The sequence below is a fragment of the Mesorhizobium sp. Mes31 genome, assembly GCF_024519675.1.
GTDB lineage: Bacteria > Pseudomonadota > Alphaproteobacteria > Rhizobiales > Rhizobiaceae > Mesorhizobium.
In genome coordinates, this window is record NZ_JALJRL010000008.1 from 1 (window position 1) to 57,671 (window position 57,671).

The following is a 57,671-nucleotide window of genomic DNA, read 5'->3' on the forward strand; positions in this document are numbered from 1 at the left end:
AAGAACTACTTCGAAAACGCCGGGTACGCTTCCGTCAAAACATGAAACGCTCTAGAGACCCGCTGCCTTTGCCAGATACGGCGCCAGCGCCAGTGCGTAGGTTGCCGTCATATGGTGGTAGTCGCGCCAGACTATGATGTTGCCGACGACGGCCGAACAGCTGTCCCTGGTGCAGAGGGCATCGTTCATGTCGATGACATGGACCCCCGGCAGCGTCGCGGCGGCGAGGGCAAAGACGTTGCCAGCCTCCACTTCCTGTCGCGCGGTGACGCATTTGTCGGGATTGGCGGCCAGACAGTCGCCGGGGTCGAACTTGACGAACGGCGTGTTCCTGATGGCGATGATGTGCACGCCCGCCGCATTCAACTCGCTCCAGATGCCGCGCAGACCTTCAACCATCGCCGGCTCCGGGGTGCTGGAATAGTTGGACTGGCTGGTGAACATCAGGTCCGGCCGCAGTTTGCCGATCTCGGCCAGCACATTGTCGCGCCACTTTGCGCAGGCTTCATACGGCTTGCCTTTGTCCATCACCATCACACGGGTGAAAGGGCAAGCCGCCTTGGTGAAGGTGACCAGTTTCCATTTGCGGTCGTGGGCAATCTTGTCGATGGCCGGGATCCATTGCGCGGCGTGCGAATCGCCAATGACGACCACGGTCCTGGCGCCATTCGGGTCGCCGAGCTGGCAACCGACGGCCTGCGTGCTGTCCTGCTGCTGATGACATTTCCAGCGGTAGACGATCGGCACGTCATTCTTGAGTTTACCCAGTGGCGGGATCAGGTCCACGCCGGGCGGAACGGCGGCGTTGGCAAGCAGCGCTGCAGGCCCTGGATAGTTCGATGTGCCAATCAGGCTGATACCGACGTCTTGACGGCCGGGCGCGTAGCCGAGGCCGCCAGCCGCCATCACGCAGACGGCAATGGCGGCCGAACCGTAGATCAGGGGGCGCCATTCAACATCGGACCGCGGCCGGCGGTATCGCTGTTCGACGTAGCGGTAGGACAGGTGCGAGATCGCAAGCGTCAGCACGACCAGCCCGAGGCCCTCAAAGAGCCCGACTGCAGCGCGGTGTGCCGAATAGAAAACGATCAACGGCCAGTGCCACAGATAGATCGAATAGGAGCGGTCGCCGATATAGCGAAGCACGGCGACGTCGAGCCCGCGAAACTGGCCAACCCGGATATCGCCGGCCGCAATGATCAGCACCGTCCCGAGCGTCGGCAGCAACGCGTACGCGCCCGGAAATGGCGTCGAAGCGGAAAGGAAAAGCGCTGAAGCCACGATGGTGCCAATGCCAATCATCATCATCGCGGCGCGCAATGGCAACGCTGCCGTGAAACGGTCGATCGTCAGTGCCAAGAGCCCGCCGAGCGCCAGTTCCCAGAGGCGGGTGTGGGTAACGAAATAGGCTTCGGCCGGATCGGTCCGGGTGATCAGCACCGAGGCAAGCAGTGATCCAATGAAAACGAGGGACAGCGCCGCGAGCAAAGCGCCTTTCGTGGACTGTCCCAGGCGCCGAGCCAGCCGGATGGTTGCCGCCATCAGCAGCGGCCAGACGATGTAGAACTGCTCCTCGATCGAGAGCGACCAGTAGTGCTGCACCGGGCTCGCCGCTTCCTCCGCTCCGAGATAATCGACCGCCTGCCACGCAAGTCGCCAATTCTGCACATAGAGCGCACTGGCCGCTACCTGGATTGCCGTTTCTTCCCATCGCGCCCTGGACAGGAAGACCAGCGTTCCCGCCAGTGTCGCGAGAAGGGCCAGCAGCGCCGCCGGCAGCAGTCGCCGCACCCGCCGTGAATAGAATGCGACCAGCCAGGCGTGGCCATCGGCGACCGCCATGCGGGCAAGCAAGCCGGTGATGAGGAAGCCCGAGATGACGAAGAAAACGTCGACCCCTACATAGCCGCCGGGAAGAGCCGCGGGCCAGAGGTGGAAAATCACCACGAAAGCGACGGCAACGCCGCGCAGCCCTTGAATCTCGGGCCGGAATCCGTGTTTTTCAACAGGCACGGTGACGTCTGGAATGATCAGGTAAGACCCCTGTCGAGACCCTCGGCGCCATAGCGGCACCGGCCATGCCGTCAGTTCTGCTGGATGGAAATGCCCTTGTCGTCGATCTTGAGCTCGACCCCCTTGGGTTTGCTCTCCTCGCGATAGACATAGATGCCAAGCGCGATGACCGCGACCACGAGCGCGCCAATGACGAGATAGAGTGTGTTCTGCTTCACGGCGCGCTCTTTTCTTTGTCGAGCCTCACGCTCGTTTCAGGACCTTGACCAGCACCAGCAGGATGATGGCGCCGATCGTTGCGTGGATGATGGAGGCGAGAATGCCGCCGCCGATGGAGAAGCCGATCCGCGGAAAAAGCCAGCCGGCGATGAACGCGCCGACAATGCCGACAATGATGTTACCGATCAGGCCGAAACCGAAACCCGAGACGATGAGACCGGCGAGCCAGCCGGCGATGGCACCGATGATGATGAACACGAGAAGGCTTTCGACAGCCATAACGATTTCCTCCGAGCTAGAGGGCGACGGCAGAGCGGAAAGCCCCGAATCGGCCTCGATATCAACGGTCTCACGCTATTCGAAAGCAGTCCGCCTCGCCAGCGGTGCGCTCATTGATCATCATCGTCGCTTGCGGCAGGGCGCCAGCTGGTTGGCGCGACCTTCTTCTGCGTGTGGCTGTCGATGTAGACCCACCAGCCGCCGTCGCGGTATTGCGCGATGGATTCGTTGACGACGCCGTCGCCGTCCTTCCAGGTGACGGTGACCTTGGAGCCGTCGGTCGGCGCGGTCGCTATCGGCTTTCTGTCCGCCATGTCATCCCCTTTTGAGCCGACAGAACGCTGCGGCTCGCATCTGGTTCCAAACCGGCCTTCGGCCGCGGAAGGTCGCCAGCACCGTCAGCGTCGCCAAGGACCGTCAGCTATGGGCGAAGATATCCTCTTCGTCCCAGCCCATGAGATCGAGTTTGGCACGCGTCGGCAGGAAGCGGAAGCAGGCATCGGCTTCCTTTGTCCGACCCTCTCGCGCCAGCCGCCCGGCCAGCACATCGCGCAGCCGGTGCAGATAGAGCACATCGGACGCCGCGTATTCGAGCTGCTCGGGCGACAGCGTTTCGGCCGCCCAGTCCGACGATTGCTGCGCCTTGGAGAGGCCGACGCCGAGAAGTTCGAAGCAGATGTCCTTCAGCCCGTGCCGGTCGGTGTAGGTGCGGGTCAGGCGCGAGGCGATCTTGGTGCAGAACACCGGCTCGGGCATCACCCCGAACGCATTGTAGAGCACCGCGAGGTCGAAACGACCGAAATGAAAGAGCTTGGTTATGCTGCGGTTTCTCAGCAGGCTGACCAGGTTCGGCGCCTTCTTCTGGCCGGGCGCGATCTGGATGACGTCGGCTGTGCCGTCGCCCGGCGAGATCTGCACCACGCACAGCCGGTCGCGGTGCGGGTTCAGCCCGAGCGTCTCGGTGTCGATGGCCACCGCCCCGACATCGTAGTGCGAAAGGTCGGGCAGGTCATTCTTGTGGAAACGGATATCGGCCATTGTCTTCTCCGGTCGCGGCGCGCTCCGTCCTCGCCGCGATCCGCAGAAAAATCAACATAAAGTTGATTCTCACGTTCCTTTAGCGCGTCAACGCATCCAGAATGCGCGCCCAGGAGCGCTGGCCCTTGTGGAAGGAGTTGAGCTCGTATTTCTCGTTGGGCGAATGGATGCGGTCGTCGTCGAGGCCGAACCCCACCAGCAGCGATTCCATGCCGAGATAGGTCTGGAAGTCGCCCACCACTGGGATCGAGCCGCCGCTGCCCGTCGTCACCGCCGGCTTCGGCCATTCGTCGGACAGCGCATTCTTGGCCTTGGCCAGGAACGGCGAGTCGTACGAAAGCTGGATTGCGGGCGAGCCGCCATGCGGGTGGAATTCGACCGAACAGTCGGCCGGAATGCGCTCCTTGACGAATTTCTGGAAGGCGGCGCGGATCTTCTTTGGATCCTGCTTGTGGACGAGGCGGAAGGACACCTTCGCCGAGGCTTCCGCCGCGATCACCGTCTTGAAACCTTTGCCGGTGTAGCCGCCGATGATGCCGTTGAACTCCGCCGTCGGCCGCGCCCAGGTCAGTTCCAGCACCGAACGGCCCTTTTCACCGGACGGAATGGACAGACCGACAGGCCCGAGGAAGGTCTCGGCCGTCTCGCCAAGCGTTTCCCAGGATTTCAGGATCTGCGACGGCGTTTCCTCGACACCGTCGTAGAAGCCGGGGATGGTGATATGGCCATCCTTGTCATGGATATCGGCCAGCACCCTGGTCAGGATACGGATCGGGTTGGCGGCCGCCCCGCCGTAGAGGCCGGAATGCAGGTCGCGGTCGGCGGCTTTCACGGTGATTTCCTCACCGACCAACCCGCGCAGGCCGACGCAGATCGACGGCGTGTCGCGGTCCCACATGCCGGTATCGCAGACCAGCGCGAAGTCGGCCTTGAGCTCGTCGGCATTGGCCTCGAGGAACGGCTTGAGCGACGGCGAGCCGGATTCCTCCTCGCCCTCGAACAGGATGGTGACGCGGCACGGCAAATTGCCATGCACCTGCTTCCAGGCGCGGCAAGCCTCGACGAAGGTCATCAACTGGCCCTTGTCATCGGCCGAGCCGCGGCCGGTGATCACCTTGTGGCCGGGCTCGACCTCCTTGATCGCAGGCGCGAACGGATCGCTTTCCCACAATTCGATCGGATCGACCGGCTGTACGTCGTAATGGCCGTAGAACAGCACATGCGGCGAACCGGCCGGACCGTCATGATGCGCAACGACCATCGGATGGCCTGGCGTGTCGCGCACGCTGGCGTCGAAGCCGATCAGCTTGAGGTCGGCCACCAGCCATTCGGCGGCCTTGCGGCAGTCGGCGGCATAGGCCGGGTCGGTGGAGATCGACTTGATCCCGAGCAGGCCGAACAGCCGTTCGAGGCTCTGGTCGAGGTTCTTGTCGAGGCGGTCGAGGACGGGGGAAACTGCGAACATTTGCGAAGCCTTTCGATTCAGTGCCGGAACCGTAAAGGCAGACCGGGAAAACGAAAAGCCCGAGACCGTTGGACCACGGCCCGCAACGTCTGTCGAACGACAAAAAAAGACCGCCGTGGTGGAGGGGGAACCACGGCGGCCTCTACTCGAAACGATGCGGCAGCCCGGAGAGGGGGGATAGGCTGCCGCAAGTGCCCGGGATAGGCGGGGGACGGGCCTTACTCCGGACTTCGGCGAAAACTGCCGATGACGTGTATTTGTGTCTTTGAACGTGGCGATTCAAGGGCGCGAAAATTACACTTTTGTAACATGGCCGTGAACGCTGCAGGTTAGCCAGCGGCGTGGGCGACATTGACTCCAAGTTCATAAACCAGCTGGCCGCCATAGTAGGCGGTGGTCATGACCAGGGCCGCGCCCAGAAATTCCACGGCGGGCACTGCCGCGGCAAACCGGCCGCTCAAGCGAATGTCGCCCCACCACAGAAAGGCACGCACAGCGGCCCAGATGACAAAGGCAGTCGCGGTGGCCATGCCGAGACTTTCATGAATCTCGGCGATCTCGCTCGAGAACCCCCCGTTTTCGGCAATGGTGAGTGCCAGATCGCCAAAGAAGTACGTGACGATGGCGGAAAGCCCTGCCAGGAGGGCCAACCCGGTCGAGGCATTTGCCGCGGATGAACGCCCGGTCACCGCTTTGCCGCGAAATGCGGCGACCATGTCGAACGCAGCGAGCGTGAGGAAGAAGACGATGGGAAAGTGGACGAGAACAGGATGAACATGCTGCAGTGAAATCATATTTTAGCCTCGGGTTCCGGTTGTCTACCGGTTCCGTCCGCAGGACCGGCTACGGCCCCCCACTAGCAACGCGGACCTGTCAACTCGCTGTCAGTCGCGACCGCCATGCGCGAAGCTGGATGGCAGCAAAAAACCAGCCTTGTCAGTGGACGCGATGCCGGCCCCGCGCTATCCCTGCCGACATGAAAAAAGGCGATCATCTCTTCCTTGTCGACGGCTCCGGCTACATCTTCCGTGCCTATCACGCGCTGCCGCCGCTGACCCGCAAATCCGACGGTTTGCCGGTCGGTGCCGTTTCCGGCTTCTGCAACATGTTGTGGAAGCTGATGCTCGATGCCCGCAACACCGATGTCGGTATCGTGCCGACGCATTTCGCGGTGATTTTCGACTATTCCTCAAAAACCTTCCGCAACGATCTCTATCCCGAATACAAGGCAAACCGTTCGGCGCCGCCGGAAGACCTGATCCCGCAATTCGGCCTGATCCGCCAGGCGACCAGGGCGTTCAACCTGCCTTGCGTCGAGATCGAGGGCTACGAGGCGGACGATCTTATCGCGACCTATGCCAGGCTTGCCTGCGAAGCGGGCGGCGACACCACCATCATCTCCTCCGACAAGGATTTGATGCAGCTGGTCGGCGCCACGGTCGGCATGTACGACCCGATGAAGGACCGCCAGATCGGCATCCCCGAAGTCATCGAGAAATGGGGCGTGCCGCCGGAAAAGATGGTCGACCTGCAGGCGCTGACCGGCGATTCCGTCGACAATGTGCCCGGCGTGCCCGGCATCGGGCCGAAGACGGCGGCACAACTGCTCGAACAGTTCGGCGACCTCGACACGCTGCTGGCCCGCGCCGGCGAGATCAAGCAGGACAAAAGGCGGGAATCGATCATCGCCAATACCGACAAGGCGCGCATTTCGCGCCAGCTGGTGACGCTGAAGAACGACGTGCCGGTGGCCGAAGGGCTGGACGACTTCGTCCTGCACGCGCCTGACGGGCCGAAGCTGATCGGCTTCCTCAAGACCATGGAATTCACCTCGCTGACCCGCCGCGTGGCGGAAGCGACAGGAACCGAGGCTGGCGATGTCCAGGCCGTCGCCGTCATCGTCGAACGCGCAGACGCGGCACATGGGCCGGATGTCGGCGCGGGAACGTCCACTGCCGCCGAGACGCGACCTGACCGGGTCGGTGAAAGCGGCACGGCGGATGAGGCGCCGACGGCTGAAAAACCCAAGGTCGGCGACACCCCTTCCCTGCTCGCCGCGCTCCGGCTCGAAGCCGCGACTGCCCGCAAGATCGACACCGGCGCCTATATCGCCATCCGCGACGCCGCAACGCTGAAAGCGTGGATAGCCGAAGCAAGGGAAGCCGGCATCGTCGCCTTCAACGCCGAGACCACGTCTTCCGATCCGATGCAGGCCGAACTCATCGGCTTCTCGATGGCCACCGCACCCGGCCGCGCCGCCTATGTGCCGCTGACTCACAAGAGCGGAAACGGCGACCTGCTCGGCGGCGGCGCGCTCGAGAACCAGATCCCGGTCCGCGAGGCTCTCGCACTGCTGAAGCCGCTGCTGGAGGACAGATCGGTTCTCAAGATCGCGCAGGAGCTGAAATCCAGCCTCGTCGTCATGAGTCGCCACGGCATCGACGTCGCACCTTTCGACGACACCATGCTGATTTCCTACGTGCTCGACGCCGGCACGTCAGGCGGCCACAGCCTGGCGGCGCTATCGGAAAAATGGCTTGGCCACGCGACGACGCCGCTCAAGGAACTGGCGGGTTCCGGAAGAAGCTTCGTCGGCTTCGAACAGGTCGATATCGACAAGGCAACCGCCTACGCCGCTGGCCATGCCGATGTGGCGCTGCGGCTCTGGCTGGTGCTGAAGCCGCGGCTTGCCGCAAAGGGGCTGGTGTCGGTCTATGAGCGGCTGGAAAGGCCGCTGGTGCCGGTGCTGGCGCGCATGGAGCAGCGCGGCATCTCGGTCGACCGGCAGATCCTGTCTCGGCTCTCGGGTGAACTGGCGCAGGGCGCGGCTCGCCTCGAAGAGGAAATCTACCAGCTCGTCGGCGAGCGCATCAACATCGGCTCGCCCAAGCAGCTCGGCGATATATTGTTCGGCCGCATGGGCCTGCCCGGCAGCTCGAAAACCAAGACCGGGCAGTGGTCGACCTCGGCGCAGCTGCTGGAAGACCTTGCCGCCGAGGGCCACGAACTGCCGCGCAAGATCGTCGACTGGCGCCAGCTCACCAAGCTGAAATCGACCTACACCGATGCGCTGCCCGGCTTCATCCACCCGGACACCAGGCGCGTCCACACCTCCTACGCGCTGGCGGCGACGACGACGGGCCGGCTGTCATCCTCCGACCCGAACCTGCAGAACATTCCGGTGCGCACGGCAGAGGGCCGCAAGATCAGGACGGCCTTCATCGCCGACAAGGGCAACCGGCTGGTCTCGGCCGACTACAGCCAGATCGAGTTGCGGGTGCTCGCCCATGTCGCCGAAATCCCGCAGCTGCGGCAGGCCTTCGCCGATGGTGCCGATATCCACGCCATCACCGCGTCGGAAATGTTCAACGTGCCCGTAGAGGGCATGCCTTCGGAAGTACGCCGGCGCGCCAAGGCCATCAATTTCGGCATCATCTACGGCATCTCCGCCTTTGGCCTCGCCAACCAGCTGTCGATCCCGCGCGAGGAGGCCGGCAACTACATCAAGAAGTATTTCGAGCGCTTCCCCGGCATCCGTGACTACATCGAGGAGACCAAGGCCTATGCCCGCGAGCACGGCTTCGTCGAGACGATCTTCGGCCGCCGCATCCACTATCCCGAGATAAGATCGTCAAACCCCTCGGTCCGTGCGTTCAACGAGCGCGCCTCCATCAATGCCCGGCTGCAAGGCACGGCGGCCGACATCATCCGCCGCGCCATGGTGCGCATGGACGAAGCGCTGGAAAAAGCGAAGCTCTCCGCCCGCATGCTGCTGCAGGTGCATGATGAACTGATCTTCGAGACGATCGAGGCCGAAGTCGAGGCGACAATCCCCGTCGTTCGCCATGTCATGGAGAACGCGGCGATGCCGGCTGTATCTATGTCGGTGCCGCTGCATGTCGACGCCCGCGCCGCCAACAACTGGGACGAGGCGCATTGAAGGTACGATGATTGTCTTTGTCGCCGGAGACCTGCTGACCGCCAAGGAAAGCTACATCGCTCAGGGCGTGGCAGAGGGCAATCAAGAGGGCCTTGGCACCGGACTTGCTCTGAAGATTTCGAAGAAGTGGCCAAATGTGCAGGCTGCGTTCAAAAAATATGCTCGGGCCGGCAAGTTCACGGGCGGTCAAATCTGGACATTGGAACCAGACGGCAACCAGCCAGGCTTCATTTATCTTGCTACCCAGCCAGATATGTATCACGCCACGCTCCCCTATCTGCGGAAAGCAGTTCGCGGTCTTGCGAAGTGGGCCGACAAAAACGGGATAGAATCCATCGCCTTGCCCAAAATCGGATCAGGACTTGGCAAATTGTCCTGGAACGACGAGGTGAAACCCTTGCTAATAGAGCAACTTACACTGGGGCCAACGCGGTACGTGGTCTATGAGACATTCTTGAACGAATTCGAGAATACAGCACCACTCCGGTTCAAGTAGGAAGCTAGCTCAAGCCGCTTCCGCCAGGCACTTTGCACACGTCCCGCGAAATTCGATCACCGCCTTCTTGGCGGCGAAGCCGGTGGAGCGCACCCATTCGTCGAGCCGATGGTCGACATCGTGGTCGGACATTTCGGTCACTTGCCCGCAGGTGTCGCAGATGGCGAAGGCGGTCATCGAATGGCTGTGGTCGTGCGGCTCGGCGCAGGCGACGAAGGAATTGATGCTTTCCAGCCGGTGCACGAAGCCGGACTTCACCAGCGTGTCGAGTGCCCTATAGACTTGCAATGGCGCGCGAAAACCGCGCTCACGCAGCTGGTCGAGCAAGGTGTAGGCGCTGAGCGGCCCGCTGGCGGTCTCAAGCTTCTCGAGCACGCACAACTGGTTTTTCGTCAGCACATCCCTTGCCGCCATGATCCGGTTCCAACTTGTCTTTGCGTCGCTTGCGCAATCCCTGCCCTTTCCAGATAGCGACGAACAGCCGTTTTTGCTACTGTTTCTGCCTGACAAAGACGATATCTCCGCCTTCATGGCCCGATCGCTCGATCGGGCGGTACTGGGGCTCCTGGTCGGCATTGCCGACAACCAGCGGCAGAATGTAGCCGTCATACAGTTCACGCGCCGAAAAGGCGTCGTGCTTCATGTCCTCCAGCCCGGTCAAAAGCGCCTTGGCGAAGATCGAATGGCCGGCGCCGCCAGTATCCTCGACGGGCTCGTTGTTGCCCGACGAAATCAGAATGCGTGTGCGCCGCTGCGCGAGCCTGAGCAGCGTCCGCTGGCGGTCGTCGTCGCTGATCCTGGGTGCCGTTTCGCCACCCCCACGCAGCAGCGCGCCTGAAAAGCAGGAATCGGAAATGATCACCACCTTGTTGGCCTGCATCCGCTGGATGGCTTCCGAAATCGTCGATGCCGACAGATAGCTGATCGGCACGCCGGCCTCGGCGTCGACCGGAACCCAGAAGGCGATCGTAGTCTTCTCCTCGTAGATACCATGGCCGGCAAAGTAGATCAGCACCGTGTCCTTCTCGCCGGCGACGAGGCCGATCTTGTAGAGCAGCGTCTCGATGTCATGCCGGGTCGCGTCTTTCAGGAACAGCGGAAAGGTGGCGCCGCCCGGCAGCCTGGCTTCGGTCACGAACCCATAGGTGCCGGTCAGTATGGCGACAATCGCGTCGGCATCGGCAAACGGCGTACGCAACGTGTCGAAGCCGGTGCGCGTGCGGTCATAATCCTGGTTGGCAATGATGACGGCATAGCGCTTGCCCTCGCCTTCGAGCGCCTGTTTGTCGCCCTCGAACAGAAACTCCAGCTGCCTCTCATGTGTACGCCCGTCTGCCGTAAGGGCGACGATTTCGACGGTGTTGAGCCCGGCCTTTAACTTGGACGTATGAGCAAAGCGGCCGCCAGACTCGAGCTCGGCAATCTTGCCATCAACCAGCACCGCTTTGACCGGCGAAGACCAGTTGACCTGGCCTTCGATCTCGACCTCCGCCTTTTCCATCGCCGCCGCACCCCGCTTCGGCACCGGCTTGATGATGACGATCGGATCAACCGGCGGCAGACTGAGAGAGCGGTCCGAGAACAGCGAGAATTCCGGATCGGTGGATTCGACGCGGTATTGCTGCCGTGTGTTGGCTTCTGCTTCCGGCAATTTCTTCAGGCTTTCCGCCATCGCCCGAACCGTCACGCTATCCTGGTTCTGGATGACATTGGCCAGGCGAAAGGTGAAGACGCCATAGGTAGTCTTGGCGCCCTGTTCGCCGAAGGTAAACTCCACCGATTGCGAGTCACCGATGCTGGCATAGAAAACCGCCAGTTGGCCGTGGTTCGGCTGCAGCGGGGTAGAGGCCATGTAGTCGGCCGCCAGCAAAGAAGGCCCCTCGCTGCCGGTATCGAGGCTCCATACCGTGCTGCCGCCCGCCTTCTCCTGCTGACCGGTGATGTCGGCCTCAGAGGCGTAGCTCGTATCGATGGTCACCGCGACGTCGACCTGCCGGTTGCGCAGATTGGTGATGAAATCCGAAAGATCATGCGCCGAGATGAGTTCGATGACGCCGTCCTGCTGTTTGTTCAAGGCAAGGAACAGGCCGGCCCCCTCGATCCAGCCGATCGCGCGGGCCGATTTGCGCCCCTGATTGACCAGATCGGCCTGCCAGATGTCCTGTATCGAGACGTCCTTGAAGGGGTCGCGCACCTCCTTGGGGATGAGCCCTTCGATCAGGTCGCGCGCACGAACGGAATTGCCGCCATAGTGAAGCAGAAGGCGGTCGCCGCAATTGACGCGCTCCAGCGTCTCCTTGAACATCTTGGCGATCTCGGCCCTGCTGGCATAGCGACCAACCATCAGGGCAATGTCGTCGTCGGCGACGCCACGCGCGACAAGGGAGGTATAGAGCAGCTTGACGTCGTTGTCCGGCCCCCGCAGCAGCGGAAACGGGTCGCCCGAATTGGTGGCGCCGATCAACATGGCATGCATCTTCGACGCAACCGCCCGATCGCATTTCGGTGCGGCGATCTTTTCGGTGGCGTAGTCGACCAGCGGCGTTGTCGCGCCCGGCACGTGCTCGGCAAGATAGTCGTAGTAGGTGTCCGTCGCTGTGACCGCCGGGGAGTCTGCTTCCTGCAGCTCCTTGCCGACGGACAGCCCGGCCTCCGCCGGCATCACGATAGCGATTGTGGCGAGCATCGCCATAAACAGCCATGCGATCAAGCATTCTGCGCCTGTCGCGCATTTCCGCGGCCCCCGCCGGTCCGGCATGGCCATCTCCGCCCAAAACCCAGTTCCATGACGATATTGTCGATTGGGCATGATGGAAATGAGGCAAATGCCGATTGTGGGTTGATCGCCATCGCGACATTCAAAATACTGACAAAATCCTCGACGAGGGTGGCCTCGCTTGGGAAATTCGATCGGGCTTGGGGAAGCAATATGATCAAATTGACACGCCGGACGCTGCTTGTCGGCACGTCGGCGCTGATGGCGGCCGGTGCGGTATCTTTCCGAGCACTGGCGGCATCGCGCACCTACCATGCGCTGCTGGTTGCCTGCACGGAATATCCGAACCTGCCGCAGAGGAACTGGCTGATCGGGCCGAAGAACGATGCCGGCCTCGTCCATGAATATCTCTTGAAGAACGTGCCCGATCCGGTGCGCTTCGCACCGGAGAATGTCACGCTGCTCGCCAAGGACGTGCCCGGGGCCAGTGGCTTGCCGACCCATGCGGCGATCAAGGCGGCACTCGTCGACCTCGCCGCCAAGGTGCAGCGCGACGATTTCGTCTATCTGCACCTGTCGGGCCACGGCGCCCAGCAGCCGGAGAGGGTCAAGGGCGACGAGACCGACGGGCTCGACGAGATTTTCCTGCCCGTCGACATCGACAAATGGATCAACCGCGATGCCGGCGTGCCGAACGCGCTGGTCGACAACGAGATCGGCGCCGCGCTCGACGCCATCCGCGACAAGGGCGCCTTCGTCTGGGCTGTGTTCGACTGCTGCCATTCCGGCACCGCGACACGCGCCGTCGAGGTCGACGACGAGATGGAACGCAAGGTCGAGTTCGCCGACCTGGTGGGCGGCGGCGAGGCCGAGCGGGCCGCTGCGATCAAGGCCTATGAGGAGATGACATCCGCCGCCGGGTCGCGCGGCGTCGACGAGAATGGCGCGCGCAAGCCGGCCTTCAATCTGACCCCGACCGGTGGCGAGCCGATCACCAAGGGCAAGCTGGTCGCCTTCTATGCCGCGCAAACGGTCGAGACGACACCGGAGATGCCGCTGCCCAAGGGCACGGCGGACGCACCCCGGTTCGGCCTGTTCACCTTCACCATCCTGTCGAAGCTGGCCGAGAACCCCAACGTCACCTATCGCCAGCTTGGCCAGGCCGTGCTGCAGCAATATTCGGCCGACAGCCGCACGCGGCCGACGCCCTTGTTCGAAGGCGAGCTCGATGCGCGCGTGTTCGGCACCGACAAGACGGACGCCGTCATGCAGTGGCCTGTCGTCATCAAGGACGGCGAAGCGACGATCGGTGCCGGCCTGCTGCATCGCCTCACCCCTGGCAGCAAGCTCGCCATCCTGCCGTCGGCGCTGTCGTCGCTTTCCGACACCGTCGGCTTTCTCGAGGTGCAATCGGCGAAGAACCTCGAGAGCCGTGTCAAGCCGGTGGAGTTCGACAACAAGCCGGCGCTCAAGCTCACCGACATTCCAGCCAATGCCTATGCGCGGGTGGCGGAAATCGCCGTCGACTTCAAGCTCGCCGTGGCGCGGCCGGCGGCGACCAAGGGACTTGAGAAGGAAACCGCTCTCGTCAATTCGGTTCTCGACGAACTGGCAGCAGCCAAGGAGACCGGCTTCAACATCGAACTGGTCGACGCAGGCAAAAGCGCCGCGCTTCGCTTTGCGGTAATGCGCGAGAATGCCATTGCCGGCGCCGCCAGGGACGCCACCGACAAGCCGGCGCTGTGGTTTCTGCCGGCGTCTGGTGACGTCACCTTGAAGGACGGCAGCAAGCCGTCGCTGATCATCATCCACATGGATGACCGCCAGAAACTGGTCGATGCCACGACGAGGAACCTGCGCACCATCTTCCGCGCCACCGGGCTCTCGCGGCTGGCCGCGGCCTCCGACTACAAGCCCGAGGACGTAGACGTCCAGTTCCAGGTCAAGCGCCGCGACAAGGACGGTCTCGAACCCCTGCAGGCTTCGGTGGTGCCGCGCGTCTCGCCGGGCGACGAGGTGCATGTGCTGGCGAAAAACGCCTCGGACCAGTTGGTCGACATCAACGTGCTCTATGTCGGCAGCGACTATTCGATCACCCACATCGTTGCCGAGCGCCTCGCCCCGCAGGCCACGCTTGAGGAAGGGCTGCTGGCCTTCACCGACACCAGCTTCGGCATGGAAAGGATGATCGCGGTGCTGAGCGAGGCGCCGCCCGAGAGCGAGAAGGAGGATCTGAGCTTCCTGGCGCAGGATGGCGTCGCCTCGAAGACGCGCGGGCTGGGGCCCGCCAGCTTCTCCGACATGCTGACCGATATCGGCATGGCGCCGCCGACCCGCTCGGTGATGCGGCTTGCCGACAAGAGCGGCCCGAAGGGCGCGGTGATGATCTTCCCGATGGAGACGGTGCCGCGCGCTTGATGGGATGCCGGCAAGAGGCCGGCTCTTGCGCGATTGGCGCGATATGAGAACATTCCCGCAGCGGCCATGGCGCAAAGCGGCTTGATGAAGCAGATAGGATCGGTCTTGAAGAACACTGTTTTTTCCTGGCGCGGAACGGTTGCCGGACTTGCAGGCGGCCTGTTGCTGATCGCCAATGCCTCGGCGGAGGACGCTTGCGGCCTGTGCGCCAAGCAGATTGTCACCAACTCGGAACTGGCGAGTTGCTTTCTCGATCAGTACGACCAGATCGCCAAAAGCAGCAGCGACGCTGTCGTGGTCGACCTCAGCAGTTGCGCCTCGCGCGGCGTGGTCGAGGCGCTGCCGTCACCGACCAAGGCGGAGCAGCAGCCGGACGTGCAGTTCATGATTTCCCGTCCGCAGCTCGACTGCCTGAAAAAGCAACTGGAGGCGCCCGGCATCGTGCTTGATCCCTCGGCGACTATCAAACTGGATAGCTGCCAATGAAGAAGCCAGCGGGCACTACCAGGCAGGCAGCACCGGCCGCGACCGCAAAGGCACCGGCGAAGGCGGCGTTGCCGGCGACCACCGAGGGCTTTCCGTGGCCGAGCAGCCACGAGATCAAGAAGGAGAGCAACCCCTTCACCGACCGCGACTGGCGCATGCTGGTCTATGCCTGGTCGGGCATGGCAGTGCGGTTCGCCGTCATCTTCACCTTGATGTTCTCGATCTACCAGTTCCTGGCCAACCAGGAACAGAAGCGCGTCGAGCAGACCATGTCGCTGGTCGAGCTCTGGGAGACCAAGGACTACCAGCAGGCGCAGCGCGCCCTCAAGGATCGTCTTGCGGCGCTCAACGCCAAATATGACAATCTGCTCAGCGCCAACCCGTCGCCGACCGAAGAGCAGGTTTTCCGGCAGCGCATCGGCATCGAGGCGATGACCGCTTCCGGCGGCGACATGCCGCTCGCCGATTTCAGCGACAATTTCGACCGCATCGTCTATTTCCTCAACCGCCTGTCCTTTTGCGTCGACGGCAATCTGTGTTCGCGCAAGGTGAGCGACGCCTATTTCCGCGACTATGCCGTCTCGTTCTGGAGCTATTTTGCCGGCTATGTCGACAAGCAGCGCAAGGCGGGTTCCTCCACTTTCGCACTGCCGATCGAGACCTATGTGCGCAATGGCTCGCCTACCGCCGAAGCGAAATAGTTGATGGGAAAAGCCGAGATCAGCGTCCGCCTTGTGCGCGCCTGCCGCTGGCTGGCCATGGCGGGGTCGCTTGTTGTCGCATCGGCTGTCCGCGCCGAAGAGGCGCCTGACTTCCATCTGGACCTCGACACCGGCGGCCACAGCGCTCAGGTCACCGATCTCGCCTTCACGCCCGATGGCGAGGACATCGTCTCGGCATCCGATGACAAGACCATCCGCATCTGGGACTGGCGGAGCGGGGTGACGCTGCGCACCATCCGCGGCTATCTCGGCAATGGCAGCGACGGCAAGATCTTCGCGGTCGCCGTCTCGCCGGATGGCAAGACGATCGCTGCCGGCGGTTATTTCGGCGCCAGTCTCGGCGACAAGCCGCCCTATGGCGACATCAGGCTGTTCGACTTCGCCACCGGCAAGATGAAGGCCGTGCTCAAGGCCGCCGACTACGCGACCTACGACCTTGTCTTCTCGCCCGATGGAAAGACCCTGGCTGCCGGTGGTGCCGACGGCTTCGTCTATCTCTGGCGGCTGGACGACAAGTCGGCGACCGGCTGGACCCTGGACAAGAAACTCGACGCCGATTCCTGGCACATCGACAAGCTTGTCTTCGCCGTAGCGGGAACCCGGCTGGCGGCGACAACCACCGACAACGGCATCCGGCTCTGGGATGTCGTGAAGGGCGAGGAGATCGCGCTGCCGGCCGAAGCCGAGCCACTGAGGGATATCAGCGTCATGGCGCTCGCCGCTTCGCAGGACGATGGCCTGTTTGCCACCGGCGATAAGGACGGGCTTGTCCAGCTCTGGCACGCGGCGGACGGTTCGCTGGTGCGCGCCCTGCCGAAGCAGGACTTTCTTGTCGGCTCGCTGACCTTCGCCAAAGGGTCGCTTCTGGTCGCCTCCTGCGGCTATCGCTGCGCCGACAAGCATCGCTCGACCGTCTGGAACACCGATACCGGCGAAAAGACACTCGACTACTCCGGCCATGACGGCACGGTCCATGCCAGCGCCGCCAACGCCGATGGCTCGCTGGTGGCGACGGCCGGCGGCACCCGCAACGCCATCCAGGTCTGGGACCCAGCGACCGGCGAGCGCAAGGCTCTGCTGCAGGGATTGGGCGAGCCGGTGACCGCCGTCGGCATCGACGTGGCGAACGGCATCATCGCCTGGGGCAACGCCAACCCTTGTCCGGATCGCGTGGCCTGTCCTGAACAACAGGGCGCGCTGGAAAAAAAGCTCGAATTGCCGACCACCGAGCGTTTCTTCGATGATCCGCAGCCGCTGGCGGAGCCGGGTCCGTTCGCTCGTGCCGCGCTCGCCGACGGCCAGTGGTCGCTGCACGCCACGACGGGCGGCAAGGACGCGCTGGAGAACGCGGTGCTGGAGGTCGCCAATGGCGGCAAGGTGGTGCGCAGCATCGAAAACGACGCCACCAACGGCTTTGTCCATTCGGCCTATACGCTGATCGACGACGGCCTTGGCGTGATCACCGGCGGCAATGACGGCACGCTGCTCGAATACCGGACGGCGACCGCGAAAGTGTCGGGTGAGTTCACCGGGCATACCGGTGAAATCAACGCCATGGTTGCCGCGGAGAAGGCTGGACTGTTGGTCACCGGCAGTGCCGACCAGACGCTCAGGCTGTGGAACCTGAAAACACACGAGCTGATCGTGTCGATGTTCTTTGCCGGCTCGCAATGGATCGCCTGGATGCCGCAGGGCTATTATTATTCCTCGGATGAAGGCGACAAGCTGATCGGCTGGCAGGTCAACCAGGGCCGCGATCATGAAGGCCGCTTCATCCGTGCCGGCCAGCTGAAGAAATATCTCTGGAGCCCGGAAATGGTGCGCCGGGCGATCATCTTGCGCAGCGCCAGACAGGCGGTCAAGGAGATGCGGCCAGGCGTCGACAACGAGTTGCAGAAGCTGCTGCAGCGCAAGCCGCCGGAGTTCGGCATTCGCCTTGCCGACGACCAGAGCAGGGTCCGCGATGGTTATGTCGCCGTCGAGATATCGGGTGCCAAGGAAGCCGGGACCGATGTCGCCGGCTTCTCGATCCTGTCGAACAGCCGCAATGTCGGCGACGTCACCGCCCGCTCGGTGGACGGCAACAGCACCATCGTCGAGGTCCCGGTCGAGAATGGCCAGAACATCATCCGCATCACCGGCACCAACGAATATGGCTATCTGACCGAACGCAGCGTGACGGCGCTGGCAAGGAAAACCGAGAAGGCCGAGGCCAAGGGCAAGCTCTATGTCGCGGTCATCGGTGTCGACAAATATCCGTTCCTCACCGACGCCTGTTCCGGCCACGCCTGCGATCTGCGTTACCCCGTCGATGACGCCACCGAGTTCCTCAAGGTGATTGCGCAGAAATCGGCGCCGTTGTTCTCCTCGATGGAATCGCTGGTTCTGGTCAACCGCGACGCGCTCGACGAAGCCCCAGACAAAGCCAAACAGACCTACACCATCGCCAGTGCCGACGGCATCATGGAGCCTGACTCGCACACGATCGACGATCAGCTCGCCGATTTCCTCGACAGACCGGGCGAGCACGACACCACCATCATCTTCGTCGCCGGCCACGGCATCAACATCGACGAGGACTACTATTTCATCCCGACCGATGGCCGCAAACAGGATGCCGAGCGCTGGAAGCGCTCCTCGCTCGTCGACTGGTCGGACATCCAGAAATCGGTCGAGAGGGCCAAGGGCATGCGCTTCATGCTGCTCGACACCTGCCACGCCGCCAACGCCTTCAATCCGCGCCTGGAAAAGGATGCGCAGGACGCGCGCATCGTCGTGTTTTCGGCCACCGCCGCCAACAACACCGCCGCCGAACTGCCGGAGCTTGGCCACGGCGTCTTCACCTATTCGATCCTGGAAGGCCTGCGCGGAAAAGCCAAGACCTCCGATGGCGGCGTCACGCTGTTCGGGCTTGCCGATTTCATTTCGCGCGAGGTGGTGCGGCTGACGTCGTCGCGGCAAAAACCGTTCTATTATGTCGGCGGCGTGGAGAACATCGTCCTGGCCGAGCCATGATCGCCCGCCTGCTGACGATCGCCGTCCTTTCCTTGATCGCTAGCGGCGCGGCATACGCCGCACCTGTTGTCTGTCCCTCCGGCACTGAAAACTACCCGCCCTTCTACGACGATGCCACGCTGTTCAAGAATGCCATTGCCAGCGTCGCCAATGTCGAGCCGTCCAATCAGCGCCTGACCGGCATCACGGTGCCGCATCATCTGCTGGCCGCCGACCTGGTGGCGCTGGGTTTCCGGGCCGCTTCCGGCTTCCGCTACAAGCGCATCGTCATCCTGTCGCCGGACCATTTCCACAAGACGCACAAACTGTACGCCACAACGCTGCGTGGTTTCGATACCGTGCTTGGCCCGGTCACCGCCGACGCCAACGCCGTGCGCCTTCTGGAAACAAACAGCGACATGGTCGAGGAGTCCTGCCTGTTCGACAAGGAGCACGGCGTGCGTGCCATGCTGCCCTTCCTGCACCACTATTTCCCCGAGGCGAAAATCGTGCCCGTCGCAATGTCGGTCAAGGCGCGGCGTGGCGACTGGGACAGGTTGGCCGAGGCTCTGAAGCCGATTGTCGACCAGGACACGCTGATCGTCGAATCCACCGATTTCTCGCACTACCTGCCGCAGCACGATGCACGCCGCTTCGACCAGCAGACGCTGAACATGCTGGCCGGCGGGTCGCTCGACGGCATCGCGGCGCTGCGCCAGCCCGATCATGCCGATTCCGTCGGCGCGCTTTATATCCAGACCAGGCTGCAGCGCGAATTGTTCGGCGCCCAGCCGCTCGTCGTCGCCAACGAGAACTCGCAGGAACACACGTCGGATTATGTCGAGCGGACCACCAGCTATGTGGTGGCGCTGTTCGGCGCCTTCGGTCCCGGCTTCAACAACCCGGCACGGCCGAAGGACCGGATCTACTATCTCGCCGGCGACGTGAATTTCGGCCGCGCCATGAAAAAGATCCTGCTACGCGACGGTGTTGCCGACCGGATCGTCGACAGCGTGCTGGCCCTGACCGGATCACGGCCGCTGATCGTCAATCTCGAAGGCGTCGTCCTGCCTAATGTGCCGGAAGCGATCGACGACATGACGCTGGCGATGCCGCAAGGTCTGGCTGTCGACATGCTGAAGAGGCTGCATGTCGCCGGTGTCGGCCTTGCCAACAATCACGCCTATGACCTCGGCCCGTCAGGCTATGCCGAGACACTGCGCGCCCTGGATGAGGCCGGCATTCCGCATTTCGGCCAGGGCGAGACGCTGGCGCTTGCCGATCTCGACCTTGTCGGCCTGACCGACATCGACACCAACAGTTCGAAGAACACCGAGCTGCTCACCCCGACGCTGCTCGACCGGCTGCTGCATGAGAACGCCGAGCGGCCGGTGGTCGCCTTCGTCCACTGGGGCCGCGAATACAAGACCGAACCATCGGCGCGCGAAGACATGCTTGCCGACCAGATGCGGCTGCGTGGCGTATCAGTCATCGTCGGCGGCCATCCGCATGTCTCGAGCGAAGCGATCGTCCCGCTTGCCGGCGGCGACGTGGCGGAGGTCTATTCGCTCGGCAATTTCCTGTTCGACCAGAGTGCGGAACGGTCATCAGGATCGATGCTGGAGCTGCGCGTCTTCGCCCAGGGGACGATCTTTGCCCGGCTCATTCCGTTGCCCAACTATTTCGAGATGGGCCGGAAGTAGGCAGCTCCCAGACAAGGGTGTGTTGAGGATTCAGGTCAGGCCGAGTCGAAAACGGTGGGTTCCGAGAACCGGAGCGGAGCGTACTTGAAGTACGTGAGCACCGGAAGCGCAGGAAGCTACCGTTTGCAGACCGGCATCACCTGAATATCAACATACCCTAGCCGCAACCGACCATCTCCCGCGGCAAATAGCAGACCGCCGGTTCGGTCTTGGTTTCGAACAGCGACTGCTTCGGCCGGAAATAGAAGAAGGTCACCGGCTTGCTTTCGCGCACGCTGCCGTCGGCGAAATGCGCGGCGATGCTGAAGCGGTGGATCGACGACATCGACGACCACATTTTCAGCCGCGCCGTGTAGGCACTGACGTTCTTGTTGCCGCGCACCGGCATGGCGATCGTATAGTCGTGCTTGCCGATCGGGAACTCGATATTCTGGTATCGCATCGCTTCGGGAGTACCACCACCGCCATCGCCACATTCGGCCATCGATTCCGGCGTCTCGAAAACCGCCATGGTCACGGAGGTGCGGAACGGCTCGCTCTGCTGGTAGACATGACCTTCGTCATCCGCCCAGGAATAATCGAACTTGCCGATCGCGTTCAGCGTCATCGCCTGTTGCATATTGCCGAGATAGTCGGCGACCTCGCCAAACTTGATCTTGTTGGTCAGCTGGCTGCGGCAGACATTGAGACTGTCCACCGAAGGACAGGGAAAGCGCCCAGTCTCCAGGCTGGCGGTATCGACCCCGGCCTCGGTAAGCACGCTCTTTATCGACACGTCGACGCCCTCGCCGAAACTGCCGATGTCCTTGCTGAACATGCGACTCGGGTCGCCGGTCGGGTTGCCTTCCTCGTCCACGGTCGTGAACTGGATCGACATCTTCATGTCCTTGGCCTCGCCCCAGCCATTGTTGATGATCGAGAAATCCGGCCGGAAGCCGACGCAGCCGAAATGCTCCGATATCGACAGCATCGGCTTGCGGTAGGCATCGCTGGCGGCGACCTTCATCTCCATTCTGTCGAGCTTGACCCTGGACTGATCCGACGTCTTCAGATCGACCTCGGCGAAGGCTGGCGTGTCCTCCCAGTCCCTGCCGCCGTAGACATTGTTGGTCGTGACCTGCCCGGTGCCGTTCCAGCTGTCATTGTACTCATCGGCCTGCGGATAGATCGCGATGTCCTCGTCGCGCACCAGATGCTGGTACTGCATGTCGGACTGCTGGGTCATGCGCTGGTCGACGACCACGCCGATCTCGACCTTGTCGGCATCGCCACCGCCGGCCTGAGCCTTGAGCAGCCCGCCAACCCTGGCATCGGCCAGCACGTCGGGACGCGAGCCACCGACCTCCTTGCCCATCACCCACTGCGACTCGTAAACCGTACCGCCGGCCAGCCGGGTGTGGCCCTTGCCGTTCTTCAGGCCCTCGACGAATGAGCCTGCGAACATTTCGCCCGTGGTCGACAGCAGCCGACCCTCGCCATTCGGGATGCCGTTGACGAACCGACCCTCATAGCGGTTGCCGTCGGCATCGACATGGATACCGGTTCCATCGAGCACGCCGGCGAGCCAATGCCCGTCGAAAACCTCGCCCGAACGCAGTTCGAGCCGACCTTGCCCGTCGGGCCGGCCATTCCTGACGTCACCGAAGTAGCTGGAATAGATGGTCTTCGGATCGTAGTTCGCCGAGCCGCGCACGCGCCAGACCAGCCGGCCCTTGCCGTTGATGGTGCCGTCCCCGGCGATCGTCCGGTCGGGCGACTGGCCCGCCGCCGGCTCCCAGACGAAGTCGAGATTCTTTTCCGGATGGAAGTCCCATACCCGGACCGTCTTGCGCAGCACCGAGCGCGTCTCTGCCTGGTAGAGTATCTGCACCCGTTCCGCCCACGCACCGCCGGCAGGCGCGGCCGCCGGATCGGCGAAGGCTGATGAAAGCATCAGCGCGGCCAGCATCGATGCGGCCGCGATCCCCAACACTGCCCTTGCCCGCGTCATCCCTTGAGCCCCTTCGGATGCCAACCCCTTGGCCGCTCAAGCGTAGTCGGCGGGCCAGCCTCGTGCAAGAGAAGCCGCGAAGGAAGCGCTGGCATGAAAAAGGGCGGCGGAACCGGTCCGCCGCCCTTGTCTCCACTGCGAATGCGCAGGGACTATTTATACAGGCTGTTGATCCACTGGACGTTGGCGGCGTTCAGGCGCACGGCCGTATTCGCTTCCGGGCTTTCCGCCACGTTGACGCCGGTGATGATGCGCTGCTTGGAACTGTTGTCGTAGGCATAGACCGAACTGCCGCTCGATCCCGGGAACGTATCGCAGTCATACTGGAAATATTCCGGGGCAATGTTCTCGGCATGAACCTCGCAGTTCGCTTTCCACATCGTGCCCATCGGCTTGTCGCCGGGATAGCCGACGAGGTTGGCAGTGAAGTCGCCAAGATCGTCATAATTGGCATAGCCCAGCCAGCCGAGGTTGGTGCCGACATCCTGCTTCAGCGTGATGATGCCGAGATCCCATGGGATGACCGAACCATAATAGCCCTGGTAGTTGTCGATGAAACCTTGCAGCACATAGGCGCTTTCATAGGTGAAGGCGCCGAACGGTGCGTCATCGGCTGTGCTGCCATTGAGGCCTGGAACGAACAGGTATTCGGAGAGCCAGTCCTTGTCCTCATGGCTGTAGAGGCAGTGCGCCGCGGTGAGCACCGTACGCGGGCCGATCAGCGTTGCCGAGCAGCTGCCGTAACTGCCCGTCTTCGCCGATTTGGCTTCGAGATAACCGATTGCCGAGAACGGATAGGTCTTGGTGTTCCTGACCTGCTCGCGGTCGTCGGTACCGAAAACCTGACGGCCGGCTTCCCCTTCACCAAGCCCCGGATCCTCGGTCTTGCGCGGACCACCTTCAGCTCCATTGGCCGGCGCGTTCAGTTCCTTGATGATAAGGTCCCGCAGCGCTTCGCTCGGTTCGATCTTGATCTCCTTGCCATCGGCGGAACGTCCGACGATGCCATAGGATTTGACAGCCGTTGCCTCGTCAGCAAGCGGCGCGGCGCGGCTGTCTTCGTCGGTAAGCTTCGGTGGCGCGATTGGTTTTGCCCGCCCGGGCTTGTAGTCGCCTGAAGTCACGTCCCGCATGCTTTCGCCGTTGCCGGCACTGGCGGAGCCAGGGTCGGCGGCGAATACAGGGGCCGTCCACATTGCCGTGGAAAGCAATGCGGACGCAATGAGTGCGTTTGTCAGTTTTGTCATGGTGAGACTCTCCCAAAAGTCAGCAAGGACTGGATCAAAATACAGAAATATTGTCGAGATCGTGGTGACGCCGAAAAATGAGTTTCCCCGCCGGCGTTCGGCCCGATCGTTGTTCTGCACGGTCATTTGAAGGCCCCCGCCAAAAAACGCCCGCGGCGATATACTGCCTAAAATAATCCAACATTGGCAATGACAAATCACTTCCACGTAGCCCGTGGGGGGCTATAGGGTTTGTGCGGGTTCTGCTCGCGGGCACGGTTAGCAAAAGTGGGATTCGGTTTTGTGACCGATCGCGCGCCAATTGAAAGTGGCACGCGTCCGGATTTCGAAACCGGCGCCGCCTCTTTGCATCATGTCCCGGCACCGGCCTGCACGGGAAAATGGTCTCAGGAGGTTTCAGGTGCACATCACAAGTCGGTTCGGGCCAATCGTTGCCGCTTCGCTGCTTGGCATCGCCGCTGCCGTTATATCAATCAACACCAGCCAGGCGGATGACATCGCCAGGCCCGAAGCGGCGGTCTCGCCGATGAAACGTGTCGCGGATGCCAGGGCCAAGGCTGCGGCGGAGAATCCCGAAGGCACCGATCGCGTCTATGGCGGCAACCAGGCCGAAAAGGGCGCCTACCCGTTCCAGGTCGCGCTGCTTACCACCGACAGGCTGGACGAGAACCCGGCCTCGCAGGCCAATGCACAATTCTGCGGCGGCAGCCTGATCGCGCCGCAATGGGTGCTGACCGCGGCGCACTGCCTCAACGACAAGGGCCAGCCGATTTCGCCAGACTCCGTCACCGTGCTGACCGGCGCCACCGAACTGAGCGAGGGCAAGCGCCACAAGGTGGCGGAGGTCATCGTCAACGAAGGCTACAGCGAGCAGACGCTCGACAACGACCTCGGCCTGCTCCGGCTTGCCGAGCCGGCCGATGCGCCGACCATCAAGCTCACCCACGAGGCGACCCCCGATGCCGGCAAGACGACCGTCACCGGCTGGGGCAAGATGCAGGACGGAACCTTTCCCACCACACTGATGGTTGCCGATCTGGACCTGCAGCCGAACAGCGCCTGCAACAGCGGCATCAAGGCCATCTACGCGCATGATCTGAAGGCGGCACTGGGCGATCTGTCCCATCGCATGCGCTACTCGGAAAAGGGCATCGAAGCCGCCGCCAATGCGATCGCCGCCGACATGACCGACCCGCTGACCAACAACATGATCTGCGCCGGCACCACCAGCGGCGTGCGCGACGCCTGCAATGGCGACAGCGGCGGCCCGCTGTTCATGACCGGCGCCGGCGGCCCGGTCCAGGTCGGCGTCGTCAGCTGGGGCGAAGGCCCGGCGGACGGAAGTGCTGCCTGCGGCCACAAGGACGCCTATGGCATCTACACGCGGCTGGCCAACTACAGCGGCTGGATCGAGGCGAAGATGAAGACCCCTGCGCCCGCGCCGGAAAAGCCCAAGGTCGGGCTTGGCACCGCCCAGAAGCCGGCGACGCCCTGACGCGGCCATCTCGCTTTTGCATGAGAACGGCGGGAGGGGTTCCCGCTGTTTCTAGCTAGCTAGTTGGCCGGCTTGCAAGAAAGCCTATTTCCTCGGCGGACCTTTGCGTTCGGCCGAAGCCGCCCACAGATTGATGTCGGACTCGCGTGCGTAGGTATCGATCTCGGCCAGTTCCGCATCGCTGAAGTCGGGCACCTTGAGCACGCCGACGCAGTCCTCGACCTGCTCCGGCCGGCTGGCACCGATCAGCGCCGAGGTCACCTTGCCCTTGCGCAGCACCCAGGCCAGCGCCATCTGCGCTAGCGTCTGGCCGCGCTTGCCGGCAATGGCGTCGAGCGCCTTGATGTTGGCAATGGTCCTGTCGTTGATGAACGCCGTCTTCAGTGACTTGCCCTGGGAGGCGCGGCTGCCTTGCGGGATGCCGCCGAGATATTTGTCGGTCAGCATGCCTTGCGCCAGCGGCGAGAACACGATGGAGCCGACGCCGAGCCCTTCAAGCGTATCGAGCAGGCCATCCTCCTCGACCCAGCGGTTCAGCATCGAATAGCTCGGCTGGTGGATGACACAGGGCGTGCCGAGCTGCTTCAGGATGTCGGCGGCCTCGCGCGTGCGTTGCGAATTGTAGGACGAGATGCCGGCATAGAGCGCCTTGCCCGAGCGCACGGCATGATCGAGCGCTCCCATGGTTTCTTCCAGCGGCGTATCGGGATCGAAGCGGTGCGAATAGAAGATGTCGACATAGTCGAGCCCCATCCGCTTCAGGCTCTGGTCGAGGCTGGCCAGCATGTATTTGCGCCCGCCCCATTCGCCATAAGGGCCGGCCCACATCTCGTAGCCGGCCTTGGTCGAGATGATCAGCTCATCGCGATAGCCGGCGAAATCGGTGCGCAGGATTTCGCCGAAAGCGGTCTCCGCCGAACCGGGCGGCGGACCGTAATTGTTGGCGAGGTCGAAATGCGTGATGCCAAGGTCGAAGGCCTTGCGGGCGATCGCCTGCTTGGTCTTGTGCGGCGTATCATTACCAAAATTGTGCCACAGCCCAAGCGAGATCGCCGGCAGCTTCAGGCCGGAGCGACCACAACGGTTGTAGACCATGTTCTGGTAGCGGTTTTCGGCGGGGGTGTAGGGCATGGGAAATCCTCAGATGGAAGCGAGCCCGTCGGCTGCCACCGCGACAACGCGGCGAGTCGGCTCAGCCCCTCTCCCTTACCCCCTCCCCGCAAGAACGGGGAGGGGGATGCGGCGCGTGGCCTATTTCTTCTTTGCCAGCAGCTCCTTGGCTTCCTTGACGCCAAGTGCCGCCGGCCGCTCGCATGTCGTCTGCATGGCGACGAACTTGCCGGTCTCGCCCGAGCGCAGCAGGCCGGTCATCACGTCGACGGCATGCAGCGCCAGTTCCATCGAGCAGCGGTGCGGCCGGCCCTCGGTGATCGCGAGCGCCATGTCGGCAAGGCCGGCGGTGCGGTAATTGGCCATCATGCCTTGCGAATGCATCTCGTTGGGCACGCCGAACGGATGCTTCCATTTCGGCAACTTCTTGACCGGCTTGCTGTCCTCGGTGAAGCGCACATCGCCACCGAAGAAGTTCGGATCCGGCACAAACACCGTGCCGGCCTCGCCATAGAGTTCCATCGGCGCATGGCCGTGGGCCCAGACATCCCAGCTTGTGTTCAGCGTCACCACGGCGCCGTTCTCGAATTCCAGCAGGCCATGGATGGTCGTCGGCGTGTTGACCGGGATCTTTTCGCCGGCGCGCGGCTTTGAGCTGATGGTGCGCTCCTTGGCCGGCGTCGTCGCGAAGGCCGCGACCTGTTTCACCGGTCCGATCAGCTGGATCAGATTGGTGATGTAATACGGTCCGATGTCGAGCACCGGTCCCGCGCCAGGCTGGAAGAAGAAGTCGGGATTGGGGTGCCAGTGCTCCATGCCGTGGCCCATGACGTGGCACGTGCCGCTGGTGATCTTGCCGAGTTTTCCCTCGTCGATCAGCTCGCGGACCAGCTGATGCGCACCGCCGAGGAAGGTGTCGGGCGCCGAGCCGATGCGCAGCCCCTTCTTCTCCGCTCGCGCCTTGAGGTCCTGGCCTTCCTTGACCGACAGCACGAAGGGCTTTTCCGAATAGACGTGCTTGCCGGCGTCGAGCACCTGCTTGGACACCTCGTAGTGCACCGCCGGGATGGTCAGATTGACGATGATGTCGATGTCGTCGGCCTTCAACAATCCGTCGACTGTTTCGGCGCGCAGCTTGAACTCCTTTGCCCGCGCCCTGGCGGCATCCATATTGATGTCGGCGCAGGCGCGCATCTCGATGCCGCGAAACAGCGGCGCCAGCGAGAAATACGCCTTCGAGATGTTGCCGCAGCCGATGACGCCGATACCCAGTTTCTTTGCCATGCTGATTGTTCCTAGTAGTTTTTTACGGTTGCGATCGAACGGCGGGCGAAGCGCTCGATGTCGTTCGGGTTGTCCTGTTCCATGACGAAGTACTTGGCGGCACTCTTGGCGCGCAGCACCTTGATCAGGCCGGCCCAGTCGATGGTGCCGTGGCCGACATCCGACCAGCCATCCTCGTCCAGCCCCTCGCCAGGCTTGGCGATGTCCTTGACGTGAACGGCGCTGATGCGCTTGCCGTGTTTCTCGATCCAGGGCAGCGGATCGTCGCCGCCGCGCACCACCCAGGCGACATCCATCTCCCAGCCGATGTCAGGCGCGGAGGACAGGATGTGGTCCTGCGGCACCGATCCATCGGCGAGTTTCTTGAACTCGAAATCATGGTTGTGCCAGGCAAAGCCGTAGCCGGCCTTTTTCGCGGCGGCGCCGACCTTGGCCAAGCGTTCGCCAAAGCCACGCCAGCCGGCGGTGTCGGATGGCCGCTGGTCAGGCATCAGAAAGGGACAGATGAGCAGCGTGATGCCGAGCGCGTCGGCAATCTTGCGCACGCCGTCGAAATCCTTCTCGAGCGCGTCGATCGAGAAATGCCCGGTCGGCATGGCGAGGCCATTCTTGTCGATTTCGGCGCGGAAGGCCTTGGGATCGTCATAGACGCCGCCGAAGCCTTCAACCTCGGTGTAGCCGAGCTTGCCGAGCGTGTTGAGCACGCCTTCCCAGGGCTGGAAATTGCGGGCGCTGTACAGTTGGAATGACCAGTTCATCGTCTCTGTCCGTTCTGCTTGGGGATGGTGGGTCTTGGGGCTACATGCGGTTGCCGGATTGGCTGTCGAACAGCGAGGCGCGGGCGGGATCGAAGCCGATCCGGATTGGCTCGCCATTGCGCAGCGTCTTTTCCGCCTCGACGCGGAAGGAGAAATTGTGGCCGCCGAGCTTCGTCCACACCAGCGTGTCGGAGCCCATCGGCTCGACGATCTCGACCGCGGCATCGGTGGCGAAGGGCATGGTGTTCGCCGCCTCGCCAAAGGCGACGTGCTCGGGCCGGATACCGAAAACGCAAGGCCCGCTGCCATTGCCCGCCGCGTCGAAAGCGTAGCGGTCGAGCGGTATGGAGATATCTCCGGTCTTGAAAGCAATACCGGCCGCCACCTGCCCGTCGATGAAATTCATCGCCGGCGAACCAAGAAAGCCGGCGACGAAGCGGTTGACCGGGCGGTTGTAGATGGTCTGCGGCGCATCGAGCTGCTGGATGACGCCACCTTTCATGACTGCAATACGGTCGGCCAGCGTCATCGCCTCGATCTGGTCGTGGGTAACGTAGATCATGGTGTTCTGCAGCTTGCGGTGCAGCAGCTTTATCTCGACACGCAGTTCGGCGCGCAGCTTGGCGTCGAGATTGGAGAGCGGCTCGTCGAACAGGAACACGTCAACATCGCGCACCAGAGCGCGCCCGATCGCCACGCGCTGGCGCTGGCCGCCGGAGAGCGCCGCCGGCTTGCGTTGCAACAGCGGCTCGATCTGCAGGATCTCGGCGGCCCGCGCGATCCGCTTGGCGATCTCGTCCTTCGGTGTGCCAGCGACGCGCAGACCGAAGGACAGGTTCTTCTCCACTGTCATCTGCGGGTAGAGCGCATAAGACTGGAACACCATGCCGATGCCGCGGTCCTTGGGCTCTTCCCAGGTGACGTTCTTGCCTTTGATGAAAATGCGGCCTTCCGAGACGTCGAGCAGGCCGGCGATGCAGTTGAGCAAGGTCGACTTGCCGCAGCCGGAGGGCCCGAGCAGCACGATGAATTCGCCATTGGCGACATCGAGATTGAGCGTCTCCAGCACGGTCACCGCACCGAAATTCAGCGACAGGTTCTGGATCGAGACGCTGGTGCCGTTGGCTGCCGTCATCGCCATCATCCTTTCACCGCGCCGGCGGCGATGCCGCGGACGAAAAGCTTGCCGGAAATGAAATAGACGATAAGCGGCACAAGCCCGGTCAGGATGGTGGCGGCCATGTTGACGTTGTACTCCTTCACGCCTTGCACCGAGTTGACGATGTTGTTGAGCTGCACCGTCATCGGATAGGTGTCGGGGCGGGTGTAGACGACGCCGAACAGGAAGTCGTTCCAGATACCCGTCACCTGCAGGATGATGGCGACGACGAAGATCGGCAGCGACATCGGCAGCATGATGCGCAGGAAGATGCCCCAGAAGCCGGCGCCGTCGACACGCGCCGCCCTGAACAGCTCTTCCGGCATGGAGGAAAAATAGTTGCGAAACAGCAACGTCAGGATCGGCATGCCGAAAATGGAATGGACGATCACCAGCCCGCTGAGGCTGCCGTACAGGCCGATCTCGCGCAGGATGATGACGATCGGATAGATCATCACCTGGTAGGGGATGAAGGCACCGACGATCAGAATGACGAAAAAGGTGTCGGCGCCCTTGAAGCGCCAATTGGCCAGCGCGTAGCCGTTCACCGAGGCGATGGCGATCGATAGCAGCACCGACGGCACGGTGATGCGCACCGAATTCCAGAAGCCGCGCGAAAGCCCGTCGCAGTTGAGGCCGGTGCAGGCCGTCGACCAGGCCTTGACCCACGGCTCCAAGGTGATTTCGAGCGGCGGCGAGAAGATGTTGCCGAGCCGGATTTCCGGCATGCCTTTGAGCGAAGTGACGACCATCACGTAGAGCGGCAACAGGTAGTAGGCCGCGATGACGAAGAGTGTGCCGTAAAGGAAGATGTTGCGCCGCGAAAACATGCGGCGCGGTTTCGGGCCGTAGGGCCCGGCGATGCCCTGGCTGGCGGCAGCGATTGTTGGAGCTGTGGTGTTTGCCATACTCATTTGCGCCGCCCGAATTCGAGATAGGCCCATGGCACGATGACGATCACCACCGAGAGCAGCATCATGGTCGAGGCGGCAAAACCCTGGCCGAGGTTCTGGGCGAAGAACATGTAGTCATACACATACTTGGCCGGCACCTCGGAGGCGATGCCCGGGCCGCCGCTGGTCTGGGCCACGACGAGGTCATAGACCTTGACGATGCCGGAGGCGATGATGACGAGCGTGGTGATGAAGACCGGCCTCATCATCGGGATGACGATGAACAGATAGGTCTTCCACATCGGTATCCCGTCCACCCGCGCGGCCTTCCAGATGTCCTCGTCGATGCCACGCAGGCCGGCCAGCATCAGGCACATGATGAGCCCGGTGCCTTGCCACAGTGCCGCGATCGATATGCCGTAGATGACGATGCTGGAATTGTAGAGCGGGTCGAAGCTGAAGCTCTCCCAACCCAGCCCCCGCACCACATGCTGGATGCCGAAATCCGGATTGAGCAGCCACTGCCAGACAAGGCCGGTGACGATGAAAGACAGCGCAAAGGGATAGAGGAAGATGGTCCGGAACGTATCCTCGAAGCGTATCTTCTGGTCGAGCAACGCGGCAAGCAGGAAGCCGATGACCAGTGAGAAAACCAGCGAGATCGCGCCGTAGATCAAAAGGTTCTCGATCGAGATCAGCCAGCGCGGCGTCACCCACAACCTGTAATACTGGTCGAGCCCGACGAAATTCAGCCGCGGCAAGAGCTTCGAGTTGGTGAAGGAATAGAGCACTGTCCAAAGAGTGCCGCCGACGAAAACCACCCCTGCGGTGAGGATCATCGGGATCGAGGCGACCTTCGCATTGAGGTTGCGGAACAGCGGGTTGGGGCGTTCGCTCTTGCTCATCTCGTCAGCCGGCTGGGTAAGGGCGGTGTGGTCCCGGCCATGCGTTCGCAAGGCCGGGACCGAGGTGGGTTGCCTCAAACGTCAGTCTGCCGACGCGATGAGGTCGGCGAAGCGCTTCTGCGCGTCTTCCACCGTCAACTCCGGCTTGGCGAAGAATTCGGCGAACAGATCTTCCTTCTGCTTCTGGGTGTCCTGCGAGAGCAACTGGTCCGTCCACGGTATGACGGCGCCCTTGGCGAGGATGGCCAGGCCCTTCTTCATGCAGTCGTTCGCCGCGTTGAGATCGACGTCGCCGCGCACCGGCAGCGAACCCTTCTTCAGGTTGAAGGCGACCTGCGTCTTGGGATCGAGCAGAGTCTGGGCCAGCACCTCCTGGGCCTTGGCCTTGTCGGCATCCTTGAGCAGCGGGAAGTAGAAGGCGTCGCCGCCGGTGGCGATGACTTCGTTCAGCCCAAGGCCCGGCAGGCAGGTATAATCCTTGCCGGCGGTCTTGCCGGCAACCTGAAACTCGCCTTGTGCCCAGTCACCCATGATCTGGCCGCCGGCCTTGCCGGTAATGACCATGTTGGTGGCCTGGTTCCAGTCCTGCACATTGGTGTTCTTTGCCATCTTGCGGGCATCGTCCGCGGCCTTGAAAACCTTGGCGACTTCGGGTCCGGCGGCGAATTTGGCATCCTTGTCCTTGTAGACCTTGAGGAATGCATCCGAGCCGCCCACCGCTGCAAGCAGCACGTCGAAGGCGCCGGAGGACTGCCATGCCTGCCCGCCGACGGCGAGCGGGACGATACCTGCCTTCTCCAGCGCCGGGGCGGCGGCCACGAATTCATTCCAATTCTTCGGCACCGGCACGCCGGCCTTCTGGAAGGCCTCGTTCGACAGCCACAGCCACTGCCAGGAATGGATGTTGACGGGCACGCAATAGATCTTGCCGTCGATGGTGCAGCTGTCGAGCAGGCTCTTCGGCCGCACGATCTCCGTCCACTTGCCCTTGGTGGCGACGTCGGTAAGGTCGCGCATCAGGCCGGCCTGCACCAGCTCTTCCGCCTGGCGGCCGTGGTTGAACTGGGTGGCGCCCATCGGATCGCCGCCGGTGATGCGGCTGATCATGATCGGCCGCGCCGTGCCGCCGGAACCGGCGATGGCGCCGTCCACCCAGTGATTGCCGGTTGCGTCGAAAGCCTTGGCGAGTTCCGCGACCGCCGCCGCCTCGCCGCCCGAAGTCCACCAATGGGTGACTTCCAGATCGGTCGCGGCGGCCGGACCGGCGAACTGCAGCGCGGCCGTCGCTGCCAGGGCAGCGGTCAAAAGTTTGTATCGCATTTCGGTTCCTCCCAGAATCTGAAACGTTACAGATTTTCGATACGGCAATTGCGTGGACTGTGCAACCCCACGATCGAATTGGGTCCATCTTTTTTTCGAGCCGCGAACAAATTCGCACGAACGGCAATGCCTATGTGCGCTGCAACATGCTCGCTGCAGTGCAAAACGCTGGAATGATGCATGAAAGCCGCCAAGGAGCGTGATTCCTATGGAATCCCAATGGGTTTCGTACAGGAGCCGTCCCCTGGCGAAAGGCGGTCCGCATCTCGATATTGGCAATCTGTAACGTTTCAGTATATCTAGGTTTACCGGGGCTGGAGCGTAAGTCGTATCGCAATGGCGGCGATTGCCGACCTGCCCGGCGGCTGCTATGCGCCTGACGGGCGGGACGAATGGACAAACAGCGCAGGGACAAGAAGGAAGAGGCGTCGACGCAGGGGCGACCGACGCTGAAGACGCTTGCCTTCATGACAGGGCTCGGCGTCACCACCGTGTCGCGCGCCTTGAAGGATGCTCCGGAAATCGGCGCCGAAACCAGGCGACGCGTCCAACTGGTGGCCAAGCAGATCGGTTATCGGCCGAACCGCGCCGGCGTGCGCCTGCGCACCGGCAGGACCAACGTCATCAGCCTCGTGCTCAACACCGACCGCGAGATCATGAGCTTTGTCTCGGACATCATCTATGGCGTTTCGGAAGTGCTTGCCGAAACGCCCTATCACCTGATCGTAACGCCCTATTCCCGCTCCCAGGATCCGTTGGAGCCAATCCGCTATCTCGTCGAGACCGGCTCCGCCGACGGCGTCATCATCTCACGCACCCAACCGAACGATCCGCGCGCCCGCTACATGCTGGAGCACGGCATGCCTTTTGCCACGCATGGCCGCACTGACATGGGTGTCGTCCACCCCTACCACGACTTCGACAACCATGCCTTCGCGATCGAGGCCGTGCGCCGATTGGCAAGCATGGGCCGGCGCAAGCTGGCGCTTCTGTCGCCGCCGCCAGGGCTGACCTACTACAGCCACACGCTGAACGGATTTGCCGATGCGCTGAGCGAGGTTGGCGCCAGCGAAATCCCGTTCAACACCGTTTCGATCGACCATTCGATCGAGCAGATCAGGAGCCGGACCGCGCAACTGATGCGCCGTGAGAACCGGCCGGACGGTTTTGTCAGCAGCGCCGCCGCCGCGACACTCGCCATCGTCGCCGGCATCGAGGATGCCGGCCTCAAGCTCGGCCGCGACGTCGATGTAGTGTCCAAGCAGTCGTCGGATCTCTTGCACCTGTTCCGGCCGGAACTGCTCGTCGTCAACGAGAACTTCCGGCTGGCGGGCTCCGAACTCGCCCGCTCCGTGCTCGGCTGGATCGGCGGCGCCGCGCCCGGCTCGCTGCAGTCGCTCAGCTTGCCAGGCGAGGTGCAGGCCTATCAGCGTCCAGCCGACTGATCTGGTCCGATGCTCTGATCAGCCAGTCGCGCCACTGCCCCACGGACCATGGAACGCGCCCGCCCCGTCGATGCGCTCGAAGCCATGCGCGCCGAAGAAATCACGCTGCGCCTGGATCAAGTTGGAGGTGCCGCGGCCCTGGCGATAGCTGTCGAAATAGGCAAGTGCCGAAGACAGTGCCGGCACCGGCGCACCGGCCTCGGATGCTCTTGCCACGACGCGCCGCAGCGACGGATGCGCTTCCTGCATCATGGCGATGAAGGCTGGGGCCATCAGGAGATTGGTCGCAGCGCTGCCCTTGCCGAAGGCCTCGGCCATGGTGTCGAGCAGCTGCGAACGAATGATGCAGCCGGCTCGCCAGATCTTGGCGATGGTCGGCATCGGCAGGTTCCAGTTGAACTCCTTCGACGCGCCGCTCATAACCGCGAAACCCTGTGCATAGGCGGCGATCTTGCCGGCGAACAGCGCCAGTTCGAGGTCTTTCAGCAGTGCGTCCTTGTCGCCCGAAATCTTCGCCACCCCGACATTGCCATAGGCTTTTTCCGCCGCCAGCCGCTCGTCCTTGATCGACGACAGAACGCGTGCCGCCACAGCCGCCTCGATCGCCGTCGCCGGAATGCCGAGCTGCTGCGCCTCGATGACGGACCATTTGCCGGTGCCTTTCTGGCCGGCGCGGTCGAGGATGATGTCGACCACCGGCTTGCCGGTCTTCGCATCGTCGGCGGCCAGCACCTTGGGGGTGATCTCGATCAGGTAGGAGTTGAGCCGGCCCTTGTTCCAGTTGGAAAACACCGTGCCGATCTCCTTCGGCCCCATGCCGAGGCCGTCGCGCAGGATGCCGTAGATTTCAGCGATCATCTGCATGTCGGCATATTCGATGCCGTTGTGGATGGTCTTGACGAAATGACCGGCGCCGTCGGTGCCGAGCCATGCCGCGCAGGGTTCGTCCTTGAACTTGGCGGAAATGGCGGTCAGCACTTTCTCGACACGCTTCCAGCTCTCTTCGGTGCCGCCGACCATGATCGACGGTCCGTGGCGCGCGCCCTCCTCGCCGCCGGAAACGCCCATGCCGATAAAGGTGAGACCTGACCCGGAAAGTTCGGAGAAGCGCCGCATCGTGTCGCGGAAATTGGCGTTGCCGGCGTCGATGACGATGTCATTGGCCGACAGCACGCCACGCAAGGCCGCGATCTGCTCGTCAACCGGCTTGCCGGCCAGCACCATGATGATGATCGGGCGCGGCGGCCGGATCGCCGCGGCGAGATCTTCCAGGCTGTAGCAGGGCACCACCATGTCCTTCAGCGCGCCGGCATTTTCGACGAAAGCGTCGGTGCGTGCCCGGGTGCGGTTGAAGACGGCGATGCGGTGGCCGTGCTCGGCGATGTTGAGCGCCAGGTTGGAGCCCATCGTGCCAAGGCCGATCAGCCCGATTTCGGCTTTTTCCATCGTTTCTTCCCTGCTTTCGGATCTTGTTGGTTCGAGCTCGCGATTTGCGCGGATGCCCATTCTTGGCGAGATGATTGACGGGCCTTTCGGGTCACGTCAACCGCCTCGCCGAATTGTGTTGCCCAGATTGTCGGGTCGGCTCGTGCCAGCGCCTGGCACCCCGGCTCTACGGCCTGATGTCGATTGGCGCTTCGATCTTCACTATCTCGAAGTCCGAAACCAGGATGTCGATGCGCACCGTCCACTTGCCGGGAACCGGGATGACGAGGTTGTCGACACGCCAGCTGCCGTCGCCGGGTTTGGTCGCGGCGCGCTTCAGCGGCTCGATGCCGGAATCGGGCTTTGAAAGCACCAGCGTCACCTCCTTGGCGTCGAGCGGCCCGAAATCGCCGGTCATGATGATCATCGAGGCGACGACCGGCCCGGCGTGGCCGGGCGTGATGCTGAGATCGGCCATCGCCTTCAGCGCGTGAATGTGGACCGAGGCTGGTTGCGCCGCCGCGATCGCCAGTGCCCGTGGCGGCGGCGTGAAGCGCCATCCCGCGGCAACGCCGAAGATCGCCAGCACGATCAGCATTTCGACGCCGATCGAGCGAGAGAGCCTGCGTTGCACTTCTGTCGCTCCCGCCTCGGCCAAAGCTGTGAGTCTCCAGCGGTTGACGGCGGCGAGCGTGAACAGGAAGACCAGCAACCCGAGCTTGATCAGCAGCAGCCGGCCATAGGCGGTATCGACCAGCGCCGTGGGTGTCTGCACCTGGATGACAGCAAGCGCGATGCCGGCCGCCGCAAGCACGGCCACCACAGGCAGGATCAGCCAGGAAAACCGGCGAAGGAATGGCGCGGCCTCCGCCGATTGATCCTCCAGCGCCAGGCCGAGCGGCATCAACGCACCAGCCCAGAATGCGATGCCGACGCCATGCAGGAACACCATCGGCCGCGTCAGCCATTGTGGTTCGGCGGCACTTGCGTGGCCGCTGGCGGCAAGCGCGGCACCCACTCCGGCCAGCCCTGCCAGGGCGAATGGCTTGGCGGTCGCGCGCGGCCCGACCAGCGACAGCAGGCCGAGGCCCAGCGCCATCAGGGCAATCAGCACCGTCCAGCCGAAACTGGTGCCGAGCCCGGTCCGCCAGATGACCGGCCGCGCCAGATGAGAGAGCGGTGCCCCGAGTGCATCCAGCCCCTGCAGGCCGAGCGACAAGCATGCCGCGACGAGCCCGCACGGGATTGCAGCGATGACGAAGCGCCGACCGGCCTGTCCGCCGCCAGCCAACCAGGCAAAGGCGAAGGCGCCACCGACGCCAGGGAAAAGGCCAATGTAGAGAAAGATCTTGCCGACCCAGATTGCCACGCGCAACTGCCAGTCGACAGCTTCGGGCACGGCGGGCGGCGCGCTTGGCCCGCCCATGGAAAACAGCAGCGAACCGCCGACCGGATGACCGTCGGCGGAAATGACCCGCCAGCTCAGCACATGCGTACCGGACCCAAGGGTCTGCGGATTGTCGATCTCGACCGTCTGGTCGCTGAGACGGAAGGATGTCAGTGCAACCGGCGTGCCGTCGGGCTTCACCAGCGTCAGCACCAGTGGCGACACCGGCTCGCTGAAGGTCAATGAGAACCGTGCCGGAGCCTGTGCCAGCACCGCGCCGTCGGCAGGATCGGTCTTGATCAGGGCGGCATGGGCAAGGGCCCGGTCCGGCATCAGTGTCGCGGCAAGCAGCAGAAATCCAAACAGCAGGCCAGCAGCCAGCCGACCGACGCCACGGCCGGTGATGCAGGCCTGCTCCAGGACGAATGCCGCGTTCATGTCATCCCCGCTGAAAGAGCGGCGCGCTCCGATCCGAAGCGCGCCACCAGAAATCATTTCTTGGGCAACAGCTTGATGCCGGGTGCCGGGTTCTCCAGGGCGTCTTCATCCTGGCCGGCCGCCGGGATCTCGATCCAACGATCGGCGACGCCATCGCATTCCTGCACCACCGGGAAGTAGAGTTTTTCACCCGCCGGCAGATCCGCGGTCAACTGCGCACGGAAGACGAACTCGTCGTAGAATTCATCCGGCAGGCTGCCGCCGCTCCAGTCGACTTCCTTGACCCCATCGGTCACCGCCTGGCCGTAGAGCTGGTAGGATTTTTCGTATTTGCCCTTCTTGGCCTGCAATGTCCAACCCGGCTTCGGCATCGGCTTCACTGCGATCACCCCTTCCGGGATCTGTACGCGCACCGCGGTCGTCGCCTTGCCGTCGCAGCCATGCGGCACGCGCAGGATTGCCTTGTAGGTCGAGCCGACCGCGGCTTCCTGGGTTTCGAGCGTTATGTGCGCGAAGGCGGCACTCGTCCCCAGCACGAAAAGCGCGCCGGCCGACAAAAGATACTTGTTCATGATGGTCCCTCTGAATTCTGATTGATCGATAGCCGGTTCAATCGTTGTCCTCTTGAGGCGCTGCGCTGCCCATGGCTTGCACGGCGAATTCGACCGTCACCGTCCCGGCCTTTTCGAAGGTCAGTGTGGCGGTGAACATCTCGCCTTGCTTGGGTGGCTGCTTCAAATCCATGAACATCACATGATAGCTGCCCGGACCCAAAACGACCTTGCCGCCAGCCGGGATTTCCAGGCCGCCGGCAACCGGCCGCATGGTCATGACGCCGTCCTTCACCGCCATTTCATGCAGCTCGGCCTTGTCCGAGATGTCGGAGGAAATCGACAGCAGCCGGTCCGGCGCACTGCCTTTGTTGGTGATGGTGAAATAGCCGCCGGCCACCTTGGCGCCGGCCGGCGTGGCGCGCGACCAGGGATGCCCGATCTCGAGATCGCCGACCTTGAACTCATGCGCCAGGACGGTCTGGGCGCCGACGAACAACAAAGCAAGAGCCAGCACGGCAATGCCGAGGCGCTCCTCGAAGCTGCGCAGGAAGGATCTGTTACGGCCGAACGTAGGGCGCGTGGCAGTAAGGAAAAAACAGGACATGGTTGCTCCATGAAGTGATGATCGCGCCGGTACCGGTCGCGAACAGTTCTGATCTTTGGATGGGTACGCCCGCGAAAGGTTCCGCCGGCAAGCAGGCTCAGGCCGTCAGCGGCGGCGCACGCGGGTTCGACGGCGAGCGCTCACGCGCGAAGTCCAGGTGCGTCGTCGCCGGAAAGACAAAAGCGACCGGTTCAAAGGAAAGGCTGCCCAGCGCCAGGCTGGTGTCGGGCGGCGGCGCGAAGGCCGTCGAAACCATGCTGCAGCCAAGCACGCAGCATGCCGGCATATGGGACGGTTGCGGATTGCCGCCCGGAAGCTGGGCCGCACCCTCATGGGTACAGATGACGTTGCCGAAAGCGTCGATCTGCGCTGCAGTCGGCCCGGCGCCGAAGGCGAACGCGCCGAGCGTCGACTGGAGCAGCAGCAGGTAGGCCGCGACAAGCGCGACCGGCATGCTCCACCGTCTTCTCGATACGCCCAAAGCCCTGCCTCTTCGCAGCAATGCTACATGTCTAGCACGCGGCTGGCGGGTGGAAAATCGGCAATTCGATGCTGCGGCAACGCGGCGCGATCAGGATTTTTGTAGCGGCCGGTTTTCAGGGATCGAGGTCAGCAAGGTGTGACGCGCCGACTTCAGGTGCTTGCGGCAGGCCGCGTCGACCTTGCCGAGGTCACGCGACTTGAGCGCTTCGATATAGGCAAGATGCTCACCGACCGCCACTTCGTTGCGCTCACGCTCCTGCGCCTTGTTCCACTGGTAGTGGTAGTGGAAGATCATGGCGATGACGTCGTAGAAATCGACGATGAAGCGGTTGCGCGACGCGCGATGGATGAGCCGGTGGAAGCGCTCGTCCAGCTCCGAGAATTCGTTGAAGCGGGTGGCGATCTCGCGCGCGAGCAGGCGATGCTCATCTTCCAGACGGTCGAGATCGACCCAGACCGTACTGTCCTGCGGCAAGGCGGCGAAGGCGGCCGCCGAGCGCAGTTCGAACATCTCGCGGATTTCGGTCAGCTCCAGCGCGAAAGCGCGGGTGAAGCCCTTCAGCACCCAATGGCTGTTGCGGCGCTTCTCGATCAGGCCGAAGCGGGAGAAGCGGATCAGGAACTCGCGCACGCTGGTGGTGCCGACCCCGATCTCGCGCGCCAGTTCGAGCTCGTTGATCTGCATGCCGGCCTCGGCGCCACCGGCGAGCAGCCGTCGCATGAACGACCGCTCGATGATCTCTGCCAGCGTGTCGGTTTCTTCCTCCGGGAAGAAATCGTCGGGGCGCGGTTCGCGCAGCACCGTCTTGGCACGCTTGTTCCAGGTGATCAGCCCGGTCTCTTCCATGCGCGCCAGGATGCTGCGGACGGTCGTACGGCTGACGCCAAGCAAGGTGCCAAGCTCCGGTTCCGACGGCAGGCTGCGCGTTTCGTCGAGCAGCCTGAGGCAGCGGTTGTAGGCATCCTTGTAGACGTTGTTGCTCTTCGACATCCCTGACCCGTTGCACGCCGGCGCTTGCGGTGGCCGGCTTGAAGCGCAATATGACGTTCCTAGCGCATGGCCCCGAAAAGCGGAATCGCTTTTCGGCGATGCATGGCTTGGCTCGGTGCTTGAAGCATCCCCATCACCCAGGGCCATGCGGAGCTGCAGTGAAAAAACAATTGACGCAAAACTGTTTTTTCACGATAAAAGACATTACCTCTTAACAGGCGCGTGTCAATCCGTCCGCGCATCCCAGGATCACCCAGGAAACCGCCCGTGAACGCCTCGAACAGCATTCTTCTCTCCGCCGCCGACAATGTCGCCGTCGCCAACGGCCGCATCGATATCGGCACCACGCTGCCGGGCGGCGCGCTTGCCACCGCCGTCATCGAGCCTGGCCACAAGGTGGCGATCAAGCCCATTCCCGCCGGCTCGGCCGTGGTCAAATACGCCCAGGCGATCGGCCGCGCCACGCAGGACATCGCGCCCGGCGAGCATGTCCATTCGCACAATCTGGTTTTCGAAGCCGGTCGTTTGCCGGTGGTGCCGCCGAGCGAGGCGGAGCACGCAACGGAGGCGGACCGCGCCCGCACTTTCATGGGTTATCGCCGCGCCGATGGCCGCGCCGGCACGCGCAACTTCATCGGCATCATCGCCAGCGTCAACTGCTCGGCCACCGTCTGCCGTAGCATTGCCGACCAGGCCAACCGCACGCTGCTGCCGAAATATCCCGGCATCGACGGCTTTGTTCCCATCGTCCACGGCCAGGGTTGCGGCATGAGCGCCACCGGCGACGGCATGATGGTGCTGCACCGCACACTCGCCGGCTATGCCCGCCATCCCAATTTCGGCGGCGTGCTGATGGTCGGGCTCGGCTGCGAGGTCAATCAGTTGACCCTTTACGGCCAGAAGGGCGTCGCCGCCGGCAAACGCCATTTCAACATCCAGGACGCCGGCGGTTCGCGCAAATCGGTCGAAAAGGCGATGGGCGTGCTGGCCGAGATCGCCGAGGAAGTCGGTCAGTTGAAGCGTGAGCCGATCCCGGTCAGCGAGATCGTCGTCGGCCTGCAATGCGGCGGCTCCGACGGCATGTCGGGCATCACGGCCAATCCGGCGCTGGGTGCGGCTGTCGATATCCTGGCCGGTGTCGGCGGCATCGGCATCCTCTCCGAGACCACGGAAATCTACGGCGCCGAACATCTGCTCGCCTATCGCGCGGCAACGCCGGAGGTCGCGCAGAAGCTCGACGGGTTCGTGAAATGGTGGGAGGATCACGTCGCCAAGCACGGCGCCTCGATCGACAACAACCCCTCGCCCGGCAACAAGCGCGGCGGGCTGACCACCATCCTGGAAAAGTCGCTGGGCGCGGTTGCCAAGGGCGGCCAGACGCCGCTCAACGGCGTGTTCGGCTACGCCGAAAAGGTCACCGGCAGTGGCTTGGTGTTCATGGACACGCCCGGCTACGACCCGGTCTCGGCCACCGGCCAGGTGGCCGGCGGCGCCAACGTCATCGTCTTCACCACCGGCCGCGGCTCCTGCTTCGGCTGCCGGCCGACGCCATCGATCAAGATCGCCACCAATTCGACCATGTATCACCAGATGGAAGAGGACATGGACGTCAACTGCGGCGTCATTGCCTCCGGCGAAAAGACCATCGCCGGCATGGGCCGCGAGATCTTCGAACTGATCGTCGAGACGGCTTCCGGCCGCAAGACCAAGAGCGAGGACTTCGGCTACGGCGACAACGAGTTCGTGCCCTGGCATCTTGGCGCAACGCTCTAGATTTCACCGATATCTGAAGACTGCCAGGCCGGACAACGGTCGGGAACGGGAGGTCGTGCATGGAAAAACGCCGCATCGGTCAGACTGCGCTCGAGGTCACCGAGGTCAGCTTTGGCGGCGCCGCGATCGGCGGCCTCTACCGCGCCTGTTCACGCGAGGCGGCGATGGAGACGCTGCAAGGCGCCTGGGAAGCCGGCTTGCGCTACTTCGACACTGCGCCGTTCTACGGTTTCGGCCTGTCGGAACGACGCTTCGGCGACTTCCTGCGGTACAAGCCACGCGATTCCTATGTGTTGTCGACCAAGGTCGGCCGCCTGTTCCACCCGGTGCCGGACGATCAGGTTCCCGATCACTCCTATGTCGACCCGCTGCCCTTCGCGCTGGACTACGACTACTCCTATGACGGCATCATGCGCTCGGTCGATTTCAGCTACGCGCGGCTTGGCCTCAACAAGATCGACATCCTGTTCGTGCATGACATCGGCGCCTATACGCACGGCGTCGAGAAGAACAAGCTGTACTTTCGCCAGCTGATGGATAGCGGTCTCAAGGCGCTGGAGGAACTGAAATCCTCTGGCGCCATTTCCGCCTATGGACTCGGCGTCAACGAAGTCCAGATCTGCCTCGATGTCATGCGCCAGGCGCCGCTCGACTGCATCCTGCTCGCCAGCCGCTATTCCCTGCTCGACCGCAGCGCGGAAGCGGAACTGCTGCCGCTATGCCGTGCGCAACAGACGTCACTGGTCATCGGCGGCGTGTTCAACTCCGGCATATTGGCGACCGGGCCGGTGCAGGGCGCGCATTTCGACTATCAACCCGCCAGCAACGATGTGCTCGACCGTGTCGGTGCGATGGAGAGGATCGCCGCCGAGGGTGGTTATCCCCTCGCCGCTGCCGCGTTCCAGTTTCCTTTGCATGAACCGGCGGTTGCCACCGTGCTGACCGGCACCGCCAAGCCGGCAAACCTGACGCGCAACCTCGAACTGCTCGACATTGAAGTGCCGGACACGGAATATGCCAGATACCGTCCCTATACGGTGGTGCAGGAGTTGGGATGAAGCTGGCGCCTTCGCCGCTGAAAGATCCCATTCTCGCAGGTCCGGGCTTCACAAACTTGCGATCCCATGAAAGAACGAACATTCCATATTGACTAAGGTATGGAATTAATATTCCATAGCTTCAAGGAACGGAAACGGGAGCGTTCGACTGCGGCAAGGGAGGAGCGGTGCAGTCGATGTGTCTGCGCCAGACCTCCGGAAGACCGGCGCGAAACACCGCTTGCATCGACAGGATCGATGCACTATCAAAACATCGTAAATGTTTTTTATTGATAAAGTTCTGTTTGGGCCGCGCCTATCCGAACGGAGCTACCGTAACGTTCAACGGGCGACTTAGGGAGGAATCCTAATGAAATTCGTGACCAGCATTCTCAACCGCCGCGCTGTGATGGCGCTGGCAGCAGCGTCGATGCTCGCCGGCGTCATGCATTCGGCGCCGGTTTCGGCGGCGGACGTGACCATTCCGATCATCGTCAAGGACACCACGTCCTTCTACTGGCAGATCGTTCTGGCCGGTGCCCGCAAGGCCGGCAAGGATCTCGGCGTCAACGTGCCCGAGCTCGGTGCCCAGGCCGAAACCGATGTCAACGGCCAGGTGTCGATCCTCGAGAACGCCGTTGCCAGCAACCCGGCGGCTATCGTGATTGCGCCCACCGAATTCAAGGCGCTTGGCAAGCCGATCGATGAAGCCGCTGCCAAGGTCAAGGTTATCGGCATCGACTCCGGCGCCGACTCCAAGGCCTTCACCTCGTTCCTGACCACCGACAACGTGCAGGGCGGCCGCGTCGCCGCCGACGGCCTCGCCGCCGCCATCGGCGCCGCCAACGGCGGCAAGATCGAGGGCGACGTCGCCCTGATCACCAACGCACCCGGCGCCGGCTCGCTCGAACAGCGCAAACAGGGTTTCACCGAACAGCTCAAGGCAAAATATCCGGGCCTGAAGCTCGTCGCCGACAAATATGCCGACGGCCAGGCCACCACCGGCCTCAACATCGCCACCGACCTGATCACCGCCAACCCGAACCTCAAGGGCATTTTCGCTTCCAACCTGATCATGGCGCAGGGCGTCGGTCAGGCCGTCGCCGAAAACAACCTCGGCGGCAAGCTGGCGCTGGTCGGATTCGACAGCGACGAGAAGCTGATCAAGTTCCTCAACGACGGCGTCATTTCCGCTCTGGTCGTCCAGGATCCGTACCGGATGGGCTATGACGGCATCAAGACCGCGCTCGCCGCCTCGAAGGGCGAGAAGGTCGAGGCCAATGTCGATACCGGAGCCAATCTGGTGACCAAGGACAACATGAAGGACCCCAAGATCGACGCGCTGCTCAACCCGAAGCTCTGAGCATCGCATCCGCAATGGTTTCCGGGGCCCAGGCCCCGGAAACATCCACCGCCGGCACAAGCAGCTTGGAAATCCGCAAGCTTAGGCTAGGCTGTTTTCGGGGCATATTTGCCTTGCCGCGTGCCCATCGTAAGGCCAATCTGGGAGGATTGTCATGACGTCGACGGCGCAGGAACTGCATCCGGCACCGGTGCTGGCACCAGGGCGGACCATCCTCGAATTGCGGGGCCTGGAGAAGCGCTATCCCGGCACCCACGCGCTGAAGCCGGTCAACCTCGCCTTCAAGTCCGGCGAGATCCACGCCATCGTCGGCGAGAATGGCGCTGGCAAATCGACCCTCATCAAGCTTTTGACCGGCGTCATGCCGCGCACCTCCGGAGAGGTCATCTGGGAAGGCCAGCCGGCAGCGTTGGCGACACCGCATGAGGCGATGGCGCTCGGCATCAATGCCGTGCATCAGGAAGTGGTGCTCTGCCGCCACCTGACGGTCGCCGCCAACATGTTCCTCGGCGAGGAGAATTCCCGCTTCGGCATCCTGCAACAGCGGGCCATGGTCAAGGACGCGCAGAAGATCATCGACGATCTCGGCTTCGACCTGCCGGCGCATGTCACGCTGGGCGACCTCACTATCGGCCAACAGCAGCTCATCGCGGCGGCCCGGGCCACCGTGCGCGGCACCAAGTTCCTGATCTTCGACGAACCCACGGCCTACCTGACCCGCAAGGAGGCCGACCAACTGTTCACCCTGATCCGTCGCCTTAAAAGCGAAGGCGTCACGATCATCTATATCAGCCATCGCATGGAAGAGGTGTTCGAGCTCGCCGACCGCGTTTCCGTGCTGCGCGACGGCACCCTGGTCGGCACCCGCAACATCGCCGAGACCAACGATGCCGAGTTGGTCAAGATGATGATCAATCGCTCGATCGAGCAGGTCTACCACAAGGAGCATTTCACGCCCGGTGCCGTGATCCTCGAGGCGAGGAACCTGTCCGGCAAGGGCTTCGAGGATGTGTCGATGACGGTTCGCGCCGGCGAGATCGTCGGACTCTATGGTCTGATCGGCGCCGGGCGCAGCGAGTTCGTCACCACACTTTACGGCCGCCACCGCAAATCGGCGGGCCAGATCCTCTGGGAAGGCAAGGAGGTCCAGGTCAATTCCGAGCATGATGCGATCAAGCTCGGCATGGCGCTGGCGCCGGAAAGCCGCCGCGACCAGGGCCTCTGCCTCAATTTGTCGGTCGGCCTCAATCTCAACCTGCCGATCTACAAGCGCATTTCGAACAATCTGCTGATTTCGAACGCGCAGGAGAAGACGCAAGCCGACCGCCAGATCGCCGATCTGCGCATCAAGACGCCGACGCGCGGTGCATTGGCCTCCAGCCTGTCGGGCGGTAACCAGCAGAAGATCGTCATCGGCAAATGGCTGGCCCATGGCGCCAAGCTGTTCATCTTCGACGAGCCGACGGTCGGCGTCGATGTCGGCACCAAGGCCGAGATCTACCGCCTGTTCGGCGCACTGTTGTCGAAAGGCGCCGGCATCATCCTGATCTCGTCCTATCTGCCGGAAGTCTACGAACTCGCCGACACGCTGCACGTTTTTCGGCGCGGCAAACTGGTGGCGACGCACGGTTTTCGCGCCGCCAGCCACGAGGACATTCTCACGCAGGCGCTCGCGGAGAAACAAGAAAAGCTGGGAGGACAGATATGAGCACCGAGGCGATTGCTGTCGAGAAACCGAAGCGCAACTACAACGTCCTGTTTGGGCTGACGCTCTTGGCGCTGCTGGTTCTGCTGTGGATCGTGCTTTCCGTGGCGACGCCGAGCTTCGCCTCGGGCAACAACCTGGCCAATCTTTTGCGGCAGGGCTCGATGATCGCCATCATGGCGGTCGGCCAGACCTTCGTCATCATCACCGGTGGCATCGACCTGTCGGTCGGCGCCGTGGTCGGCTTCGCCACCGTCGTCGTCGCCATGATGATCAATGCCGGTTTCCCGATCTGGCTCGCCATTCTGGTGACGTTGCTGGTCGGCGTTGCCATCGGCATGTTTCATGGCTTCGGCATCGTCAAGATGGGCCTGCCGCCCTTCATCATCACGCTGGCGACATTGACCTCGCTGCGCGGCATCGGCTTGCTGATGACCAATGGCAACTCGATCAACATCAACAGCGACACCTTCACCGCGTTCTCGCGCAATTCCTTCATCGGCATCCCCAATCTGTTCTGGATGGTCATCCTGGTCGGCATCCCGGCCTATGTTTTCCTCCACCACAGCCGCTGGGGCCGGTATCTGTTCTCGGTCGGCTCCAATGCCGAGGCCTCGCGCCTTTCCGGCGTCAACGTCCAGCGCACCATCTACATGGCTTACACGCTGTCTGGCCTCTGCGCGGCCTTCGTCGGCGTGCTGCTTGCCGCCCGCATCGGCATCGGCAATCCGACACAGGCCGAAGGCTGGGAACTGCAGGCCATCGCCTCGTCGGTGATCGGCGGCACCTCGCTGTTCGGCGCCGTCGGCTCCGTCCATGGCCCGTTGCTCGGCGCCTTCATCCTCGCCACCATCAACAACGGCGCCAATCTGCTCAACGTGAATTCGTTCTGGCAGCGCATCATCACCGGCGCGCTGATCATCATCATCGTCTACTTCGACGGGCTGCGCCGCCGCGGCAAGTAGACCGCCCTCAATCGATCGTCGGCCCGACATGACTGCCGGGCCGGCGATTTCATGACAGACTGGATTGAAGCATGAAAGCCGTCGTCTGCCGCTCGCCCGGCGATCTTGTCCTGGAAGATCGTCCCGCACCCGGCGCGCCACCGCCCGGCTGGGCGCTGGTGGCGGTCAGCCATGTCGGCATCTGCGGCACCGACTACCATATCTTCGAGGGCAAGCACCCGTTCCTCGCCTATCCCCGCATCATGGGCCATGAAGTGTCGGGAACCGTGGTCGAGGCCGGTGAAGGTGTGGATCTGGACGTTGGCGAGCCAGTCGTCATCAACCCCTACCTCTCCTGCGGCAAGTGCATCGCCTGCCGGCACGGCAAACCGAACTGCTGCGTCAGGATCGAGGTGCTCGGCGTCCACCGCGACGGCGCCATGTGCGAACGCATCCTGGTGCCGGCGCAAAATCTCTATCCGGCAAACGGTCTGTCGCTGGCGGACGCCGCCGCCGTCGAGTTCCTCGCCATCGGTGCGCATGCCGTGCGGCGCTCACGCGCCGATCCCGGCGCCCGCACGCTGGTCATCGGCGCCGGCCCGATCGGGCTCGGCACCGCCATCTTCGCCCGTATCGCCGGTCTCGATGTGACGCTGCTCGACATGAGCAGCGAAAGGCTAGCCTTCGCCGCGAACGAACTCGGCTTCCAGACCCTCGACGGCTCGCGCGGCGCGGTACCAGACCTGGTCAGGGAAGCAACCAGCGGCGAAGGCTTCGAAATGGTTTTCGACGCCACCGGCAACACCCAGTCGGTGCAGGCGGCCTTCGCCCATGTCGCGCATGGCGGAACACTGGTGCTGGTCAGCGTCGTCAAGGACGACATCGTCTTTTCCGATCCCGAGTTCCACAAACGCGAAATGACGCTGATCGGCAGCCGCAATGCACTGCGCGCCGACTTCGATCACGTCGCGGCCTCGATCCGCAACGGCGCGGTGCCATTGGCCAAACTGGTCACCCACAGCACCACGCTGGACGACACGCCGCCCGATCTCGCGCGCTGGGCGCACGAGAAATCCGGCTTGATCAAGGCTGTGATCGAGGTCGGGTCATAACATGGCAAGCGGTGAACCCGGCCCGAATTGACGACGCCCCGCGCAGGTCCTCAAACGCCAAGCCGCTGACAAGTGAGCGCGGCCGAGCTGGTGTGATATCAGCGTGAGTCAGATAAATCGCGGCTCGTATAAGGCCGACACTCCCTACAGCGCCGAGAGCTTCAGTTCCACCCGCTCGGCCGGGAAGCGCGACTCGGAAAACTGGATCGGCTGGCCGTCGGGCGTAACGTTGACGGCGACCGTGACCAGCACGATGGCGCCCGGCTGCAGGTCGAGATCGGCAAGGTCGGCTGCATCGGCATGGCGCGCCGACAGCACGGTCGATTGCCGCAGATAGTCGTCTATGCCGAAACGCGCCAGCGATGCGGTGATCGAGCCGGTTTCCGCCATCGCGGCATCGATGCCGGCAAAGCGCCTGACATCGAACCAGCCGGCGGCGCGCGACACCGCCCGCCCATCGGCTTCGCCGCGCGTTTCCAGCCGTATCACATCGGCCCCCCTGGCAAGGCCAAGGCCCTCGGCGACGCGCTGGCTGGCCGGCTCGACCGACGAGGCGAGCAGGACGATATGCCTTTCCGACGTCTGCCCTTGCAGACCCGTCGAAAAGCGTGTGCGCGCGCCGATCGGATAGGACAGCCGCTTGCGCGACAGTACGAAGGTGCCACGCCCCTGCTCGGCCCGCAAAACCCCTTCCTGCACAAGGGCTGATATGGCGCTGCGTACGGTGTGACGGTTGACGCCGTAGCGCTCGGCCAGCACCACCTCCGGCGGCAGCGCGGCATTCTCGGCGAAATCGCCAATGGCGATTGCGTGCAGGATCTTGTCGGCAATCTGCCGCCACAGCGAGACGCCACTGCGCCGTTCGATTCTGTCAGCTCCCAGTTGCCCGATCATCAATTGCCCGCAGCCTTCTATCGCTTGTCATCCACCCGTCATGGACTCGCGCTAGATAATGGGTATAATTTGTATAGATGTCTATATCAATAGACAAATTTAGGCAAGAGGATTGTCGCTTATGCGAGGACAGGAAGCCCGCGACCAGCTCGAGCGCAAGGCCGCCATGGCAACACTGGCGCAATCCAGCGGCGATGACATCGTCCGGCTCTGGAACGAGGCCGGCTTGCCCTCGGAAGCTGAACTGCTGCGCGGTCCCGAGACCGGCTTGGTGACCATGCGCGGCCGCATCGGCGGAGGCGGCGCGCCCTTCAATGTCGGCGAGGCGACCGTTACCCGGGCCACCGTCCGGCTGCCATCCGGGCAGGTCGGCCATTGCTATGCCCTTGGCCGCGACAAGCAGAAGGCAAGGCTGGCGGCCATCGCCGACGCGCTGTGGCAGGACCCGGCCCGCCGCAACGAGGTCGAAACCAAAATCATCGCGCCCCTGCAGGCGGCGCTGACCACAGCGCATGAACGGCGCCGCGCCGAGACGGCGGCAACGAAGGTGGATTTCTTCACAATGGTTCGCGGAGAAGACTGATGGATGTCGCAGCGCAATCGATCGAGGGCGGTTTCGCCGATCCGGTCTTCAACGCCCAGACCGTGTTCCGCGCCGTCATGGACGCGATGGCGCGGCCGGGCAGCGTGCAGCCGCTGCCGGCCTTCGCCCGCCCGCCGGCGCCGCTCTCGGCAACCGCCGGCGCCATAGCATTGGCGCTTTGCGACAATGACACCCCGCTATGGCTCGACCCGGCACTGCAAACCTCCGCCGCGATCAGATCCTGGCTTGGTTTTCACTCTGGCGCACCACTGGCCAACACGCCGGCCGATGCGCATTTCGCATTTGTCGCCACGCCGGCCGAGATGATGGCGCTCGATGGTTTTTCGCAAGGCACGCAGGACTATCCCGATCGCTCGACCACGCTGATCCTGCAAGTCGGCGATCTTGCTTCGGGCGCCCCATTGCTGCTCGAGGGCCCCGGCATCGAGACCAGCACCACGATCGCACCGGCCCGGATGCCGCGTCATTTCGTCGAGCAGTGGAAGCAGAATATCAAGCGCTTTCCGCGCGGCATCGACATCATCCTCGCCACCGCTGACGGCATCGCCTGCCTGCCACGCACGACGCGCATCAAGACGATAGAGGCCTAGGATGTATGTCGCGGTAAAAGGTGGCGAAGCTGCAATTGCCAACGCCCACAGCCTGCTTGCCGACCGCCGGCGCGGCGACCGTTCGGTGCCTGCACTTCGGCTCGATCAGATCGTCGAGCAGCTGGCACTCGGCGTCGACCGGGTGATGAGCGAAGGCTCGCTCTACGACAGGGAACTGGCGGCACTCGCCATCGTCCAGGCGCGCGGCGACATGATCGAGGCGATCTTCCTGGTGCGCGCTTATCGCACCACGCTGCCGCGCTTCGGCTACACAAAGCCGATCGACACCGCCAACATGCTGGTCGAGCGGCGCGTGTCGGCAACCTACAAGGACCTGCCCGGCGGCCAGCTGCTCGGCCCGACCTTCGACTATACCCACCGGCTGCTCGATCCCGAGCTTGCCGCCGGCGCCGATGTCGCCGAACCCTTGCAACGCGAGTCGGAAGCGCAAGCCATGCCGCGCGTTTCGGCGATCCTCGCCCGCGAAGGCCTGATCGAGCCCGATGGCGAGATGCCGCAGGATCATGTCCCCGGCGACATCACCCGCGAGCCGCTGGAGTTCCCGATGGCGCGCGACATCCGCCTGCAGGCGCTGTCACGCGGCGACGAAGGTTTCCTTTTGGCGCTCGGCTATTCCACCCAGCGCGGCTATGCCCGCAACCATCCCTTCGTCGGTGAGATCCGCATCGGCGAGGTCGAGCTGGAACTGGATGTGCCCGAACTGCCCTTCGCGGTGCCGCTCGGTACGGTGCGGGTCACCGAATGCCAGATGGTCAACCAGTTCAAGGGTTCGGCCAAGGCGCCACCGCAATTCACCCGCGGCTACGGCCTCGTCTTCGGCCAGAGCGAGCGCAAGGCGATGGCGATGGCGCTCTGCGATCGGGCGTTGCGCGCCAGCGAGTTGGGTGAGGATGTCGTCGCCGCCGCCCAGGACGAGGAGTTCGTCATCTCGCATTCCGACAATGTCCAGGCGACCGGCTTCGTCGAGCATCTGAAGTTGCCGCACTATGTCGACTTCCAGGCCGAGCTCGACCTCGTGCGCCGCATGCGGGCCGAATATGAAGCCCGTGAAAATCCCGCCAAGGTCGAAGAGAAGAGGGAGGCGGCGGAGTGATGCTAATGGCCGCCGCCATCAACCAAGCCGCCGCCGTAACCCCCACTTGCGCCGGCAACAGTCTCGCCCTGCGCGCCATCTTTCGGCGCGGGAAGAACCATTCTTCGAAGGACAAAGGCAACCACGCCGGCGAAAACCAGCAGCAGGATTCCGACGTGTATCCATCCGGTTTGGGTCATCTGAACTTGGTGCTGTTTCCGCGCATTGGAAGTCAATTCAATAGCATAGAGCGGATGTGATCGCCATGACCGACATCGCCACCTACAACTTCGCCTATCTCGACGAGCAGACAAAGCGGATGATCCGCCGCGCGATCCTCAAGGGCATCGCCATCCCCGGCTACCAGGTGCCATTCGCCTCGCGCGAAATGCCGATGCCTTATGGCTGGGGCACCGGCGGCGTCCAGGTCACCGCTTCGATCATCGGCCCCGACGATGTGCTGAAGGTCATCGACCAGGGCGCAGATGACACCACCAACGCGGTGTCGATCCGCGCCTTCTTCAAGAAGGTCGCCAATGTCGCCGTGACGACCGACACCGCCAGCGCCACCATCATCCAGACCCGCCACCGCATCCCCGAACATCCGCTGACGGCGGGCCAGGTGCTGGTCTATCAGGTGCCGATCCCGGAGCCGCTGCGCTTCCTCGAACCGCGCGAGACCGAAACGCGAAAAATGCATGCGCTGGAGGAATACGGCCTCATGCATGTGAAGCTCTACGAGGACATCGCCAGGCACGGCCGCATCGCCACCACCTATGCCTATCCGGTCAAGGTCGAGGGCCGCTATGTGATGGACCCGTCGCCGACGCCGAAATTCGACAATCCCAAGATGCACCGCTCGCCGGCCCTGCAGCTGTTCGGCGCCGGCCGCGAAAAGCGCATCTATGCGGTGCCGCCCTTCACCGACGTGGTCAGCCTCGACTTCGAGGATCATCCGTTCGAGGTGCAGACCTTCGACCAGCCCTGCGCGCTGTGCGCGGCCGAGAATGTCTATCTCGACGAGGTCATTCTCGATGACCATGGCGGCCACATGTTCGTCTGCTCCGACACCGATCACTGCGAGAAGCGGCGCAAAGAGGGCCATCACGGCCATCTTGCACCGGAAACCCACCTTGCCCCAGGAAACATGGAGGCGGCGCAATGACCGACGAACCGCTGCTGCGCGTCTCGGCGCTTTCCAAATTCTACGGCTCGCGCGTCGGCTGCGACAACGTCTCCTTCGACCTGTGGCCGGGTGAAGTTCTGGCGGTGGTCGGCGAATCCGGCTCCGGCAAGACGACGCTGCTCAACTGCCTGTCGACGCGGCTGCTGCCCTCCTCCGGCACTGCCAGCTACCGCATGCGCGACGGCCAGTTCCGCGAACTCTACCGCATGAGCGAGGCCGAGCGCCGCTTCCTGATGCGCACCGACTGGGGTTTCGTCCACCAGAACCCCGCCGACGGCCTGCGCATGACGGTGTCGGCCGGCGCCAATGTCGGCGAACGGCTGATGGCCGTGGGGGATCGCCATTACGGCAAGATCCGCGCCACGGCCGTCGACTGGCTGTCGCGCGTCGAGATCGACGAGGACCGCATCGACGACGAGCCACGCGCCTTTTCCGGCGGCATGCGCCAGCGCCTCCAGATTGCCCGCAACCTCGTCACCGGGCCACGGCTTGTGTTCATGGACGAACCGACCGGCGGCCTCGACGTCTCGGTGCAGGCGCGCCTGCTCGACCTGTTGCGCGGCCTGGTCACCGATCTTGGCCTCGCCGCCATCGTCGTCACCCACGACCTCGCCGTAGCACGCCTCCTGTCGCAGCGCATGATGGTGATGAAGGACGGCCGCGTCATCGAAAGCGGCCTCACCGACCGCGTGCTCGACGACCCGCGCGCGCCCTACACCCAGCTTCTCGTTTCTTCCATCTTGCAGGTCTAGCCGCGTGATGCCGAAAAGTGGAAGGCGGTTTTCGGACCAGATCATGCGGCAAAGCAAAGGACACTGACATGGCAACCCCGCTCGTCGTTTCCGACGTCGCCAAGAGCTTTACCATGCATCTGCGCGACGGCATCAAACTGCCTGTCGTCGCCGGTGTCTCGTTCTCGATCAGGGCTGGCGAATGCACGGTGCTTGGCGGTCCGTCCGGCGCCGGCAAGAGCTCGATCCTCAAGATGCTCTACGGCAACTACGCCGTCGACGAAGGTCAGATCATCGTCAGCCATGACGACGGCTTGATCGATCTTGCAACCGCCAGCCCTCGCACCGTGCTTGCGGTGCGCCGCCAGACCATCGGCTATGTCAGCCAGTTCCTGCGAACCGTGCCGCGCGTCCCGGCGCTGGATGTCGTCGCCGAGCCGCTGGTCGAGCGCGGCGAGGACCGCGAGAGCGCGCGCGACAAGGCGCGCGCCTTGCTGGCGCAACTCAACCTGCCGGAGAAACTCTGGGCTCTGCCGCCGGCGACCTTCTCCGGCGGCGAGCAGCAGCGCGTCAACATCGCGCGCGGCTTCATCACCGAGCACCCGATCCTGCTGCTCGACGAGCCGACCGCCTCGCTCGACGCCAGGAACCGCGACGTGGTGATCGAACTCATCGCTGGCAAGAAGACGGCGGGCGTCGCCCTGCTGGGTATCTTCCACGATCATGACGTGCGCGAGGCGGTTGCCGACCGCATCATCGACGTCACCGTTTTTGCCCCGGGAAAAATCGCCGCATGACCAGGAAATTATCGGAAGCGCCGCTGGTCCACCCGACGGCGGAGGTACAGAACTCGACGCTTGGCCGCTGGACCGAGATAGCCGACCGCAGCCGGGTCTCGGAAAGCGAGCTTGGCGACTATTCCTACATGATGCAGGACTGCGCCGTCTGGTGCGCGACGATCGGCAAGTTTGCCAACATCGCCGCAAGCGTGCGCCTCAATGCCACCAACCACCCGACCTGGCGGCCGACGCTGCACCATTTCACTTATCGCGCCTCCGACTATTGGGACGATGCCGAGCACGAGAGCGAATTCTTCGCCCAGCGCCGCGCCAAGCGCGTCACCATTGGCCATGACACCTGGCTCGGCCACGGCTCGACCGTGCTGCCTGGCGTCACTGTCGGCGATGGCGCGGCGGTCGGCGCCGGAGCGGTCGTCTCGAAGGATGTCGCGCCCTACACCATCGTCGGCGGCGTGCCGGCCAAGCCGATCCGCGAGCGCTTCGACCGCCGCACCGCCGAGCGCTACCAAGCGCTTGCCTGGTGGGACTGGGACCACGCAAGGCTGCGCGCCTCGCTCGACGATTTCAGGGAGCTATCCGCCGAAGCCTTTCTGGAAAAATACCAGGGATAGGCCATCACATCATCGTCATGGACAAGCCTGTTTCATATCCCTGACACATCACCGAAGCAGGACGTGGTCTTTCCCCGGAGATCGCCATGCTCGACACAGTCAAACCATCACTCGCCGGATTCTTTGCCGGCTCGAACCCGACCCCTCCGACGCACCTCGGCACCCGCTACGACACGTCAGGCAATTTCCTGATCGAACCCGGCAACACGGTTGTCAGCCACCTGGTCAGCGGTTCGCCATCCGAGGCCGTGGTGCTTGCCGTACGCGACCGGATGCTGGCTATGCCCGACGCCGACCGGCTGGCCTTCACGCCCGTCTCCAGCCTGCACATGACGCTTTTCCAGGGCATCATCGAATACCGCCGCCGCTTGCCCTACTGGCCGCAGGACGTGCCGCTCGACACCAGCATCGACACGATGACCCGCCTCTATCTGGAGCGGCTGAAAGGCTTCGAGGGCTTTGGCCCATTCAACATCAAGGTGGTCGAAGTCGTACCGACGGGGCTCACTGTTGCCGGCGCGACGGAGGACGACGTGCGCATCATGCGTGCCTGGCGCGACGCCTTGGCCGTGCCGTTCGGATACCGGCACCCCGATCACGACGCTTACGTCTTTCACATCACCTTCGCCTATCAGATCCAGCGGTTGGCGGACGACAGGGTGGCGCAATGGCAAGCCCTGTTCGATGACTCTCTGGCGCTTTTCGCGCGGCAGGCGCCGGTGATCGAGATCAAGGCGCCCGCCTTCTGTGCATTCCGCGACATGAAGCACTTCGAGGAGTTGCTTGTGCTCGGCTGATCGGGCTGAAACGAGGCGCCAGACGTCGCGTCTGTGGGCAGTAACAAAACTGACATCAATTCGACACCGCAGGTTCATGGCGCTGCGCTAGCGAAGGCCAACAGACCTTCAACCGCGACTGGACTGAAACCTGCCGATGTCAGCAACGTCAGCCACGCTCGAAATCCGCGGCGTCTCTCGCCGATTTGGCAAGAACATCGCCGTCAGCAATGTCGACATTTCCATCCCGCAAGGTCAGATGGTCGGCATTATCGGCCGTTCCGGAGCTGGCAAATCGACCCTTTTGCGCATGATCAACCGTCTCATCGATCCCAGTCAGGGGTCGATTTTTTTTGACGGCGCCGAGGTTTCCCAGCTGCGCGGTTCGCCGCTGCGGCGCTGGCAGCGCGACTGCGCCATGATCTTCCAGCAGTTCAACCTGGTGCCGCGCCTCGACGTGCTGACCAACGTGCTGCTCGGCAAGCTGAACCACCGTTCGACCATCACCAATCTGTTCGGCATGTTCTCGCGCGCCGAGTGCGCCGAGGCGGTTGCGGCGCTGGAGCGGCTCGATATCGCGCGCACGGCACTGCAGCCCGCCGGCACCTTGTCGGGCGGCCAGCAGCAGCGCGTCGCCATCGCGCGTGCCATGATGCAGCAGCCCAAGGTTATCCTCGCCGACGAGCCGATCGCTTCGCTCGACCCGCTCAACGCCAAGGTGGTGATGGATTCGCTGCAGGACATCAATCTGCGCGAAGGCATCACCGTCGTCACCAATCTTCATACGCTGGATACCGCCCGCACCTATTGCAACCGCATCATCGGCATGGCTGCCGGCAAGGTCGTCTTCGATGGGCCGCCGGAAGAGCTCAACCGCGAGGCCGTGCGTCTCGTCTATGGCGCCGACAGCAATGGCGGCGAGATCTCCGAGGCCATCACCTCGACCAGCGTTGCCATCAAGCAAAAGATCGCCGCATCCGCCGGACCGCTCGAGCCCGCATTCCCGGGTTACTGAGCTCATGGCCCCGAACCGAAGGTCCGCGTTAGCGAAACTCGGCATCCGGTTTTCGGGAAATACCATGGGCCGGGAAAGAGCGGTTGGGATCGCCCGCCCGCGTCAAGGGCACCTGTCGAAATCAAGAACGCTGCCGGCGCGGGGCCGGAACCCACAGGAGAGATACCAGATGTTCAGGAAGATGGTTTTTGGCGCCGTTTCGGTGCTCGCAATGGCAACCAGCATGGCCCATGCCGCCGATATGAAGGAATTTCGCGTCGGTATTCTCGGCGGTGAAAACGAGACCGACCGGCTGCGCAACTACCAGTGCCTCGCCGACCACCTGAAAGCCGAATTCGGCTTCGAGAAAGTGTCGCTGTTCCCGGCCGCCGATTATGACGGTGTCATCCAGGGCCTGCTTGGCGGCACGCTCGACTTCGCCGAACTCGGCGCTTCCGGCTACGCCAGCGTCGTTCTCAAGGACCCGAAGGCCGTCACCCCGATCCTCACCACCCAGCAGACCGACGGCGCGACCGGCTATTATTCGATCGGCCTGGCGCTCAAGTCCTCCGGCATCACCGACATCAAATCGGCCAAGGGCAAGAAGCTTGGCTACGCCGATCCGGATTCGACCTCTGGCTATCTGATCCCGCTGACCCAGATTCCGAAGGACACCGGTGCTTCGAACGAAACCTTCTTCGCTTCGACCCAGTTCAATGGTGGCCACGAGAACAACGTTCTGGCCGTGCGTGACGGCAAGGTCGACGTGGCGGTGGACGATTCCTCCGGCATCGGCGACTTCAAGGACGGCTACAGCTCCGGCACCTTCCACAAGGAAGTCGCCAAGGGCGCCGTCGACCCCAACGACTTCGTCGAAGTCTGGCGCTCGGGCCTGATCCCGAACGGCCCGCTGGTCGTGCGCACCGCGCTCGGCGACGACATGACCGCCAAGCTTGCCGACTTTTTCACGCAGCTCCCCAAGAAGGACAAGGCCTGCTTCGAAGGCATCGAAGGCGGCGATTTTACCGGCTACGTCCCGGTGAAGCCGGACTTCTACAACGTCATCGTCGAAGCCCGTAAGGCAGCCATCGGCGGCTAACGGTAAAATCAGGAAGGGCGGTGTTCAAAGCACCGCCCTTTTTGCATCTCCGATCATGACCCTTTCCGTGACCGCTCATTCAGACGCGACGCACCAGGCAGCCGATGCCTGGCGACGCCAGACATCCTTGCGCCGGCTCTATACGGCTATCGGTGTCGGCCTGCTCATTGTCGCGCTCTGCGGCACCATGTGGTTCGCCGACGAGGCCAATGCCGGGCATTTCTTCGACCGGCTGCCGCACATACTGGACTTCCTGAGCTGGCTAGTCCCCAAGGACTGGAACGATGTCTGGCGGGCGATGTTCGACGTCGCTTCCCCACACGACACCGGCACCCAGGAATTCAACTTCCCGCTCGGCCGCGCCTATGTCTGGGGCAGCTTC

The 57,671-nt window shown here is 63.2% G+C and carries 53 protein-coding genes (1 of these 53 running past the window's edge); 27 read left to right on the plus strand and 26 right to left on the minus strand.

All coding sequences use genetic code 11. The features are described 5' to 3' along the window. Positions 1-51 precede the first annotated feature (51 nt). From NR193_RS15155 to NR193_RS15185, 7 genes are all read right to left on the minus strand, one after another. Positions 52-2,013, minus strand: a complete 1,962-nt coding sequence (locus NR193_RS15155) for an acyltransferase family protein (protein WP_256751612.1) — start codon at positions 2,011-2,013, stop codon at positions 52-54. Positions 2,014-2,084: 71 nt separating this feature from the next. Then, the gene (locus tag NR193_RS15160; RefSeq protein WP_256751613.1) at positions 2,085-2,231 is read right to left on the minus strand and encodes a hypothetical protein; all 147 of its coding nucleotides are present in this window, start codon (positions 2,229-2,231) and stop codon (positions 2,085-2,087) included. A 25-nt stretch (positions 2,232-2,256) separates the two neighbouring features. Continuing rightward, positions 2,257-2,511 (minus strand): GlsB/YeaQ/YmgE family stress response membrane protein, encoded by a 255-nt coding sequence (locus tag NR193_RS15165; protein WP_091583325.1) that lies wholly within the window; start codon positions 2,509-2,511, stop codon positions 2,257-2,259. A gap of 110 nt (positions 2,512-2,621) precedes the next feature. Beyond that, on the minus strand, positions 2,622-2,825 hold the full coding sequence (locus NR193_RS15170; protein ID WP_256751614.1) for a hypothetical protein: 204 nt from the start codon (positions 2,823-2,825) through the stop codon (positions 2,622-2,624). 103 nt (positions 2,826-2,928) lie between these two features. After that, positions 2,929-3,549 (minus strand): ribonuclease D, encoded by a 621-nt coding sequence (locus NR193_RS15175; RefSeq protein ID WP_256751615.1) that lies wholly within the window; start codon positions 3,547-3,549, stop codon positions 2,929-2,931. 79 nt (positions 3,550-3,628) lie between these two features. Further along, a complete protein-coding gene (locus NR193_RS15180; RefSeq protein ID WP_256751616.1) occupies positions 3,629-5,014 on the minus strand; it encodes a M20/M25/M40 family metallo-hydrolase in 1,386 nt (461 codons plus the stop codon). 329 nt (positions 5,015-5,343) lie between these two features. Then, positions 5,344-5,808: a DUF2231 domain-containing protein gene (locus NR193_RS15185; protein ID WP_256751617.1), complete on the minus strand. Its 465-nt coding sequence runs from the start codon at positions 5,806-5,808 to the stop codon at positions 5,344-5,346. A 182-nt stretch (positions 5,809-5,990) separates the two neighbouring features. Between NR193_RS15185 and polA the strand changes: the two genes are divergently transcribed. After that, positions 5,991-8,954 carry a DNA polymerase I gene (gene polA, locus NR193_RS15190; protein WP_256751618.1) on the plus strand — a complete coding sequence of 988 codons (2,964 nt, stop codon included), beginning with the start codon at positions 5,991-5,993 and terminating at the stop codon, positions 8,952-8,954. 7 nt (positions 8,955-8,961) lie between these two features. Continuing rightward, positions 8,962-9,450, plus strand: coding sequence for a macro domain-containing protein (locus NR193_RS15195; protein WP_256751619.1), 489 nt, complete (start codon positions 8,962-8,964; stop codon positions 9,448-9,450). Positions 9,451-9,459: 9 nt separating this feature from the next. On the opposite strand, the gene NR193_RS15200 is transcribed toward NR193_RS15195, so the two are convergent. Both NR193_RS15200 and NR193_RS15205 read right to left on the minus strand, forming a co-directional pair. Beyond that, positions 9,460-9,864, minus strand: a complete 405-nt coding sequence (locus NR193_RS15200) for a Fur family transcriptional regulator (RefSeq protein ID WP_256751620.1) — start codon at positions 9,862-9,864, stop codon at positions 9,460-9,462. A 76-nt stretch (positions 9,865-9,940) separates the two neighbouring features. Further along, the gene (locus NR193_RS15205) at positions 9,941-12,136 is read right to left on the minus strand and encodes a caspase family protein (protein ID WP_256751621.1); all 2,196 of its coding nucleotides are present in this window, start codon (positions 12,134-12,136) and stop codon (positions 9,941-9,943) included. A 243-nt stretch (positions 12,137-12,379) separates the two neighbouring features. Here NR193_RS15205 and NR193_RS15210 point away from each other — a divergent pair, with 243 nt between their 5' ends. The 5 genes from NR193_RS15210 (at position 12,380) to amrB (ending at position 20,489) form a co-directional block, all read left to right on the plus strand. Continuing rightward, positions 12,380-14,584, plus strand: a complete 2,205-nt coding sequence (locus NR193_RS15210; protein WP_256751622.1) for a caspase family protein — start codon at positions 12,380-12,382, stop codon at positions 14,582-14,584. 105 nt (positions 14,585-14,689) lie between these two features. After that, positions 14,690-15,070 carry a hypothetical protein gene (locus NR193_RS15215; protein ID WP_256751623.1) on the plus strand — a complete coding sequence of 127 codons (381 nt, stop codon included), beginning with the start codon at positions 14,690-14,692 and terminating at the stop codon, positions 15,068-15,070. Then, positions 15,067-15,771: a hypothetical protein gene (locus tag NR193_RS15220; protein WP_256751624.1), complete on the plus strand. Its 705-nt coding sequence runs from the start codon at positions 15,067-15,069 to the stop codon at positions 15,769-15,771. Before NR193_RS15215 ends, NR193_RS15220 begins: the two co-directional genes overlap by 4 nt. A gap of 3 nt (positions 15,772-15,774) precedes the next feature. Further along, entirely contained in the window at positions 15,775-18,807 is a 3,033-nt protein-coding gene (locus NR193_RS15225; RefSeq protein ID WP_256751625.1) for a caspase family protein, read from the plus strand. Then, positions 18,804-20,489 (plus strand): AmmeMemoRadiSam system protein B, encoded by a 1,686-nt coding sequence (gene amrB / locus NR193_RS15230; protein ID WP_256751626.1) that lies wholly within the window; start codon positions 18,804-18,806, stop codon positions 20,487-20,489. Before NR193_RS15225 ends, amrB begins: the two co-directional genes overlap by 4 nt. 157 nt (positions 20,490-20,646) lie before the next feature. On the opposite strand, the gene NR193_RS15235 is transcribed toward amrB, so the two are convergent. Together NR193_RS15235 and NR193_RS15240 are read right to left on the minus strand one after the other, a co-directional pair. Further along, positions 20,647-22,479, minus strand: coding sequence for a hypothetical protein (locus NR193_RS15235; protein WP_256751627.1), 1,833 nt, complete (start codon positions 22,477-22,479; stop codon positions 20,647-20,649). 152 nt (positions 22,480-22,631) lie between these two features. Further along, on the minus strand, positions 22,632-23,726 hold the full coding sequence (locus NR193_RS15240; protein WP_256751628.1) for a serine protease: 1,095 nt from the start codon (positions 23,724-23,726) through the stop codon (positions 22,632-22,634). Positions 23,727-24,126: 400 nt separating this feature from the next. Between NR193_RS15240 and NR193_RS15245 the strand changes: the two genes are divergently transcribed. Continuing rightward, a complete protein-coding gene (locus tag NR193_RS15245; protein WP_256751629.1) occupies positions 24,127-25,221 on the plus strand; it encodes a trypsin-like serine protease in 1,095 nt (364 codons plus the stop codon). 84 nt (positions 25,222-25,305) lie between these two features. Here the strand turns inward: NR193_RS15245 and mgrA are convergent, their stop codons facing one another. The 7 genes from mgrA to NR193_RS15280 form a co-directional block, all read right to left on the minus strand. After that, on the minus strand, positions 25,306-26,352 hold the full coding sequence (gene mgrA / locus NR193_RS15250; RefSeq protein ID WP_256751630.1) for an L-glyceraldehyde 3-phosphate reductase: 1,047 nt from the start codon (positions 26,350-26,352) through the stop codon (positions 25,306-25,308). Positions 26,353-26,472: 120 nt separating this feature from the next. Next, complete coding sequence (locus tag NR193_RS15255; protein WP_256751631.1) at positions 26,473-27,615, minus strand: Gfo/Idh/MocA family protein; 1,143 nt, start codon at positions 27,613-27,615, stop codon at positions 26,473-26,475. Between the two features lie 11 nt (positions 27,616-27,626). After that, entirely contained in the window at positions 27,627-28,373 is a 747-nt protein-coding gene (locus tag NR193_RS15260) for a sugar phosphate isomerase/epimerase (RefSeq protein WP_256751632.1), read from the minus strand. A gap of 40 nt (positions 28,374-28,413) precedes the next feature. Next, on the minus strand, positions 28,414-29,508 hold the full coding sequence (locus tag NR193_RS15265) for an ABC transporter ATP-binding protein (protein ID WP_256751633.1): 1,095 nt from the start codon (positions 29,506-29,508) through the stop codon (positions 28,414-28,416). A 5-nt stretch (positions 29,509-29,513) separates the two neighbouring features. Next, positions 29,514-30,446, minus strand: coding sequence for a carbohydrate ABC transporter permease (locus tag NR193_RS15270; RefSeq protein WP_256751634.1), 933 nt, complete (start codon positions 30,444-30,446; stop codon positions 29,514-29,516). Next, entirely contained in the window at positions 30,443-31,330 is an 888-nt protein-coding gene (locus NR193_RS15275) for a carbohydrate ABC transporter permease (RefSeq protein ID WP_256751635.1), read from the minus strand. Before NR193_RS15275 ends, NR193_RS15270 begins: the two co-directional genes overlap by 4 nt. An 81-nt stretch (positions 31,331-31,411) precedes the next feature. Continuing rightward, positions 31,412-32,650: an ABC transporter substrate-binding protein gene (locus NR193_RS15280; RefSeq protein WP_256751636.1), complete on the minus strand. Its 1,239-nt coding sequence runs from the start codon at positions 32,648-32,650 to the stop codon at positions 31,412-31,414. A gap of 392 nt (positions 32,651-33,042) precedes the next feature. Here NR193_RS15280 and NR193_RS15285 point away from each other — a divergent pair, with 392 nt between their 5' ends. Continuing rightward, positions 33,043-34,095, plus strand: coding sequence for a LacI family transcriptional regulator (locus NR193_RS15285; RefSeq protein WP_256751637.1), 1,053 nt, complete (start codon positions 33,043-33,045; stop codon positions 34,093-34,095). An 18-nt stretch (positions 34,096-34,113) separates the two neighbouring features. Here the strand turns inward: NR193_RS15285 and gndA are convergent, their stop codons facing one another. From gndA to NR193_RS15320, 7 genes are all read right to left on the minus strand, one after another. Continuing rightward, positions 34,114-35,541: an NADP-dependent phosphogluconate dehydrogenase gene (gene gndA, locus NR193_RS15290; protein WP_256751638.1), complete on the minus strand. Its 1,428-nt coding sequence runs from the start codon at positions 35,539-35,541 to the stop codon at positions 34,114-34,116. 166 nt (positions 35,542-35,707) lie between these two features. Beyond that, positions 35,708-37,345 carry a copper resistance CopC/CopD family protein gene (locus NR193_RS15295; protein WP_256751639.1) on the minus strand — a complete coding sequence of 546 codons (1,638 nt, stop codon included), beginning with the start codon at positions 37,343-37,345 and terminating at the stop codon, positions 35,708-35,710. Positions 37,346-37,398: 53 nt separating this feature from the next. After that, entirely contained in the window at positions 37,399-37,917 is a 519-nt protein-coding gene (locus NR193_RS15300; RefSeq protein ID WP_256751640.1) for a YcnI family protein, read from the minus strand. Between the two features lie 37 nt (positions 37,918-37,954). Continuing rightward, positions 37,955-38,503, minus strand: a complete 549-nt coding sequence (locus NR193_RS15305; protein WP_256751641.1) for a copper chaperone PCu(A)C — start codon at positions 38,501-38,503, stop codon at positions 37,955-37,957. Between the two features lie 97 nt (positions 38,504-38,600). Next, positions 38,601-38,957, minus strand: coding sequence for a DUF2946 family protein (locus NR193_RS15310; RefSeq protein WP_256751642.1), 357 nt, complete (start codon positions 38,955-38,957; stop codon positions 38,601-38,603). A gap of 117 nt (positions 38,958-39,074) precedes the next feature. Further along, complete coding sequence (locus NR193_RS15315; protein ID WP_256751643.1) at positions 39,075-39,977, minus strand: GntR family transcriptional regulator; 903 nt, start codon at positions 39,975-39,977, stop codon at positions 39,075-39,077. Positions 39,978-40,036: 59 nt separating this feature from the next. Continuing rightward, the gene (locus tag NR193_RS15320) at positions 40,037-40,264 is read right to left on the minus strand and encodes a hypothetical protein (protein WP_256751644.1); all 228 of its coding nucleotides are present in this window, start codon (positions 40,262-40,264) and stop codon (positions 40,037-40,039) included. On the opposite strand from NR193_RS15320, the gene NR193_RS15325 reads away from it, so the two are divergent. The 6 genes from NR193_RS15325 (at position 40,245) to NR193_RS15350 (ending at position 47,911) form a co-directional block, all read left to right on the plus strand. Then, positions 40,245-41,750, plus strand: a complete 1,506-nt coding sequence (locus NR193_RS15325; protein WP_256751645.1) for an altronate dehydratase family protein — start codon at positions 40,245-40,247, stop codon at positions 41,748-41,750. The two genes, NR193_RS15320 and NR193_RS15325, sit on opposite strands and share 20 nt — an antisense overlap. Positions 41,751-41,809: 59 nt before the next feature. Further along, complete coding sequence (locus tag NR193_RS15330) at positions 41,810-42,808, plus strand: aldo/keto reductase (protein WP_256751646.1); 999 nt, start codon at positions 41,810-41,812, stop codon at positions 42,806-42,808. A gap of 349 nt (positions 42,809-43,157) precedes the next feature. Continuing rightward, on the plus strand, positions 43,158-44,150 hold the full coding sequence (locus tag NR193_RS15335; RefSeq protein WP_091583393.1) for an ABC transporter substrate-binding protein: 993 nt from the start codon (positions 43,158-43,160) through the stop codon (positions 44,148-44,150). Positions 44,151-44,304: 154 nt separating this feature from the next. Next, positions 44,305-45,858 carry a sugar ABC transporter ATP-binding protein gene (locus NR193_RS15340; protein WP_256751647.1) on the plus strand — a complete coding sequence of 518 codons (1,554 nt, stop codon included), beginning with the start codon at positions 44,305-44,307 and terminating at the stop codon, positions 45,856-45,858. Continuing rightward, positions 45,855-46,820 (plus strand): ABC transporter permease, encoded by a 966-nt coding sequence (locus tag NR193_RS15345; RefSeq protein ID WP_091583398.1) that lies wholly within the window; start codon positions 45,855-45,857, stop codon positions 46,818-46,820. The genes NR193_RS15340 and NR193_RS15345 overlap by 4 nt, the downstream gene beginning before the upstream one ends. Positions 46,821-46,891: 71 nt before the next feature. Further along, positions 46,892-47,911: a zinc-binding alcohol dehydrogenase family protein gene (locus NR193_RS15350; protein WP_256751648.1), complete on the plus strand. Its 1,020-nt coding sequence runs from the start codon at positions 46,892-46,894 to the stop codon at positions 47,909-47,911. A 144-nt stretch (positions 47,912-48,055) separates the two neighbouring features. Here the strand turns inward: NR193_RS15350 and phnF are convergent, their stop codons facing one another. Further along, positions 48,056-48,805, minus strand: coding sequence for a phosphonate metabolism transcriptional regulator PhnF (gene phnF / locus NR193_RS15355; protein WP_256751649.1), 750 nt, complete (start codon positions 48,803-48,805; stop codon positions 48,056-48,058). A 121-nt stretch (positions 48,806-48,926) separates the two neighbouring features. On the opposite strand from phnF, the gene phnG reads away from it, so the two are divergent. The 12 genes from phnG to phnE all read left to right on the plus strand — a co-directional run. Then, positions 48,927-49,388, plus strand: coding sequence for a phosphonate C-P lyase system protein PhnG (gene phnG / locus NR193_RS15360; RefSeq protein WP_256751650.1), 462 nt, complete (start codon positions 48,927-48,929; stop codon positions 49,386-49,388). Further along, the gene (gene phnH / locus NR193_RS15365) at positions 49,388-49,999 is read left to right on the plus strand and encodes a phosphonate C-P lyase system protein PhnH (RefSeq protein WP_256751651.1); all 612 of its coding nucleotides are present in this window, start codon (positions 49,388-49,390) and stop codon (positions 49,997-49,999) included. The genes phnG and phnH overlap by 1 nt, the downstream gene beginning before the upstream one ends. A 1-nt stretch (position 50,000) precedes the next feature. Next, entirely contained in the window at positions 50,001-51,113 is a 1,113-nt protein-coding gene (locus NR193_RS15370; protein WP_256751652.1) for a carbon-phosphorus lyase complex subunit PhnI, read from the plus strand. Positions 51,114-51,118: 5 nt separating this feature from the next. After that, a complete protein-coding gene (locus NR193_RS15375; RefSeq protein ID WP_256751653.1) occupies positions 51,119-51,352 on the plus strand; it encodes a hypothetical protein in 234 nt (77 codons plus the stop codon). 5 nt (positions 51,353-51,357) lie between these two features. Then, the gene (locus NR193_RS15380) at positions 51,358-52,257 is read left to right on the plus strand and encodes an alpha-D-ribose 1-methylphosphonate 5-phosphate C-P-lyase PhnJ (protein ID WP_256751654.1); all 900 of its coding nucleotides are present in this window, start codon (positions 51,358-51,360) and stop codon (positions 52,255-52,257) included. Further along, the gene (gene phnK, locus NR193_RS15385; protein ID WP_091583414.1) at positions 52,254-53,030 is read left to right on the plus strand and encodes a phosphonate C-P lyase system protein PhnK; all 777 of its coding nucleotides are present in this window, start codon (positions 52,254-52,256) and stop codon (positions 53,028-53,030) included. The genes NR193_RS15380 and phnK overlap by 4 nt, the downstream gene beginning before the upstream one ends. A 68-nt stretch (positions 53,031-53,098) precedes the next feature. Beyond that, positions 53,099-53,806: a phosphonate C-P lyase system protein PhnL gene (gene phnL, locus NR193_RS15390; protein WP_256751655.1), complete on the plus strand. Its 708-nt coding sequence runs from the start codon at positions 53,099-53,101 to the stop codon at positions 53,804-53,806. Next, positions 53,803-54,420, plus strand: a complete 618-nt coding sequence (locus tag NR193_RS15395; RefSeq protein ID WP_256751656.1) for a DapH/DapD/GlmU-related protein — start codon at positions 53,803-53,805, stop codon at positions 54,418-54,420. Before phnL ends, NR193_RS15395 begins: the two co-directional genes overlap by 4 nt. An 86-nt stretch (positions 54,421-54,506) precedes the next feature. Continuing rightward, positions 54,507-55,217: a DUF1868 domain-containing protein gene (locus NR193_RS15400; RefSeq protein WP_256751657.1), complete on the plus strand. Its 711-nt coding sequence runs from the start codon at positions 54,507-54,509 to the stop codon at positions 55,215-55,217. Between the two features lie 136 nt (positions 55,218-55,353). Beyond that, a complete protein-coding gene (phnC, locus tag NR193_RS15405) occupies positions 55,354-56,211 on the plus strand; it encodes a phosphonate ABC transporter ATP-binding protein (protein ID WP_256751658.1) in 858 nt (285 codons plus the stop codon). A 169-nt stretch (positions 56,212-56,380) separates the two neighbouring features. Then, positions 56,381-57,289 (plus strand): phosphonate ABC transporter substrate-binding protein, encoded by a 909-nt coding sequence (phnD, locus tag NR193_RS15410; RefSeq protein ID WP_256751659.1) that lies wholly within the window; start codon positions 56,381-56,383, stop codon positions 57,287-57,289. A gap of 55 nt (positions 57,290-57,344) precedes the next feature. Beyond that, positions 57,345-57,671, plus strand: partial view of a phosphonate ABC transporter, permease protein PhnE gene (phnE, locus tag NR193_RS15415; protein ID WP_256751660.1) — the start only. Its footprint extends 630 nt past the window's final position; the window shows 327 of its 957 coding nt (coding positions 1-327); it begins with the start codon at positions 57,345-57,347; its stop codon lies off the right edge, out of view.

Coding starts and splice junctions, on each gene's coding strand:
- NR193_RS15320 (WP_256751644.1), bottom strand. CDS start 40,264: ATGCTGTTCGAGGCGTTCACGGGCGGTTTCCTGGGTGATCCTGGGATG.
- NR193_RS15265 (WP_256751633.1), bottom strand. CDS start 29,508: ATGACGGCAGCCAACGGCACCAGCGTCTCGATCCAGAACCTGTCGCTG.
- NR193_RS15235 (WP_256751627.1), bottom strand. CDS start 22,479: ATGACGCGGGCAAGGGCAGTGTTGGGGATCGCGGCCGCATCGATGCTG.
- phnG (WP_256751650.1), top strand. CDS start 48,927: ATGCGAGGACAGGAAGCCCGCGACCAGCTCGAGCGCAAGGCCGCCATG.
- phnL (WP_256751655.1), top strand. CDS start 53,099: ATGGCAACCCCGCTCGTCGTTTCCGACGTCGCCAAGAGCTTTACCATG.
- NR193_RS15345 (WP_091583398.1), top strand. CDS start 45,855: ATGAGCACCGAGGCGATTGCTGTCGAGAAACCGAAGCGCAACTACAAC.
- NR193_RS15295 (WP_256751639.1), bottom strand. CDS start 37,345: ATGAACGCGGCATTCGTCCTGGAGCAGGCCTGCATCACCGGCCGTGGC.
- NR193_RS15195 (WP_256751619.1), top strand. CDS start 8,962: ATGATTGTCTTTGTCGCCGGAGACCTGCTGACCGCCAAGGAAAGCTAC.
- phnH (WP_256751651.1), top strand. CDS start 49,388: ATGGATGTCGCAGCGCAATCGATCGAGGGCGGTTTCGCCGATCCGGTC.
- NR193_RS15395 (WP_256751656.1), top strand. CDS start 53,803: ATGACCAGGAAATTATCGGAAGCGCCGCTGGTCCACCCGACGGCGGAG.
- NR193_RS15275 (WP_256751635.1), bottom strand. CDS start 31,330: ATGAGCAAGAGCGAACGCCCCAACCCGCTGTTCCGCAACCTCAATGCG.
- phnD (WP_256751659.1), top strand. CDS start 56,381: ATGTTCAGGAAGATGGTTTTTGGCGCCGTTTCGGTGCTCGCAATGGCA.
- NR193_RS15200 (WP_256751620.1), bottom strand. CDS start 9,864: ATGGCGGCAAGGGATGTGCTGACGAAAAACCAGTTGTGCGTGCTCGAG.
- phnC (WP_256751658.1), top strand. CDS start 55,354: ATGTCAGCAACGTCAGCCACGCTCGAAATCCGCGGCGTCTCTCGCCGA.
- amrB (WP_256751626.1), top strand. CDS start 18,804: ATGATCGCCCGCCTGCTGACGATCGCCGTCCTTTCCTTGATCGCTAGC.
- NR193_RS15255 (WP_256751631.1), bottom strand. CDS start 27,615: ATGGCAAAGAAACTGGGTATCGGCGTCATCGGCTGCGGCAACATCTCG.
- NR193_RS15340 (WP_256751647.1), top strand. CDS start 44,305: ATGACGTCGACGGCGCAGGAACTGCATCCGGCACCGGTGCTGGCACCA.
- NR193_RS15375 (WP_256751653.1), top strand. CDS start 51,119: ATGGCCGCCGCCATCAACCAAGCCGCCGCCGTAACCCCCACTTGCGCC.
- NR193_RS15300 (WP_256751640.1), bottom strand. CDS start 37,917: ATGAACAAGTATCTTTTGTCGGCCGGCGCGCTTTTCGTGCTGGGGACG.
- NR193_RS15330 (WP_256751646.1), top strand. CDS start 41,810: ATGGAAAAACGCCGCATCGGTCAGACTGCGCTCGAGGTCACCGAGGTC.
- gndA (WP_256751638.1), bottom strand. CDS start 35,541: ATGGAAAAAGCCGAAATCGGGCTGATCGGCCTTGGCACGATGGGCTCC.
- NR193_RS15185 (WP_256751617.1), bottom strand. CDS start 5,808: ATGATTTCACTGCAGCATGTTCATCCTGTTCTCGTCCACTTTCCCATC.
- NR193_RS15285 (WP_256751637.1), top strand. CDS start 33,043: ATGGACAAACAGCGCAGGGACAAGAAGGAAGAGGCGTCGACGCAGGGG.
- NR193_RS15240 (WP_256751628.1), bottom strand. CDS start 23,726: ATGACAAAACTGACAAACGCACTCATTGCGTCCGCATTGCTTTCCACG.
- NR193_RS15350 (WP_256751648.1), top strand. CDS start 46,892: ATGAAAGCCGTCGTCTGCCGCTCGCCCGGCGATCTTGTCCTGGAAGAT.
- NR193_RS15280 (WP_256751636.1), bottom strand. CDS start 32,650: ATGCGATACAAACTTTTGACCGCTGCCCTGGCAGCGACGGCCGCGCTG.
- NR193_RS15170 (WP_256751614.1), bottom strand. CDS start 2,825: ATGGCGGACAGAAAGCCGATAGCGACCGCGCCGACCGACGGCTCCAAG.
- NR193_RS15180 (WP_256751616.1), bottom strand. CDS start 5,014: ATGTTCGCAGTTTCCCCCGTCCTCGACCGCCTCGACAAGAACCTCGAC.
- NR193_RS15175 (WP_256751615.1), bottom strand. CDS start 3,549: ATGGCCGATATCCGTTTCCACAAGAATGACCTGCCCGACCTTTCGCAC.
- NR193_RS15315 (WP_256751643.1), bottom strand. CDS start 39,977: ATGTCGAAGAGCAACAACGTCTACAAGGATGCCTACAACCGCTGCCTC.
- NR193_RS15210 (WP_256751622.1), top strand. CDS start 12,380: ATGATCAAATTGACACGCCGGACGCTGCTTGTCGGCACGTCGGCGCTG.
- NR193_RS15220 (WP_256751624.1), top strand. CDS start 15,067: ATGAAGAAGCCAGCGGGCACTACCAGGCAGGCAGCACCGGCCGCGACC.
- NR193_RS15205 (WP_256751621.1), bottom strand. CDS start 12,136: ATGCTCGCCACAATCGCTATCGTGATGCCGGCGGAGGCCGGGCTGTCC.
- NR193_RS15305 (WP_256751641.1), bottom strand. CDS start 38,503: ATGTCCTGTTTTTTCCTTACTGCCACGCGCCCTACGTTCGGCCGTAAC.
- NR193_RS15270 (WP_256751634.1), bottom strand. CDS start 30,446: ATGAGTATGGCAAACACCACAGCTCCAACAATCGCTGCCGCCAGCCAG.
- NR193_RS15400 (WP_256751657.1), top strand. CDS start 54,507: ATGCTCGACACAGTCAAACCATCACTCGCCGGATTCTTTGCCGGCTCG.
- NR193_RS15335 (WP_091583393.1), top strand. CDS start 43,158: ATGAAATTCGTGACCAGCATTCTCAACCGCCGCGCTGTGATGGCGCTG.
- phnK (WP_091583414.1), top strand. CDS start 52,254: ATGACCGACGAACCGCTGCTGCGCGTCTCGGCGCTTTCCAAATTCTAC.
- NR193_RS15380 (WP_256751654.1), top strand. CDS start 51,358: ATGACCGACATCGCCACCTACAACTTCGCCTATCTCGACGAGCAGACA.
- NR193_RS15225 (WP_256751625.1), top strand. CDS start 15,775: ATGGGAAAAGCCGAGATCAGCGTCCGCCTTGTGCGCGCCTGCCGCTGG.
- NR193_RS15260 (WP_256751632.1), bottom strand. CDS start 28,373: ATGAACTGGTCATTCCAACTGTACAGCGCCCGCAATTTCCAGCCCTGG.
- NR193_RS15310 (WP_256751642.1), bottom strand. CDS start 38,957: ATGCCGGTCGCGCTTGTCGCGGCCTACCTGCTGCTGCTCCAGTCGACG.
- phnF (WP_256751649.1), bottom strand. CDS start 48,805: ATGATCGGGCAACTGGGAGCTGACAGAATCGAACGGCGCAGTGGCGTC.
- polA (WP_256751618.1), top strand. CDS start 5,991: ATGAAAAAAGGCGATCATCTCTTCCTTGTCGACGGCTCCGGCTACATC.
- NR193_RS15165 (WP_091583325.1), bottom strand. CDS start 2,511: ATGGCTGTCGAAAGCCTTCTCGTGTTCATCATCATCGGTGCCATCGCC.
- NR193_RS15370 (WP_256751652.1), top strand. CDS start 50,001: ATGTATGTCGCGGTAAAAGGTGGCGAAGCTGCAATTGCCAACGCCCAC.
- mgrA (WP_256751630.1), bottom strand. CDS start 26,352: ATGCCCTACACCCCCGCCGAAAACCGCTACCAGAACATGGTCTACAAC.